Consider the following 50,291-nt stretch of genomic DNA (forward strand, 5'->3'; position numbering starts at 1 on the left):
TGCGGGAACCACGGCCGTCAAGGCCACCGTGCTCACCACCGACGGCGCGGAACTCGCCACGGCCCGGGCCCCGGTGCACGTCGCCCGGCCCGGTCCGGCGCAGGCGGAGCAATCGATGACCGAGCTGTGGCACGCCGTGGTCCGCACCGTGAGGGAGGCCCTGGAGACGGCAGGCGACGTCGACGTCGCCGCCGCGGGCGTCACCGGGCAGGGCGACGGTGCGTGGCTGCTCGACGAACACGCCGAACCGGTGGGCCCCGCGATCCTCTGGCTCGACGGCCGCGCCGCCGACCGGGTGCGCGCCTGGGAACACGACGGAAAGGCAGCGGCGGTCCGCCGCACCACCGGTTCCACCCTCTTCCCCGGCGCGCTGCCGGTGTTGCTGGAGGAACTCGAGGCGACGCGGCCGGAACTGCTCCGCCGGGCACGGCACCACGCGAACTGCAAGGACTGGATCCGCTCGCAGCTGACCGGCGTGCTGACGACCGACGCGTCCGAGGCCTCGCGTACCTATGTCGACACGGCCACCGGCACCTACTCCGACGAACTCATCGACGCGCTGGGGCACCGCCGATTCGCCGAGCTGCTGCCGCCCATCGAGGCGGCCGGCTCGCACCGGCCCCTCACCGCGGCCGCCGCCGACACGTTGGGCCTGCCGGCGGGCATCCCCGTCGTGACGGGGCTGGTCGACACCGCGGCCGGCGGCGCGGGTCTCGGCGTGAGCGACCCGGGTCAGTCCTACGCGATCATCGGCACGACCGCCTTCCTCGGCACCGTGCACGCGACGAGAGCGGACGTCGGCACCGACGTCGGCATCACGCTGGCCACCGGGCAGGACGGCGCGGTGCTCGAATGCCTCTGCCCGATGTCGGGCACCCCGAACCTCGACTGGGTGCGCGACCTGCTCGGCCGAGGCGGGCAGAGCTGGGAGGCGGTCGAGGCCGAGGCGCGTGCGGTCTCCGCGGGCGCAGGCGGCGTGCTGTACCTGCCCTACGGAGCCGAGGCCGGTGAGCGCGCCCCGTTCGCCGATCCGCACGCCTCGGCGAGCTGGCTGGGCCTGTCCACCGAGACGACGCCCGGTCAGCTGCTGCGGGCCGTGTACGAGGGAATCGCCTTCAGCCTGCGGGAATGCCAGGAGGCGCTCGGTGTCGGCGGAACGCTGCGCCTCTGCGGCGGAGCGGCCACGAGCGGACTGCTGTGCCAGATCCTCGCCGACATCACCGGATGCACGATCGAACGCGCCTCCGCCGCCGAACTCGGGGCGCGCGGGGTCGCCGCCCACGCGCTCGCCGCGATCACCGGAACCGAGGTCCAGGCGGCCGCCGCGCGACTGCTCGGCGAACTCGACGTCTTCCGGCCCGACCCCGGCCTGCGCACCGCCTACGAGACCCGGTTCGCCGCGTTCGTCGCCGTCCGCGACGCGATCCGTCCACATTGGCCCGACCTGCGGGGCCTGCGCACCCTCGGCGACGACCCGTCCTCCCCAGCGAGCACGTCCGCCGGGGACGAACACCCGTCCCCCACTCACAAGGAGCTTGCCTGATGCCCTCTTCGACCGCCCCGCGCGTTCTCGTCACCGCCGCGTTCGACCAGCGCGTCGCCGACGAACTGGCGGCCGATTTCGACCTCACCGTGGTCCCGCCGTCCGGCACGGGACGTTCGCTGGCCGAAGCCGGACTCGACGACGAGCTCGCCGCGGCCGACGCGGTCGTGTGTGAACTCGACGTACTCGACGAGCCGTCGCTGGCGCTCGCCGGGAATCTCGGGCTCGCCGTGTCGTGCCGGGCGGCGCCGGTCAACGTCGACCTCGAGGCGTGCAGCAGGCGGGGCATCCCGGTGGCCACCACGCCGGGCCGCAACGCCGACGTCACCGCGGATCTCACGTTCTCGCTCCTGCTGTCGGCACTGCGCAACACCGCCCGTGCCGAGGCGTGGTTGCGGACCGGGGCGTGGACGAGCGACGACGTGTTCGAGCCCTATCGCGCCTTCCGCGGTCTGAGTCTCCGCGGGCGCACCCTCGGCATCCTCGGCGGCGGTGCCGTGGGCCGCCGGGTCCTGGCCAGGGCACGGGCGTTCGGCATGCGCGTGCTCGTCTACGACCCCTATCTGCCCGCCGACACGTTCGGCGACGACGCCGCGGTCGTGCCGCTCGACGAGTTGCTGGCCGGTTCCGACGTCGTCACCGTGCACGTCCCGCTGATGGAGTCGACGATCGGACTGCTCGGGGCCGAACAGCTCGCCACCATGCGGCGCGGCACGTACCTCATCAACGCGGGCAGGGCCGCCGTCGTGGAGGAACAGCCACTGATCGACGCGTTGCGCAGCGGGCACCTAGCCGGCGCGGGCCTCGACGTGTACTGGACCGAGCCGCTTCCGGCCGATCACCCGCTCCTGTCACTGCCGAACGTGACCCTCACCCCGCACATCGGCGGCGCCTCGGACGACGTGATCGTCGAACACTCACGGCTCGCCGCCGGTGCCCTGCGCGCCTGGCGGGACGGCAGTCCGATCCCGTCGGTCGCCAACGCGGCGACCCTGCCCGCACGGGGCTGACCCGCCCAGCGGCGGAAGCCGGGTGTCAGCGCGCGGCGGCGGGCGCCTGCGCCCCGGGTTCGAGCGCCCGCGGCGCGGGTGTCAACAGCGCGATCACCCCTGCCAGCGCGGCGGCGAGGCCGGCGATCACGAAGATCACGGTGTAGGCGGTGATACCGGGGTATGTCACGCCCCCGACCCGGACCACGACCCCCGCCGTCACGGTGGCGACGACGGCGCTACAGCTCGACGTGCCGATCGACCGGCACAGCGCGTTGAGACTGTTGGCGGCCGCCGTCTCCGACTGCGGCACGGCACGCATGATCAGCGCGGGAACGGCACCGTAGGCGAGAGCCGCGCCGATCGCCGGGACGGTGATCACCACGATCACCGCCACCAGCGCGTCGTGCACCGCGACCCGGGCCAGGTTGCCCACGGCGAGCAGCGCCGTGCCGGCCACGACCGTCACCTTCGGGCCCCATCGGCGGGAGATGACCGCCGACAACGGCGAGAACGCGACCATGGCACCGCCCACGGGCAGTAGTGCGAGCCCGCTGGCCATCAGCGACAGGTCGAAGCCGTAACCGGTCCCCGCCGGCGCCTGCAGCATCTGCGCGCTGACCATGAACGAGGCGAACATCGCCACGCCGATCAGCACGGACGCGATGTTCGTCAACAGCACGGCCGGCCGGGCCGACACCCGCAGGTCGACGAGCGGACCTCCGGGCAGGCGCAGTTCGTACCAGCCCCAGCCCACGAAGATCACCGCGGCGGCCGCAAGCAGGAGCAGCACCTCCGGGCTGGCCCAGCCCCAGGTGCTGCCGCGGGAGACGGGCAGCAGCAGGCACAGCAGTGCCGCCGACAGCCCCACCGCCCCGCCCAGGTCGAAGCGGCCACCGCTGCGCACCGGCGATTCCGGCACGAGCATCGCCACCAGTACGAGCTGCAGCACGGCGAACACCGCCGCCCCGGCGAACAACCAGTGCCAGTCGGCGTACTCGGCGACGAACCCGGTCAGCGGCAGGCCGATCGCCCCGCCCGCGCCCAGCGTCGAACTCATCACGGCGATACCCGTGCCGACCCGTTCGGGCGGCAGCTCGTCACGCATGATGCTGATGCCGAGCGGGATGACGCCGATGGCGACCCCCTGCAGGCCGCGCGCCGCAAGCACGACGACGAACTCGCTGCTCACGGCGCCGAGTGCGCTGCCAGCGGTCATCGACCCCAGCGCCACGAGCAACATGCGCCGCTTGCCGTACATGTCGCCGAGCCTGCCGAGCACGGGCGCACACACGGCGCCGGTCAGCAGGGTGATCGTGATCAGCCACGCGGCGTTGGACGGGGTCGTGTCCAGCAGGCGTGGGAACTCGGGCAGCAGCGGTACGGCCAGTGTCTGCATCAGGGAAACGGCGATCCCCGACGCGGCGAGCACGGCGACCACGGACCACGGCGCGGACGTTCGGGCCACGGCCGGTGTCCTCCGTTTCACTCGATGTCCGGCGCATCACGCACGGGTGAGGACGCCGACGATGTCAGCCGACCGAGTAAACAGGTTTCGCCCGCGACCGTGCAAGACGAGTGTTGTGGACCACGCTCGACAATCATGCTCATCATCAGGACAGTTGACCGGAGCGCTTCGGTGGGGACCTGACTTACAGGTGAACCTGACTGGGAACTCTGGACAGAAGCACCTGTCGACCGCGTATCGTTGTGCTAATCTATCATCACCATTCGCATAGAGGAGACGACATGGCGACGGACACCGTCCCCTCCGACGCGCGGCCGCTGGCCGGTGTACGGGTGATCGAACTCGGCTCGATGTACGCGGCGCCGACGACCGGCCGCATGCTGCGCGACTTCGGTGCCGATGTCGTCAAGGTCGAGGACCCGTCCGCCGGTGATTTCGCCCGGCAGTGGCAGCCGGCCCACAACGGCACCGCCATCGGGTTCGCCCGGCTGAACTCGGGCAAGCGCTCCGTCGGCATCGATCTGCGCACCCCGCGCGGCCGCGACGTGGTGATGCCGCTGATCGACGAGGCGGACGTGCTTATCGAGAACTTCCGCCCAGGACGGCTCGAGAGCTGGGGCATGGGCTTCGACGACCTCGCCGCGCGCAATCCGCGCCTGGTGATGACCCGGGTCAGCGGGTTCGGTCAGACCGGCCCGTACCGCGAGCGTCCCGGTTTCGGCACGGTGGCCGAGACGGCCAGCGGCTACGCGTTCCTCAACGGCTGGCCGGAGACTCCGCCGACCGCTCCCCCGTTCGGCTTCGCCGATTCGATCGCCGGCATCTCGGCCGCGTTCGGCACGGCGATGGCGCTGTACCGCCGTGAGCTGTCGGGACACGGTTCGGAGGTCGACGTCGCGCTGTACGAACCGCTGATGTTCATCCTCGGCGACGCGGTGCTGAACTACACCTCGTCCGGCACGATCATGCAGCGGCACGGCAACGCCTCGGGTGCGGCCTCGCCGCGCGGGATCTACCAAGCCGGCGACGGCGGCTGGCTGTCGATCGCCGCGTCCAACCAGGCCATCGCGATGCGCCTGTTCGACGCCATGGGCATGCCGGAGCTGAAGACCGACGACCGGTACGCCACCAACACGGCGCGCATGGCCAACAACGAGTCGCTGCAGGCGCTCGTACGCGAGTGGATCGGCGCGCGGTCCCGCGACGAGGCGTTGGCGATCCTCGACGAGCACGAGGTCGTGTCGGCGGCGGTCAACGACGCGAGCGACATCGCGGCGGATCCGCACTTCCTGCAGCGCACGCTTGTCGACCTCGCGGGAAGCGCCCTCGGCCCCGCCATGATGCCGGGGCCGATCCTGCACGTACGCGACACCGACCGGCCCGTCTACGAGGGCGTGCCCGCGGTCGGCGAGCACACGGGCCAGGTGCTGGCGGGGGAACTGGGCATGCCGGCGGACGCGCTTTCCGCGTTGGCGGCCGACGGGGTGATCGGCGCCGTGGCCGGCGAGACGCTCGGCACCGGCGCGGACCCCAGCGGTGCGGCTGCGGCCACTGCGGGCGGGACCGCCCGAGCCGGCGCGCACACCGGTGGCGCGGACGCCGGCGGGGTGGCAGCCAGCGGGGCGGCGTGATGACACAGCCGCTCCGGCCGCGCAAGACGGCCATGCTCGTCGCGCAGCGGATCGTCGCCGACATCCACGAGCGTGGCAACACGGTCGGCGAACGGCTGCCGCCGGAGCGGGTCATGCTCGACGAATACGCCGTGGGACGCGGCACGCTCCGGGAGTCGCTCCGCTTCCTCGAACTGCAGGGCGTGATCTCGCTGCGGCCCGGCCCCGGCGGCGGGCCGGTGGTGGAACAACCGGACGCCTCGAGCCTGGCGACAGCGCTGACGCTGCTGCTGCAGTTCGAGAACGCCCCGTTCCGCACGATCGCGGAGGCACGGACGGGCCTGGAGCCGATGATGGCGCAGCTGGCCGCCGAGCGGATCGGAGACGAGTCGCTGGGCCAGCTGAAACTCAGCGTCGACACCATGTACGCGCAGCTGGACGACCAGCACGTGTTCCTCGCCGAGAACAAGCGGTTCCACGACATCATCGCCCACGGCAGCGGCAACGCGATGTTCGGCTACCTCGTCGACGCCCTGCTCGGCATCCTCGACGGGTCGGCGATCGGCATCGACTACCCGAAGGTGCGGCGCACCGCGGTACACAAGGCGCACCTGCGGATCTACGAGGCGATCGCGACCCGCGACCCGCAGGCGTCCTCGGCCGCGATGGCGCACCATATCGAGGAGTACGTTCGGTACGCCGAACGCAAGTTCCCCGACATCCTCGCCGCACCGATCACCTGGACGCAGCTGACCTGAGGGCCGCGACGTTGTCGCGCCCCCTGCACACCGTCAAGCCGGCAGTCCCAAGGCCTCCGCTGTCGCGGTTCCGGGCGGGGCCGTGTGAATGAGGATACGTCGCCCGTCGCCATCGGGAGCGTGGAGGACTTGGTATTCGACATCGAGGTCGCCGAGGTCAGGATGCTTGAGGTGCTTGGTGCCTCGGGTGCAGCGGCGTACGGGGTGTTCGGCCCAGAGTCGGGCGAACTCGCTGCTGGTCACGCACAGCTCGCCGACCAGTGCCTGGACTGCCGCATCGTGGGGTGCAGCCGCGGCGTGGAACCGTAGGGAGGCGACGGCGAGAGAGGCCTCTTCCTGCCAATGCCGGTAAAGCTCCCGGGTGGCGGGATCGGTGAACAGCAGCCGGTGGGTGTTCCACGGCCCGGAGTCGTTCAGGTGCGAGAAGAACAGTTCGAAGGCCAACCGGTTGTAGGAGAGGACGTCGTTGGTCGCTGAGAGCGCGATCGCAGCAGCTCCGGGCATGTACTCGACGAGCCGGTCGAACGTGAACGTCATCCCCGCTTCGGACTCCGCAGCGGCGGTGGAGCTGTGGATGAGTTGGGCGGTTCCGGCGATGTTGTGCAGGTAGCTGGTGGCGTCGTCGTCCAGGTTCAGAGCACGTGCCAGCGCGGTGATGATCCCGGAAGAGGGGTTCACGGCTTCGCCCTGTTCCAGCCGGATGTAGTAGTTGACGGAGACCCCGGCGAGTTGAGCGAGTTCTTCCCTGCGGAGTCCGGGAACGCGGCGGATGGTGCCGTAGGACGGGATGCCTGCCTGGCCGGGCGTGATCCGGGCCCGGTGAGCACGCAGGAAGTCCCCGATCGGATTCGTTCTTCCTTGCTCTCCGGTCGTCTGGCGAGTGCACTGGACCGTCATGGCCTTCATCCTCCCAAGGCATCCCGTCGGCGTCGTGATCGGTGACTGCCCCTCTCAGTGGTAGGCACATCAGAGGGAAGGCTCTGACTCGTGCTGCGGGTCACCGTGGGCCTGTGACACACACGAACGACACCACTTCCCCAACGGCGGCCGCAGCATCCGGGTCCGAATCCACCCCGAACAGGGGTACGGCAGCCGCGGCACTGCTGGCGCTGAGTATCGGCGGGTTCGGCATCGGGCTGACCGAGTTCGTCATTGCCGGGCTACTCACGGAGGTCGCCACCGACCTGGACGTCACCGTCAGCCAGGCGGGCCACCTGGTCGGCGGTTACGCCTTGGCCGTGGTTCCCGGCGCGGTGGTGATCACCCCGTTGCTGATGCGCCGGCCGCCGAAGTACGCGCTGGTATTGCTCGTCGCCTTCTTCGTCATCGGCAACACCCTCTCGGCATCGGCCCCGAACTACGAGGTGATGCTCGCCGGCCGAATCATCGCCGCCCTGGCTCACGGCGGCTACTTCGGTATCGGCGCAGTCCTGGCCGCCTCTCTGGTGCCGGTGCACAGGAAAGCCTCCGCCGTTGCGGCGCTCTTCGCCGGGCTGACCGTCGCCAACGTCCTCGGCGTCCCGGCCGGAGCATTCGTCGGCCAGCAGCTCGGCTGGCGCTCGGTGTTCTGGCTCATCTCTGTCGTCGGCATCATCGCCCTGGCCGGGCTGACCACTCTGGTGCCTCGGACCGATCCCGAGCAGAACCAGCTCCCCATCGGTCAGCAGTTCCGAACCCTCGCCAGACCTCAGGTACTGACGTCGTTGTTGACCACCGCCCTGGTTTTCGGCGGTATGTTCGGGACCTTCACCTATGTCGAACCGTTGCTGCGAGACGTCACGGGCTACTCCGCGTCGGCGATCCCGTGGCTCTTGGTGCTCTTCGGCGTGGGGCTCTTCGCAGGCAACCTCATCGGGGGCCGGGCAGCCGACCGGCACCCCGACAATTCCGTGCTGGCGCTCTCGATTCTGCTGCCCGCCGTCATGCTCGGCCTCGGCTCGGTCGCCACCCTTACCTTGCCCACCGCGGTCATGCTGACGCTGCTGGGTGCGGTCGGTTTCGCCACCGTCCCAGGACTGCAAGCACGCGTGCTTCGCCACGCGACCGGTGCAGCCACCCTGGCCTCCGCAGCCAACATCGCGGCGTTCAACCTGGGCAACACCATCGGCGTCAGCCTTGCCGGTGCCGCCATCGCCGGAGGCCACGGATTGCGCAGCCCCACCGTCACCGGAGCGGCGCTCACTCTGCTCGGACTGGCCCTGGTCGTTGCCGCGCGCCTCTCGACACGCCACAAGAACTCCCCGCGCACGCCGGTCGATTCGTCGCGAGTGCGAGCCTCAGCACCACGCCTCAGCGCCACGGTGAGTCGATGTCCAGTACGCGGGCGAGGGTGCCGCCGAGCACGGACTTCGTCTCGTCGTCGGTGAGCCCGAGGGCGTCGATGGCGGCGATCTCGGCACCCGGGTCGGCCATCGGCCAGTCGGAGCCGAACACGATCCGTTCCGCGCCGTGGTTGCGGATCAGCCTGCGCACCCGTTCCGGGCGGAGCGTGTTCAATCCGGGCGGCCACGACGTCTCCAGCACCACGTCGGCGCCGGAGAGCATCTCCTCGGCGTCGTCGAGGATCTTGTAGCCGCCGAAGTGGCAGGCCATCAGTCGCAGTTCGGGGAACTGTTCGGCGATGTCGGCGATCATCCGCGGACTGGAGAGGTTGTTGGTGCGGGCGTCGGCACTGCCGGCGCCGACGTGGGTGATCACGGCGATGTCCGGGCCGAACGCCTCGAGGATCGACCACAGCCGCGGATCGTCGAGCGCGTAGTTCTGGAACAGCGGATGGATCTTCACGGCGCGGATGCCGTGCCGGCGCAGGCTCGCCAGGTTCTCCTCGACCGACAGGTCCACGTGGACCGTGCCGACCGCGACATGGCGGTCGCTGGCCGTTCCGGCGACGAACCGGTTGACCGAGTCGACGTGCCTCGCCTCGGCCGCGATCCCCAGACAACAGCTCATGTCGACGCCACTGCCCGCCATGGTGGAGGTCAGGCCGCCGACGGTGCCGTCGCCGCGCGGGGTCAGCCCGGGCAGCCGGTTACCCGCGAGAGCCGCCGCGGCGATCTTGTCGGGCCAGACGTGCGTGTGCGCATCGATGATCATGGCTGTCACAACTTTCCGGATTCACCGCCGTCGACCACGAAGACCGAGCCCGTGGTGAACGGCGAGCGGGCGGACACGAGCAGGCAGACGAGCGGCATCAGTTCCTCCGCCTCGGCCATGCGGCCGGCTGGGATCTTCTTGACCCTCCGGGCCAGCAGATCGGGCGATTCGAGCACGGCGCTCTGCGCATCGGTCGCGAATGCTCCCGGGGCAATGCAGTTGACCTGCACTCCCTTGCCCGCCCACTCGGCGGCGAGGGATTCGGTCATTCGCACGACGGCGCCCTTGGACGTCGAGTAGCCGACCAGGTGCGGTTTGCCGCGCACTCCCGTGGTGGAGGCGACGTTGACGATGCGGCCGCTCCCCTGGGCGATCATGTGCCTGCCCGCAGCCTGGGCCAGCAGCATCGGCGCGATCACGTTGACGGCCATGGTCTCCTTCCACACACCCGGATCCTGGTCGACGAACTTGCCCGCGGGCGCGATGCCCGCGTTGTTGACGAGCGCGTCGATCCGGCCGTGCCGGGCCACCACGGTCTCGACGAGGGCAGTGACCGCGTCCTCGTCGCGCATGTCGACCGCTTCCGCCGTGATCCGCCCCTTCCCGCGTGCGGCGACCTCGGCGAGACTGCCGGTGCTGCGCGCGGCGGCCACCACGGACGCCCCTTCCGCGGCGAGCGTCGTCGCCATCGCCGCGCCCAGCCCGCGGCTGGCACCGGTGACGAGCACGACGGCGCCGTCCAGTCCGAAGTCCATTCAGGACACCTGCTTTCCGGCCTGCTTCTTCGCGGCCTCCTTGCCGAGCCTGCGGGCAAGCGAGTCGAGCAGCACCTCGGTCGCCCCTTCGTACACGCGCAGCGGGCGCGCGTTGCGATACAGCCGTTCGATCTTCGAACCGCGTACCAGGCCGAACCGGCCCATGCTCTGCACCGCACGGTCGGCCGCGCGGCCCGCCGCCTCGGTGGCCACGACCTTCGCGATCGACGAGTAGTCCAGGTGCGACAGCGGATCGGTCCTGGCGAGCGATGCGGCGCGGTAGGTCATCGCCCGGGCACTCTCGACGTCGGCCCACGAGGAGGCGATGTTCTGCCCGACCGCGCCCAGTTCGAGCAGCGGCCTGCCGAACTGGGTCCGCGTCGTGGCGTGCGCGGTCGCCTCGTCGACCGCGGCCTGCCCGAGTCCGACGCCCGATCCGGCCACGGTCACCCGGAACACGGCGAGGGTCTGCAGCATCAGCGAGAACGCCTTGCCGGGCTCGCCCAGCCGGTTCGCCTCCGGCACCACCACGTCGTCGAACGTCAGCTCGCCGAGGATGTGCGGGGCGATGATGTCGGCACCCCGCTCGGTCTTCAGTCCCGCCGACGACGCGGGCACCAGCACCATCGAGTAGCCGTCGTCCTCCTTGCCGAGCACGCAGTAGAACGACGCGGCGCCGCCGTTGGTGATGAACGACTTGCGGCCGCGCACCACGAGATCACCGCCGCGGCGTTCGATCGTCGTCGTGATCGCGCGCAGGTCCGAGCCGACGTCCGGTTCGGTCAGCGCCAGCCCGGCGATCGCCTCGAGCGCCGCGACCTTCGGCAACCACTCGGCCTTCAGGTCCTCCGCGCCGCCGACCGACAGCGAGTAGCTGCCCACGCCCTGCATCCCGAACAGCGAGTCCAGATGCGCCGAGCTGTACATCAGTGCTTCCCGGACCACGGCGATGGACAGCGGGTCGAGCGTCTCGGACTCCCCGCCGTGGGCCGCGGGAACGACCTGCCTGGCCAGACCCGATTCCCGGAGCACGGCGGCGGTCCGCTCGTGCACGCCGGGACATTCGTCCGCCTCGGCGGCGAACGGGTCGACGGCCGCGGCCACCTCACGGGCCACCTGCTGAATTCTGCGGTGCCCGTCGGACAGGTCGAACAACTGCTCGGAAGCCACTGTCTCTCGCCTTTCACTAGTGCGCATGTGTTGTGGGCAGTGACGAAGTCGCGCTCGCCCGCACGTCCGCCGGCCCGCGCCGCCGCGGATTCTCAGCGTGGCTCCGGCGAGGACAGCGACGACGTGGTGAATTGGCATTCATGAGGCGTCGATCCCGGAGCCATAGCCTCGGTGGGGTTCTGCCACCCGCGCTGCTACGCAAGCCTGGCAACAACATTCTTCAGCGGCGTTGGTCGAAGCGGCGGCCGAGTAACTCGGAGACGATGCGGGTGCGTTGCATGGCCGGGGTGCCGCCGGCGATGGCCCAGCCGTGCGAGTCGCGGTGGAGTCGCTCGAGGCCGTACTCCTCGGTGTAGCCGTTGCCGCCGTGCAGTTGCATGCCGAGGTCGGTGACCCGTTTGGCCATCTCGTTGGCGGTGCATTTGGCGAGCGAAACCTTGAACGGGTCGGGCAGGCCGGTTCCCGCGCTGTCGGCCGCCTTCTCCAGCAGGGCGCGCGCCGCTTCGACCTGGAGCACCATGTCGGCCAGGTTGGTCTGCACGCTCTGGAACTCGACGAGCGGTTTGCCGAACTGTTCGCGTTCCTGCACGTAGGCCACCGTCCGGTCGAGGGCGGCCTGGGCGACGGCGAGGCTCATGGTGGTGTTGCCGAGCCGTTCGATGGAGAAGACGCCGAACAGCTTGCCGAAGCCGCCCGCGGGCACCACGACGTCCTCGGCGGGTGCGACGACGTCGTCGAAGATGACGTCGGCCGAGGGGATGCCGCGGAAACCCATGAGCTTCTCCTGGGCGCCGAAGCTCAGGCCCGGAGCGGTCTTCTCGACGACGATGCCGCCGATGCCCTTCGACCCGGGCATGTCGGACAACCGGGCATAGGTCAGGTACAGGTCGGCCTCGCCGCCGTTGGAGATCCACCGTTTGGTGCCGTTGATGACGTAGGCGTCGTCGACGGGCTTGGCGGCGGTGCGCATGTCGGTGGCGGCCGACCCGGCGTCCGGTTCGGAGATCGCGACCGCCATCGTCTTCTCGCCCGCGATGATGTCGGGGAGCCAGCGTCTGCGCTGATCCTCGGTGCCGAGGTGGTTGATCACCTGCGCGGGGCCGGTGTTGGACTCGAAGACCTGGAACGCAGCGGGACGGCACACCTTGCCGAGCTCTTCGATGACCGCCAGGGCGTGGCTGATCGGCGCTCCGGACCCACCGAACTCCTCGGGAAGGGCAATGCCCAGGAAGCCCAGTTCGCCGAGGCGTTTGCGCTCCTGGACCGGCAGCGGCCTGCGCTCGGCGTCCAACTCGTCGGCCATCGGGGCGTAGACGTCCACGGCCACCTGCGCGGCGAGCCGGCGGATCTCCCGGATGTCATCGGTCATCGTCGACCTCCTTGGTTGTAATCATTATCCTGGTTTATCCACCGCAGTTGTCAACAGGCGACCGGATGACACCGCCCCGACCGCCGGGAAGTTCGCACACTCCCGACGTCCGAGCCGGCATCGTCGACGGCGAACATGGACTTAGACATGCATATCATGATAAGTAATTACCCATGATTCCAGCGCGGCAAGTCAGCGACGTCGTCCTCGTCGACGCGGTCCGCACCCCGATGGGCAAGGGCAAACCCGGCGGTGCACTCGCCGGGGTGCACCCCGTCGACCTGCTGGCTCAGACGCTGACCGGGCTCCTCGACCGCACCGGCGTCGACCCGGCGACCGTGGACGACGTCCTCATCGGCTGCGTCTCGCAGGTCGGCGAGCAGTCCGCCACTCCCGGCCGCATGGCCTGGCTCGCCGCTGGCCTTCCCGAACACGTCCCCGCCACCACGATCGACCGCAAATGCGGATCCGGCCAGCAGGCCGTGCACTTCGCGGCCCAGGCGATCATGGCCGGCTCCTACGACATCGCCATTGCGGGCGGTGTGGAATCGATGAGCCGTGTCCGCATGGGATCGGCGCGGCTCGATGCCGACCCGTACGGCGACGGCGTCGCCGAGCGCTACTCCCCCGGCCTGGTCTCCCAGGGCGTCGCCGCCGAACTGGTCGCCGCCCGGTGGAAGCTCGACCGCGCCGAACTCGACGAGTACTCGGCCCGCTCACACCATCGGGCGGCGGCCGCGCGCGAGGCGGGCGCCTTCGCGCGCGAGATAGTCCCGGTCACCACACCCGACGGCACCGTCACCGAGGACGAGACGATCCGGCCCGGCAGTTCGGCCGAGAAACTCGGCGGTCTCGAACCGGCGTTCCGAACCGAGGCGAAGAGCGCCCGATTCCCCGAGATCGGCTGGCACATCACGCCGGGCAACTCGTCGCAGATCACCGACGGCGCGAGCGCGCTGCTGCTGATGAGCGCCGAGAAATGCGCGCAATTGGGACTCACCCCGCGGGCCCGCATCCGCGCGATGCACGCCTGCGGCGACGATCCGCTGCTCATGCTCACCGCCCCGATCCCGGCCACCCACCGCATCCTCGAGCGCTCCGGCATGGCACTGGCCGACATCGGTCACGTCGAACTCAACGAGGCGTTCGCCCCGGTCCCGCTGGCCTGGTTGCGCGAGTTCGCCGACGAGGGCGCCGACGAGGCACGGCTCAACCCGCGCGGCGGCGCGATCGCGCTCGGGCATCCGCTCGGCGCCTCCGGCGCCCGGCTGATGACGACGATGCTGTCCGCACTCGACGACGGCGGCCACCGCTACGGCCTCCAGCTCATGTGCGAGGCCGGCGGCATGGCCAACGCCACCATCCTCGAACGACTCTGACACCCGAACGACTCTGAGACTTCCCCACGCCGCGGCTTTCCCACGCCACAGCTTTCCGAACGCCGCAGCTTCCCGCAGCTCCCGCACGCGACAAGGAGAATCACCGTGGACCTCACCGACAGCTCCGTCGTCGTCACCGGCGGCGCCTCCGGCCTCGGCCTGGCCAGTGCGACCCGGCTGGCCGACCGCGGTGCCCACGTGGTGGTGCTGGACCTGCCGTCCTCCGAGGGTGCGGCCGTGGCCGACAAGCTCGGCGGCACGTTCGCGCCCGCCGACGTGACCGACGCCGACCAGGTGGAATCGGCCGTCGACACGGCCGTCGCGGCGGCCCCGTTGCGGGCGGTCGTGCACTGCGCCGGGCGCGGCGGTGCGCTGCGGTTGGTCGACCGCGACGGCAATCCCGGGTCGATGGACATGTTCGACACCGTCGTGAAGACCAATCTCTACGGCACCTTCAACGTGCTGCGGTTCGCCGCCGCACGGATGGCGCGCAACGAGCCGGTCGAAGGCGAGCGCGGGGTGTGCGTGTTGACCGCGTCCGTCGCGGCCTACGAGGGCCAGATCGGCCAGCTGCCGTACGCCTCGTCGAAGGCGGGCATCGTCGGCATGACCCTCGTCGCGGCGCGGGACCTGGCCTCCAAGCAGATCCGCGTCACCACGATCGCCCCTGGCCTGTTCGACACGCCGATCCTCGCGCGCCTGCCCGAGGAGGTGCGCGACTCGCTGGGCAGGACCATCCCGAATCCCAGCAGGCTCGGCATCCCGGGCGAGTACGCTCAGCTGGCGGAACAGATCATCGACAATCCGATGCTGAACGGCGAGACGATCCGACTCGACGGTGCCATCCGCATGGCACCGCGCTGATCAACCCAACGCCGATCAACCCAACGCCGACCAGCCAGCGCCGATCAGCCAGCGCCGACCGAACGGCGCCGACCTCGTGGAGCGTGCAGTGACCGATTCCGTGACCGACGAACCCGAGCTCCAGGTGAGCGAGCGCGGCCGCGTGCTCGTGCTGACGATGAACCGGCCGAAGGCGAAAAACGCCGTGTCGCTGGCCATGGCGCGGCAGATCGCGGAGGCCGTCGACGAACTCGACCGCAGACCCGACCTGTCGGTCGGCGTCATCACCGGTGCGGGTGGCACGTTCTCCGCGGGCATGGACCTGAAAGGGTTCGCCCGCGGCGAGATCCCCGTCGTCGAAGGCCGCGGGTTCGCCGGGCTGGTGCAGCAACCGCCGACGAAGCCGCTCATCGCCGCGGTCGAAGGCTACGCGCTGGGCGGCGGGTTCGAGATAGTGCTCGCGTGCGATCTCGTCGTCGCCGCGGGCGGGGCGTCGTTCGGGCTGCCCGAGGTCAAGCGCGGCCTCACCGCCGGCGCGGGCGGATTGCTGCGACTGCAGGAGCGCATCCCGTACCACCTCGCGATGGAACTCGTGTTCACCGGACGGATGTGGCCGGCCGCCGACGCCGCGGACGCCCGGCTGGTCAACAGGCTGACCGGTGACGGCGAGGCGCTCGACGGCGCGCTGGAACTGGCCGACACGATCGCCGAGAACGCCCCGCTGGCGCTGGCCGCGTCCAAGCAGGTGCTCGTCCGCTCCGCCGACTGGCCGCTCGACGAGAAGTTCAGCAAGCAGAACGAGTTTCTGGATCCGGTGCGGAAGTCGGCCGACGCCCAGGAGGGCGCGGCCGCTTTCGCCGAGAAGCGCAAGCCGGTGTGGCGGGGTGAATGACCACCCCGGATCGCTAACCACACCGCCGTCCGGACACCGCACGTAACAGGGCCGCCGATCCACTGTGGATCGGCGGCCCCTCCGTCTGACGTCCCCACCCGCCGGCACGACGACCCGGCGGGTGGGGCGTCTCAGTAACTGCGGGGCAGTCCCAGCACGTGCTCGGCGACGTAGTTGAGCACCATCTCCTGGCTGATCGGTGCGATCCGCATCAACCGCGCCTCCCGGAAGTAGCGCTCCACGTGGTACTCCTGGGCGAAGCCGTACCCGCCGTGGACGCTGATGGCCACGTCGGCGGCGTTGAATCCCGCCTCGGCGGCCAGATACTTGGCCTCGTTGGCCTCCTTGCCGCACGGGATGTCGTTGTCGATCATCCACGCGGCCTGTTTACACATCAGGTCGGCCGCGTCGAGCTTGATCTTCGCCTCGGCGAGCTGCCCCGAGATGAGCTGGTTCCTGCCGATGGGACGGCCGAACACGACGCGCTCGCCCGCGTAGTCGCACGCGCGCGCCAGCGCGGCCCTGCCCAGGCCGATCGCCGCGTTGGCCGAGAGCACGCGCTCCGCGTTCAGCCCGGCCAGGATGGCCGTGAAGCCCTCACCGACCTCGCCGATGACGTCCTCGTCGGCCACGAACAGGTCGTCGATGAACAGCTCGTTGGTGTCGACGGCGTTGCGGCCGAGTTTGGGGATCGGCTTGATGTCCACGTGGTCGCGGTCGACCTCGGCGAACATCAGCGTCAGCCCCCGCCTGCGACCCGCACCCTCCTCGCGCGGCGAGGTGCGGCAGAGCAGCATCATCCGCTCGGCCTCCTGGGCCTTGGTGATCCACACCTTCTTGCCCGACACCCGGAAGCCGCCGTCGACCTTGCGCGCCGTGGTCGACAGGTTCAGCGTGTCGGTCCCGGCGTCCGGTTCGGTGACGGCGAACGAGGTGTGCAGGTCGCCGTCGACCAGCCGCGGCAGGAACCGCTTCTTGAGCTCCTCACTGCCGTGACGGATGAGCGGCTCGAAGCCGAAGATGCCGATGTGGACACTGCTGCACCCGTTCATCCCGGCGCCGGATGCGGAGATCTCCTGTTCGACGATCGCCGCCTCGGTCACGCCGAGCCCGCCGCCGCCGTACTCCTCGGGCACGGTCAGTCCGAGCCAGCCGCCGGCCACGACAGCCCGGTAGAACTCCCACGGGAACTCGTGCGACCGGTCGTGGGCCGCCCAGTACTCGTCGCCGAAGCGGCCGCACATCTGCCGCACCGCCTGGCGGATGTCCTCGTGCGTCTCGTCGTAGCCGAATCCCATCATGGCCTCCTGAGCCGGCAGCCGCGGTCACCGATACCGCGATCGTGGAAAGTCCGAAGTGGACGATTCATGCCTCCGCCGGGCGTTTCATCATCATGCCGGCACGTTCGCACAGGCAGACGATCTCGTCGCGCTGGTTGATGCCACGGTGCTCGAACCAGACGATGCCCGCGTCAGGTCGCGACTTCGACTCACGCTTGCGCAGGATCGTGCTGCTCGCGTGGATCGTGTCGCCGTGGAACACCGGGTTCGGGAACTCGACCTTCTCGTAGCCGAGGTTGCCCAGCGTGGTGCCGTAGGTCAGGTCGTACACGATCATCCCGCCGACCAGCGCCATGGTGAACAGGCTGTTCACCAGGCGATGCCCGTGGATCGTGGTCTTGGCGAACTCCTCGTCCAGATGCAACGGCTGCGGATTCATGGTCAGCGAGGTGAACATGACGTTGTCCATCTCGGTCACCGTGCGCGTCATCGGGTGGTCGTAGACCTCCCCTTCAACGAGCTCCTCGAAGTACAGGCCCGGCATGGTCGGCTCCTTGCGAGTGATTAGCTGCTCACGCACGGCCGGTCACGCGGCGGGCGTGGGCGAGCCACTCCCGCGCCGTGTCGGCGTGCGCCTTGTCGATGTGGATGCCGCGGTAACGCACGGCGCCGTCACCCCGCGCGGAGGCCTCCTCGAAGGCGGCGACGAGGCCTTCGCGGAACTCGATCTCCTCCGCGGTCGGTGAGAACACCTCGTTGATCGTCGCCACGTGCGAGGGGTGGATCGCGATCTGACCGCGGAACCCGAGCTGCAGTCCGTAGTCGGCGAACGCCTTCAGGCCGTCCAGGTCGGACAGGTCCTCCCACAGTCCGGTCAGTGCGTGCAGACCGTACTCGCGGCAGGCCAGCAGTATCCGGCTCCGCAGGTACAGCGTCTCGGTGCCCTCCCGGCTCCACCGGTAGCCCACAGCGCGGGCGATGTCGGCGTGCTCGGCCGTCGGCCCGATCATCGCACCCACCCGCGGCGAGGCACCCGCGATCTCCCGGCAGTTCTGGATCGCCTCGACCATCTCGACCGGCACGATCAGCTCGAGTGCCGAGCCCGCCGCGGCACCGTTGCTCGGCTCGAGACCGTCACGGAGCTCGAGAATGTTGCGGAGTTCGAACCAGTCGACGAGCGTCTCCCACCGGAGCACGTCGTCACGATCACGCACCTTGGGCACGAACAGCCCGGTCAGCCCCGGGCACACCGCGGCTTCGAGGTCGGTGCCCGCCAGCCCGGTGTCCAGGGCGTTCGGCCGCACGAACAGCCCGACCTCGTGCCCCGCCTCCCGCGCGCGACCGACCGTATCGGCGACAAGGCCGCGGGCCTCGGCCTTGCGGTCGGCAGGCACGGAGTCCTCGAGGTCGAGCACGACCGCGTCCGCGCCGCTGGCGATCGCCTTCGTGACCCACTCAGGCTTGTGCGCGGGCACGAACAGCACGGATCGATAGGGGTGCATCGGACGGCTCCTCGCAGGTCGGTGCTCTCGCGGGTCGGTGTCGGTGGGCCGATGCCGAGCGTCGGTGCCCGGTGTGTCGGTGCCCAGTGCGTTGGTCCCCGGCGTGTCGGTTTCGGGGGCGCGGCTGCGTCGCTCAGGGCACCGATGCTGCACCGGCGGGCGCCGCGGCGGGCAGGGCAACGCGGTCGAGGGTGTCCGGCGTGATGCCCAGTTCGCGCAGCTTCGCCTTCTGCACCCGCTGGCTCGGCGTCTTCGGCAGCTCGTCGACGAACCGCAGGAACCGCGGCACGGCGAAGGCCGGCACCTTGCCGGCGCACCAGCGCCACATCTCCTCGGCGCTCACCGGGCCCTCGGCGATGAGATAGGCCATGACCTCGTCCTCGCCCGCCTCGGCGTCGGCGGGCACGGCGATGACGGCGCATTCGAGCACCGCGGGATGACTCAGCAACGCCGTCTCCACCTCGTACGAGCTGATGTTCTCCCCGCGGCGGCGCAGGGCGTCCTTGAACCGGTCGACGAAGTAGAACCACCCGTCGGCGTCCCGCTTGAGCGCGTCGCCGGTGTGGAACCACAGGTTCCGCCAGGCCTCGACGGTGCGGTCGGGCATGTTGAAGTAGCCCATGCTGCAGATCCACGGCACCCGCGGGCGCACCACGAGCTCGCCGACCTCGCCGACGCCGACCTCCTCGTCGGTGTCCGGGTCGACCAGACGCACGTCGAACCAGTCGTCGGCGGCCAGGCCCGCGGCACCGGCCGGGCGGTCCTCGCCGTAGGGCGAGAGGATCGGCGCCGAGGTCTCGGTCAGCCCGAACACCTCGACGAACGCCTCGATGCCGTAGCGCGACCGGAACCCCTCGACCAGCGAGGCCGCGGTCGGTGCGGCGAACACGCAGCGGAGCACGTTGTCGGCGTCGTCGGGTCGCGGCGGCTGTTTGGACAGGAAGTCCATCATCACGCCGATGAAGTTGGTGACCGTCGCCCGGCTCTCGCGGATCTGGGCGATCCAGTTGCTGGCGCTGAACCGCGAGCGCACCACCGCCCGCGCCCCGGCCACGAGCGCCGGATACACGGCCATGAACTGGGCGTTGCCGTGGAACAGGGGCGTGACCGTCATCCAGGCGTCGTCGGCGGTGAGGCGGGTCAGCGACACGCATTCGTCGCCGAAGAAGTACATCTGGCCGTGCGGCATCGCGACGCCCTTCGACGGCCCAGTGGTGCCGGACGTGAAGAACACCGACGCGAGGTCTCCCGGTGCGACCTCGGGCAGGTCGGCCGTGCCGCCGTCTTCGAGGGCCTCCCAGGGCTCGGCCTCCCAGCCCGCACCGCGCAACGTCGCGAGCGCGGCGTCACGGGAGCCGGTGTCGATGACGTAGAACCGGGTGATGTCGCCCGCGGCCTCGGCGACGGCGGCGAACCGCTCGGCGTGCACGTCGTCGATGACGGCGATGCGCGCTGCGACGGTCCGCACCTGATGGGCGAGGAAGTCGTGCTCGTAGGCGGTGTTGATCGGCACCTCGACCAGGCCGGCGACCGCGGTGCCCAGCCAGGTGCGCACGAACCGCGACGAGTTCGCCGCCATGATCACCACGCGGTCGCCCGGCACGGTGCCCGCGGTGAGCAGCGCCCGGCCGATCCGCTCGGCGGCGGCGAGCGTGTCGGCGTAGGTCCAGGTGGCCGCTTCCTCAGGAGTGTCGAGGAATACCCGGTCCGGCGTGGCCTCCGCCCAGTGCCGCAGCACCGTCGGCAGGGCCCACTGCGCGCGATCCGGGAACGTCGGGCGCAGCTCCGTGTAGTACCGCCGTGTCATCACGACCTCCGTGTTCCGGTCCCCGGGGGTGGGAACTCCGGGCGCCGTTTCTCGATGAACGCCCGCGCGCCCTCCCGCATGTCGTCACTGCCGACGGCCTGCGTGAGCATGGCGAGGCCGCTGGACATCGAGTCCTGGCCGGTGTTCCACCACAGGTTCGAGCTGACCTTGCTGATCTCCAGATACAGCGGGCTGAGGGCCTTCAGCTCATCGATCCACGCGCCGACGCGGTCTTCGAGGGCGGCCACCTGGTCACCGCCATCCGGGACGTCGACCACCTCGTTGATCAGCCCCATCGCCAGGGCCTGCTGCGCGCTGTAGCGGCGGCACAGCAGCGTGAGCTCCTTGGCCTTCTTCTCGCCGATCTGCACCGCCATGTGGTTGGTCGCGCCGAGCACCGGCGCCGACCCCACTCGCGGACCGGTCTGGCCGAACGTGGCTCGCGGGGTCGCGATCGCGAGGTCGCAGGCCACGACCAGTTCGTTGCCGCCACCGGCGGCCGCACCGTCGACCGCGGCGAACACCGGCCGGGGGCAGTCGCGTACGGCCTGCAGCATGCGCGCCGATGTGTGGAACAGCGTGCGCAGCAGGTCCGGGTCGGGATCGTCGAGCTGGTCGAGTGCGCCGCCCGCGCAGAAACTGCCGCCCGAGCCGGTGATGACCACGGCGTGGAGTTTCGTCGCCCGCCCGAGCGCCTCGATGACCGTGTGCGCCATGTCGATGTCGTAGGCGTTGCGCCGATCGGGGCGGTTGAGCCGGATCCACAGGGCTCCGTCGTGTTCGCGCACCTCGACGCCGTGGGTGCCGTCTGCCATCGGCGCGCTCATTCGTCGGTGACCGACAGGGCGAGCTCCGGGCACGCCTCGGCGCCGCGGGCGGCGTCGTCCTCGAGCCCCGGTGGCACATCCGGCGTACGCACGACGACGTGCCCGTCCTCGTCGGACAGGTCGAAGACGTCGGGTGCGGTCATGTTGCACAGACCGTGTCCCTGACACCGGTTCTCGTCAGCTCGGACCTTCATGACTGTCCTCCGTGCGACGCTGCTTCGGGAACGGGCCGGGGCAACGCGGCCCCGGGTGAGCACTCCGGCGCACTCACATTGTTCACATATAACCATTATCAGAGACCTACCGAAAGGTCGAGCCTTGACTGGGGCAGTCATATAACTATTATCAGAGAAAGCCCAAAGGAGGGATGCGCCGTGACCGAGCAGGCTCGTAGTCCGATCGCCGCGTTCGACCACCACTCCGAAGAGCACGCGGCCGACCCGGTCGGCACCTACCGCAGGCTCCGCGCCGAACATCCGGTCGCGTGGACCGAGGCGCACGGCGGATACTGGGTGCTCGGCGACTACGCCAGCGTCTTCGAAGCCTCGCGCGACGACGATCTGTTCTCCTCGGCGCGGCACGAATCCGGCGGTGAGGGCCTGGCGATCGTCATCCCGAAGGCTCCCACCGCCTTCCACATCCCGATCGAGCTCGACCCTCCGACGTTCCGCGGCTACCGCAAGATCGTGAACAAGGTGACAGCGCCCGCCGCCGTGAAGAAGCTCGATCCCGTCATCGACCGGTTCGTCACCGGGTTCATCGACGAGATCATCGAGAGCGGCGAGGCCGATCTCGCCTTCGTGGCGGGCGTGCCGGCCGCGGTGACCGTCGACTGGCTCGGGCTGGACGCCTCGGAGTACAAGCGCTATGTCGACGCGATGCACACGCTCGTGTCGGCGGCGCCGGGCTCCGCGGAGTACAACCACGCCCGCGACGTCGCCGTGCCGTGGGTCGAGAAGACGGTCCGCGCCCACATCGCGAAGCGGCGCGAGAACCCGACCGACGACGCCACGAGCGAGTTCATCCTCGCCGAGATCGACGGCAGAGCGATGTCGGACGACGAGATCTACTCCATCCTCGAACTCCTCATCTCCGGCGGTGTCGGCACGACCGCGTCGCTGGTGACGCAGTCGCTGGTGTGGCTGTACGAGAACCCGGACCAACGGCAGCGGCTGGTCGACGACCCGAGCCTGCTCGACGTCGCGGTGGAGGAGTTCCTCCGGGTGTTCTCACCGACGCAGGCGCTTGCGCGCACGGTCACGCGCGACGCCGAGTTCCAGGGCGTCCACATCCGCGGCGGCGATCGCGCACTGCTCAGCTGGGCGTCGGCCAACCGCGACCCGGAGCAGTTCGACGACCCGGACACGATCGACATCACCCGCTGGCCCAACCGCCACATGGCGTTCGGCCTGGGGGTTCACCGCTGCGCCGGATCACACCTCGGGCGGGCGATGGCGCGCGCGATGATCAGCCAGGTCCTGGAGCGGATGCCGGACTACGAGGTGGACCTCGACGGTCTCGTCACCTATCCGGACCAGGGCACGAACGCGGGGTTCCACTCGATTCCGTGCCGGTTCACGCCCGGCGAGCGGCGCGGCGAACCGCTGTTCGGTTCGGGCCGATGACCAGGTTCGTCGTCGCCGGTGCCGGCCTCGCGGCCGCCCGCGCCTGCGCGACGCTGCGCCGCAAGGGCTTCGACGGCGAGCTCGTCGTGCTGGGCGCGGAGCACCACGCCCCCTACGACCGGCCACCACTGTCGAAGGCCGTGCTCAGGGGCGACCGCGACGACGCGCCACTGCCGTTCGACGTCGACACGCTCGGCGTGCGGTTCCGGGCGGGCGTGACCGCCACCGGGCTGAACGTTGCCGAGCGCGTGGTACGCACCGACGACGGCGACGAACCGTTCGACGGCCTGCTGCTGGCAACGGGCGCCGAACCGGTCCGCCTGCCCGGATCCGGCGAGCAACTGACCGTGCGCACGCTCGACGACGCGTACACCCTGCGTTCCCGACTCCGCCCCGGTGCACGGGTCGTGGTCATCGGAGCGAGCTGGATCGGCGCCGAGGTGGCCACGGCCGCTCTCGCCGCGGGCTGCCGGGTGACGTGCCTCGAAGCGGGACCCGCCCCGCTGTCGGCCGCACTGGGCGGCGAGGTCGGTGCCCTGTTCACGCCCTGGTGGTCCGACGTCGACCTGCGGCTCGACACGAAGGTCGCCTCGGTCGACCCCGGTGGGGTGCAGCTGGCCGACGGCGCGGTCGTGACCGCCGACGTGGTCGTCACCGGCGTCGGCGTGCGGCCCGCGACCGGTTGGCTCGCCGGATCGGGGCTCGAGATCGGAAACGGCGTACACGTCGACGAGTACCTCCGCACCTCGGCGCCGGGCGTGTTCGCCGTCGGCGACCTCGCCGCCCGCTGGTCTCCTCGGCTGGGCGCGCGGCTACGGGTCGAACACTGGGACGAGGCGGGTGCCGCCGCGACGGTCGCCGCCCAGGTCCTGCTGGCCTGCGCCGCGGGCACGCCCGAGGCAGATCTGCCGGTGCACGATCCCGTGCCGTACTTCTGGTCCGACCAGTTCGGCCGCAAAATCCAGCACGTCGGCCGGCACGGTCCTGCGGACCGCGCCGAGGTCGACACGAGCGACACGGCGAGGCCGGCGGTCCGCTGGTACTCCCCCGACGGCGGACTCACCGCGTGGCTCGGCGTGGACCGGGTGAAGGAGCTCGTCCCGGCCAGGAAACAGATCGCCGACACTCTGGTCGCCCTGTCCTGACCCCGCGCACGTCCCCGCTCAGACACGCGTGTCCTGCGCTCAGACACGCGTGTTCTGCACTCGGCACCGCGTGTCCTGCGCTCAGACACCGTCCCCCGGCTCACACCCCGTCCCGGCGGTCGTCACCCGAGGTCCAGGATCGCGTAGCCGAATCCGCGGACGACCAGTCCACGGCCGTCGACGCGCACCCCGCGCCCCTCGACGCGGCGCGCGTGCGGTACCCGATCATCGGGGACGTCGACCGTGACGGCCTCGCGCGAGGGGTTGACGGTCACGAGGAAGCGGTCGCCCCGCAGGTAGGTCAGCGGATACCCGTCATGGAACACCCGAACGTCACCGGCCGTGCCCAAACCCGGGTACCGGGTGCGCAATCGGATCAGCCTGCGCACGAAGTGCAACAACGACCCCGGATCGCGCCGCTGCGCGGCCACCGTCGGCCGCTGTGGGTCGGGATCGATCGGCAGGTAGAGCTCGCGTCCGAGAATCCGGCGTTCGGACCGTCGTCCCACTGCATGGGGGTGCGGTTGTTCTGCCGCCCGTCGCTGCCTTCGACGTCGGGCAGCCCGGGCACGGCACGCATGCCGATTTCCTCGCCGTAGTACAGCGTCGGCACACAGGGCCATGTCAGCAGGAAGGTCCACGCCGCGGGGAACTCCTCGGGCGTGCGCACACCGTCGTTGAGCCGCGTGGCACTGTCGTGGTTGGCGATCGGCATCATCGTGTATCCCGCGTCGCCGATCGTGTCGGCCGCCTCGACCCAGGCATCGACGAACGTCTTCGCCGTCCCCTTCCCCTCCGCTGAGAAGAACGGCTCGTCCCGCCACAGCGATCGCCACGGCGCGCCGTCGCCCGGACCGTTGACGGGCAGGTAGAAGTCGCCGTGGAATCCGGCGGTCACCGATGTGGCCGGGTCACCCCACTCCGAAACCATGACGGCTCCGGGATAACGGGCCTCGAGCCACGCGCGGAACTCACGCCAGTTTCCCGGTCTCGACCCAGCCGGGATCGTCCTTGACGAGCGTCGCGGCCATGTCGCACCGGAACCCGGAGATCCCCATCTCGAGCCAGTGAGCCATGATCTGCCGCATCGCCGCCCGGTTTCGGCGAGGCCCTTCGGCGTCGACGGGCTGACGCCATGGCTCGTCGGGGTTGCTCCGCGCATAACCGTAGTTGATCGCGGGCTGCGTCTCGTAGTAGTTCATGTAGAACGCGCCCGGCCGTGGTCCCGGCGAGGCGACGAAGGACTCCGGCAACGACCCGTCCTCGGGGAGCTGATCCGGGCTCGCCCAGATATAGCGGTGATCGGTCTCGTCCCCCAGCGACCGTAGGAACCACGGGTGCTGGTCCGAACTGTGGCCAGCGACGAGATCGAACAGGATGCGGATTCCCCGCCGGCGCGCCGCCTCGACGACCGCGACGACGTCGTCCTCGGTGCCGTAACGCGGGTGCACCCCGGTGTAGTCGGCGATGTCGTAGCCGGCGTCGGTGAACGGGGACGGGAAGATCGGGTTCATCCACACCGTGTCGACCCCGAGCCAGTGCAGGTGGTCGAGCCGGTCCAGCACGCCCGCGAGATCGCCGATGCCGTCACCGGACGTGTCGGCGAAGCTCTGGGGATACAGTTCGTACAGGATGGCGTTGCCCAGCCAGGACGAACCCGGCGTGTCGCGGCCTGCCCCACCGATGGTGTGACCGGGGCTCGCCGACGCCGTCCCCGCCGCGGCGGCCGCACCGGCGAGCGCCGTCCCCGCGCCGATCAGCAGCGACCGCCGTGACAGCGATCCCCGGGTCAGCGACCCCCGGGACACTGCTGTCGCTGACCATGCATCCTCCGACCGGCCCACTGAACCCTCCCGCTGAACCTTCCCACTGAATGCTTACGTATGCACAAGCGGGCTCAGCGTACTCTGCTGATCGCCGAGAGTGAAGACCTACGTATGCATTCGACGGCGGGGAGAGGGGACACACCGCGCTCGACCTTCCGGGCGACCAGGGTGCGGTGACGGCGCGCGGAAGGCCGGCGGCGGCCCTCCGCTGCCCACGAGGCCGACGATCACACGGCGGATCCGTCCAGGAAGTCGTCGAACGAGCGCGATTGCAGACCGCGTAGGGGTTGCACGATCTCCCGGCCGACCTGCTCGAGGTAGGCCTCGGTCTGCTCGGCGTCCATGCCGGGCCAGTGGGGCCGCACCAACAGCGGGCCGACCGGCAGCGCGGCCGCGATGTCGGCGATCTGTTTCCGGCAGGCTTCGGCGTCGCCGAGGATGACGTGATCGCGCACGGTGTCGCCGAAGTTGCGCACCTCGTCGTCACCGAGCAGCGTCATGCCGCGCCCGGCGTAGGCCTCGTACTTGCCCCGCGCCACCGCGGCGAAGCGCGACACCGCGTCGTCGAAGTCGTCGCCGATCATCAGCTCGCGCCGCAGCGGCAGCGGGTTCAGCGGCAGTCCGCGGCTCGTGCGCTCGGCGGCGTAGGTGCGGATGAGCGCATCGACCTGCTCGATCGTCTGCTGCGGGGTGATCGTCCAGACGTCACCGTGACGCGCGGCCCGGCGCACGCCGGTTTCCCGCATCGCCCCGAGCCAGACCGGGGGCCGCGGCTGCTGCAGCGGGTGCACGTGCGTCGGCAGATCGTCGATCTGCCAAAACCGGCCGTGATGACTCACGCGATCCTGCGACCACATCGCCGTCATCACCTCGATCAGCTCTTCCAGCAGCCGGTAGCGCTGATCGAACGGCACGCCCATCGTGGCGTACTCCTGCGTCAGATAACCGGTGCCGAGCCCGACGACGAGCCGCCCTCCGGTCACGACGTCCAGTGTGGCCAGTTCTTCACCGAGCACCACCGGATGGTGCACGGGTCCGATGAGGACCGTCGTGCCGATCTTGACGTCCTCGTCGAGCTCGGCGGCCAGTCGTGCCAGCAGCGGCACGGGCTGGAACCAGCGGAACCCGTCGTAGAGGAAGTGCTGGCCGATCGTCAGGTAGGTGAACCCGGCCCGTTGCGCGGCCTCGGCCTTGCGCAGCATCAGGTCGAGATGTTCCCGGGCCGACGAGGCGACCGGCTGGTCTCCCATCAGGATGCCGAATTCCACGGTTTCTCCTCCGATGTGGACTGCGCGGGCTACTTGGCCGTCATGCCGCCGTCGACGGGAATCGTCACGCCCGTCACGAAGCTCGCCATGTCGCTGGCGAGGAACAGCGCGACCTGGGCGATCTCCTCCGGCTGGGACGGGCGGCCCATCGGGATCTGGGCGAAGAACGCCTTCTTACGCTCGGCCAGCTCCTCCTCGGTGTTGGTGCGGAAGAACGCGGGCAGTCCCGGCGTGTCGACCGAACCGGGCGCGATGGCGTTCACGCGCACCCCGTCCTGCGCGAACGCCAGCGCGAGCGAGCGCACGAGCGCGATGATGCCGCCCTTGGTGAACGAGTACAGCGGGCTGTACGGCGAGCCGACCAGCCCTGAGCTGGAGCTGGTGAAGATCACCGAGGCGTTACCCGAGGCCCGCAGCGCGTCGGTGAGGTAGTTGGTCAGGTAGAAGCTCGCGCGCGCGTTGATCTCGATCAGGGCGTCCCAGTCCTCGATCGCCAGATCCGTACCGGCGGCCCCGGGGATCCCGACGTTGTTGTACAGCACGTCGAGTGAGCCGTGGTCGGTCTGCACGCGTTCGGCGAGCGCCTTGAGCGCATCGAGGTCACGGACGTCGATCACCTCGGCGCGCGCGCTGCCGCCCGCGCCGTCGATGGCGCCCACGACGTCCTTGGCGGCGCCCTCGTCGACGTCGACGACGATCACGTGCGCGCCCTGTGCGGCGAACGCCTCCGCCGCGGCGCGGCCCATGCCCGAGCCGCCTGCGGTGATGAACGCGGTCCTGTTCTTGAGCAGCATGGCGAATTCTCCGATCTCGACAGGTGGTCCACTGTGGATTGTTCGGCGACGGCGACTGTCACGTGCCCGGCGGGCGCGTCACGCCTGCCAGTGGCCACTGGATGTGTTTGACCTCGAAGAACTCGGCGAAGCCGTCCTCGCCCAGTTCCCGGCCGACACCGCTGCGCCCCGGGCCGCCCCACGGCGCGTCCGGGCGCATACCGGCACCGCCGTTGATCGTGACCGTGCCGGATCGCAGCCGTTCGGCGACGGGCATCGCCTCGTCCAGCGGACCGAAGACGTTGGCTGCCAGTCCGTACGACGTCGCGTTGGCCATCCGCACCGCCTCGTCGACGTCGGTGTATGGCAGTGCGATCGCGACGGGGGCGAACAGTTCGGTCTGCGCGATCGGCGCGTCGACGTCCACTCCGGTCAGGATCGCCGGGTTCAGGTAGTGGCCGGTGGGAAGGTCTGGCCGTCCACCGCCGGCGGCCACCGTGGCACCGGCCGACACCGCGTCGGCCACCATGCCTTCGACCTTCGCCCGGTGTTCTGCCGAGATCACGGGGCCGACGACCGTCGCGTCCTCCTGCGGGTCGCCGACGGCGATCGTCCTGATGAACGCGTCGGCCTTCTCGCAGAACTCGTCGAGCCGGTCCTGCGGTACCAGCACCCGGCTCCACGCCGCGCAGCCCTGGCCCGCGTTGCGCGCGAACCGCAGGATCGACGGGCCGACCGTCGCATCCAGGTCCGCGGCGGGCAGGATGATGTTGGGGCTCTTGCCGCCGAGTTCGAGCACGGCCTTGGACAGCGACCCGAGCGCGGACTGCGACATGACCTGCCCGCCGACCGCGTCGGAACCGGTGAACGACACGAGGTTCACGTCCGGATGCCCGGTGAGCCGTTTGCCCACGTCCGGGCCGCCGACGACGAGGTTCACCACGCCGGGCGGCAGGTCGAGTTCGTCAATCAGTTCGAACACACGCAGCGTCGTCTGCATGCCCTGCGGCGACGGCAGCACGACCGTTGTGCATCCGCTGGCGAGCGCCCCGCCGAGCTTCCAGGCGAGCAGATTGATCGGATAGTTGTAGGCGGGCAGTGCGGCCAGCACCCCGGCCGGTTCGTAACGCAGCAGGCTCGTCGACAGCACCGGCTTGTCGTACAGCGGCAGTGCGTGCGAGTAACCGCCGCGTGGGCCGCGTTCGGCCATCTCGGCATACCACCGCAGCGCCTCGACCGGGCCGCCGACCTGCATACCGCGGGCCGCTCCGATGGGTGTGCCGACCTCGTCGGCGATCAGCCGGGCAAGCGGCTCGGTGTTCCTCTCGAGCAGGTCGGCCAGCCGGTTCACCACCCGCGCACGGCCCTTCGGCCCGTACGAACGCCACGCGTCGCCCTCGAACGCCGCCCGCGCGCTCGCGACCGCGGCATCCACCTGTTCCGGGGAACTCAGCTGCGCGGTGCCGACGGCCTGCTCGGTCGACGGGCTCCACGACGTGTAGGTCTCTCCGGACTCACCGTCGCACCAGGCACCGTCGATGTAGGTGCTCTTACTTCGCGTCTCCAGGCCACTCATGCCTGCTCCTTCGTCGTCCTCGGTGACGGCCGCCGACCGCCGGATGGATCGTAGGCAGCCCGCACGGCCGTGCGACAGTTCTCGTCGTGCGCGAAAAACTCGAATGCGTGCACATCACCTGCCACGGGCCGCGCGGAAGGTCCGCACGGCCGTCCGGTGGTCGTCGGTGTCGAACAGCAGCGCCGTCGCTTCCACCGACTCGGCGAAACCGCCATCCGTGTCGCGGTTGACGAACGCTTTGCCGACCTGCACGGCCAGCGGCGGGTGCGCCGCCATCTCTGCCGCCAGCGCCACGGCCTGCTCGTTCAGCTCGTCGTCCGGGTACACCTCCTGCACCAGGCCGATGCGTTCGGCCCGTTCGGCACCGATGTCCCGGCCGCTGAGGGCCAGGTAGCGCGTCCAGTGCCTGCCGATGACGTCAGGGCCCCGCACGATGCCGTAGCCGGGCATCAGCCCGACCGTGGGTTCTTTGAAGGCGAACCGCGCCGACCCGCCCGCGAGCACGACGTCGCTCGCCAGTGCCAGTTCGGTCCCGCCGCCGTAGGCGAGTCCGTTGACCGCGGCGATCACCGGCACGGCGCACCGTTCCACCGCGTGGAACGCGTCGTACACGAGCCGGAGATGCGGTCGTACCCGCGCGACGTCCCCGTCCAGACCGGCGAACATGTCGATGTCGCCGCCCGCGGAGAACGCCCGGCCCGAGCCGGTCAGCACAACCGCCCGCACGTGGGCCTCGTCGCCGTGGCCGAACGTGCCCATGACGTCGTGCAACTCACGGAACCACGACTGGTCCATCGCGTTGAGTTTCTCCGGCCGCGACATCGTCAGCACGACGACACCGGACCGCGGTTCGGTGCGCTCGAAGCGGGTGAGCTCAGCCGCCATCCGTGCTCCCCTCCCGGTCGAACGTTCCCGGGGGCACGCCGTCGGCGCGGAGCCGGTACTTCTCCACCCGCTGGCTCGGTGTGAGCGGGAGGGCCTCCAGCACGCGCACGTACCGCGGGATCGCGAACGACGTCAGCCGCCGCTGACAGTGCCGGATCAGCGCGACCGGATCCACCGTCGCCCCGGCGGACGGCACGACGGCCACCATGACGTCCTCCTCGGACAGCGCCGACGGCACACCGTAGGCCGCGACCGCGCCCACCGACGAATGCTCCGCCACGACGCGTTCGACCTCCCACGAGGAGATGTTCTCGCCGCGCCGTCGCACCGTGTCCTTGAGCCGGTCGAGGAACGTCAGGTAGCCGTCCTCGTCGAGGTATCCGCGGTCCCCGGTGTGGAACCACAGGTTGCGCCAGCTGCGCGCGGTCTCGGCGGGCATGCCGTGGTAACCGTCGAACATCCAGCCGGGTTCGCGCGGGCGGACCACGATCTCTCCCGCCTGCCCGGGCGGCAACGACTCGTCGCGGTCGTCCACCACGGCCACCTCGTAGTTGACCGAGGCCCGGCCCGAGGTGCCGATCCGGCGTCGCTCCGGCGGCATGTCGGTGACGATGGAGACCTCCGTGCTGCCGAAGATCTCGGTCAGCCGGACGCCGAACCGCTCCTCGAAGGCCGCGAAGATCTCCCGCGGGCACGGCGCCCCGAACGCCGCCCGGACCGGGTTGTCGGCGTCGTCGGAGCGCGGCGGCTGTTTGAACAGGATGCTCATCATCGCGCCCTGGTAGTTGAACGCGGTGATGCCGTGCTCCCGGCAGATGTCCCAGAACCGGCTCGCCGAGAACCGCCGGTGCATCACCAGATCCGCGCCCGCCTCGAGTGCGGCCATGACGCTGCAGTACCGGGCGTTGCTGTGGAACAGCGGGAAGACACTGTAGAGCCGGTCGGCGGCCGTGTACCCCATGAGCGCCGCGGTGTGCCGAGCCAGGTTGACGTTGGCCTGATGACTGAGCACCACACCCTTCGGCGGGCCGGTCGTGCCGGACGTGTAGAGGATCACCGCCGGGTCCGCCGGCGACACCGAAGCGGCCGTCACGTCCGCCAGCGCGCCACGTTCCTCCACATCGGACATACGGTGCCGCGCCACACCGTCACCGGCTACGCCGTCGCGTCCGCCGGCCGGCTCCCCGACCACGACGACGTGCCGCACCGACGCCGGCAGGCAGCCGCGCACGGCGTCCTCGTACCGGGCATCGCACACCACGGCGACCGCACCGGCGTCGGCCAGGTAATGCCGCAGCAGGTATTCCCCCGCCTCCGGGTTCACCGGCACCTCCACGATTCCGCGCCGCGCCAGGCCGAACCACACCGCGAGGAACTCGGGGCATGCGTCCAGCACCACACCCACCCGCTCGCCGTGGCCGATGCCGAGCTCGGCGAGGCCGGCGGCCACCCGCCCTGCGCGCGCGTCCAGGTCCCGATAGCCGAGTCGGACGCCGTCGACGAGCACCCCGGCGTCGACCGGCGCCGCCCCGGCCGCCTCGGCCAGCCAGGCACCCAGCGTGCGGGCGGTGGTCCGCGACGACCGCGTCGCTGCGGCTGGTTCGGCCGGTAGGATCATGCGGTCCCCTCCTCCGCCAACGCCGCCTCCCCCAGCAGCGCGTGCACGACCGCGGCGTCCTGGCGGAGCTGCTCGGCCTCACCGCTGCGGACGACCTCGCCGCGAGCCACGATCGACACCGTGTCGGCGACCGCCAGTCCCGCGTCGACGTTCTGCTCGACCATCAGCACACCGATGCCGGAGTCGGCGATCGCGCGGACACTCGTCAGCACCGTGTCGACCATTCCCGGTGCCAGGCCCATGGACGGCTCGTCGAGCAGCATCACCCGCGGCTGGCCCATCAGCGCTCTGCCGAACGCGAGCATCTGCTGTTCCCCGCCGGACAGCAGTCCCGCCGGCATGTCCCGTCGCTGCGCGAGAATCGGGAATCGGTCGTACACCTCGTCGACGAGCGCAGCGACCTGCGACCGCGTCGCCGTGTAGCCGCCGATACGGAGGTTCTCGGCCACCGACAGCGGGGCGAAGATCCGCCGTCCCTCGGGCACGAGGCTGACACCGTCCCGGACGATCCGGTGGGGTCGCTTGCCCAGCAGCTCCGCACCGTCCAGGCGCACCGACCCGCCCCGCGCGGGTTGCAGACCGCAGATCGCGCGCAGGCTCGTCGACTTGCCCGCCCCGTTGGCGCCGAGCACCAGGGTGATCCGCTGCGGCTCGACGGCGAACGACACCCCGCGCACGGCGTGCACCGGCCCGTAGCTGACGTGCAACTCGGAGACGTCAAGCATGTGCCCTCCCCTGCGTTCCCAGGTAGGCCTCCTGTACCGCCGGATGCCGCACCACGGCTTCGGGCTCTCCCTCGGCGATCAACGCGCCGAAGTTCATGGCGAACAGGTGATCGCAGGCGTCGACCATCATCTGCACGTCGTGCTCGATGAGCAGCTGCGTCAGGCCTTCGGCGCGCAGGTCGGCCAGCAGGCCGGTGATGTCGTCGCGCTCCTGCCGGTTCATGCCCGCTGTCGGTTCGTCCAGCAGCAGCAACGTCGGTTCGCTCGCGATGGCACGCGCGATCTCCACCCGCCGCTGGTGACCGTAGGACAGTTCGTCAGGGCGGTGCCGTTCCTTTCCGGACAATCCGGTGCGTTCGATGGCCCTGCGCACCCGCTCCCGTGCCCGGCCGCGTTCTGCCTTGCTGCCGGAGCCCGCCGATTCGGCGCCGAGCGCGACGTTGTCGAACACGGTGCGACCAGGCAGGATCCGTACCGTCTGGAACGTCCGCGCGACACCGCGTGCGGCGATCGTGTGCGGTCGCACCCTGTCGTAACGTCTGCCCTCGAATTCGAGCCGGCCGCGAGTCAGCGGCACGAGGCGCGTCAGCGCCGCCAGCAGCGTGCTCTTGCCCGACCCGTTCGGCCCGAGGATGCCGAACAGCCGGCCCGGGGTCAGCACGATCGACACGCCGTCGACGGCTTTCACGCCTCCGAAGTGGACGGCCACGTCGTCGGCGCGCAACACGCTCGTCGCGACCTCGGCGTCACGGCCATCGCCTGCTCCGGCACCGGCGAGTGCGCTCGATGTCATCACGAATCACCTCCCACGGCGGCCGCCGCCTGCTGCGGTGGTGGCGCGTCCGGCGGGGAGGCGGCCGCCTCCCGCCGTTTCCTGCGGTACTTCCGATAGCCGTCGACGGCGGCACCGGTGACTCCGCCCGGCAGGTACACGGCCGCCGCGGCGACGAGCACGCCGTACACGACGTCCTCCCACTCGCCCACGAACGCCAGCACCTCGGGCATCCACACGAAGATGACCGTGCCGATGAGAGCGCCGATCCACGACCGCGAGCCCCCGACGATGATGATGGTCAGCGCGAGCACGACCAGGTGGAAGTTGATGTCGTCCGGCGTGACCGTCGATCGCAACAGGACCGTCATCGAGCCGGACAGCCCGCCCAGCATGCCGCTGACGGCGAACGTGGCACGCCGGTAGCGGGCGACGTCGATCCCCATCGCCGACGCCAGTTCGGGGTCCTCACGGACCGCCTCGATGCGGCGCCCCAGTGGTCCGAGCTCGGTGAACGTCAGTGCGGCCACGACAACGACCACCACGGCCAGCAGATGCCCGGTGTCGAGCATGCCGAGTGCGCCGAACAGGCCCGAGGCGCCGCCCGTGAGGTCGCCGCCGTTGACCACGAGAACCGAGATGATCAGCGTGAAGGCCACGGTCGCCATCGCGAGGTACAGCCCGGTGAGGCGCTGGATCAGCAGGCCGAGCGCATACGCCACGGCCCCACCCGCGACCGCGGCCAGCAGGATCGCCGTAGCCGTCGACAGTCCGTAGTGGACCATTCCGATGGCCGCGAGGTAACCGCCGATGCCGTAGCACCCGACGCCGGCGAACGAGAACACCCCGGCACGCAACGGAACCTGCACGCTCAGCGCCAGCAGCAACGTCGTGAAGGTGCTCTGGATGAGCACGATGTGGGAGAAGTACCAGTCGATCATGTCCGCCGCACCTCCTTCCTGCCGAACAGGCCCTGCGGGCGCAGCAGGAGCACGAGGAAGATGAGTCCGAACGAGACGGCGTCGACCCAGGTTCCCTGGTTCATCGCCAGCACGAAGGTCTCGGCGCCCGCGAGCACGAACGCACCGACGATGACGCCGCCCATACTGCCGAGGCCACCGAGCACGACGATCGCGAACGCCTTGATGAGCAGCTGGTCCCCGCTCGCGGGGGCGATCGCGCCGAGCTGGAACGTCAGCAGCGCCCCGGCCAGCCCCGCCAGTGCCCCCGACGTCGCCATCGTGCCGAGCGCGAGCGTGGCCCGGTCGACGCCCATCAACGAGGCGGTCTCCGAGTCGACGCCGATCGCCCGCAGGGCCAGTCCCTGCCGCGACGTCGCCAGCCAGCGCCACACGCCGACGCCGATACCGATACCCGCGACGACGATCACCAGCACGGTGGTCGTCATCCGAAGGCCGAAGACCTCGAACACCTGCGCCTGGTAGGTGCTGCCGCGGAAGCCGAAGGGCGCGCTCGCCGTCACGCGCTCGGCGATGGCGAGCGGGATGGCGGCCACCCCGATACCGCCGATGAGGATGCGCAACTCGGCCGCCCGGTGCTCGGTGGCCCTGCGCATGATCGGCCCGAACGCGAGCACCTGCGTCAGGGTCGCGATCAGCGCACCCGCCGCGACGGCGATCAGCACCACGGCCGGCATCGGCAGCGCGACCTGCTGGGTGATCACGTGCGCGGTGAACGCCGAGAACATGAACGTCGCACCGTGGGCGAAGTTGAGAATGCCGATCGTGCTCCACGCGAGCGCCATGCCGAGTGCGAACACGAGGTACACCGAGCCGAGGGCGACGGCGTTCAGGATGTGCTGTGCCACGACCGCCACCTCCCTCCGGATCGCGGGTCACGGCCGATGCGGCGGGTCATGACGCACCGCCGCGTGAGACCAGTTCCTCGCTCGTGCCGTTCCAGCGCACCAGCACACCGGGCACGCGCATGTCGTTGCCCTCGAAGGTGAGCTCGCCCATCGCACCGTCGAAGCCTTCCTTCGCGACCTGCTGCAGTCCGCGTTTGATGCCCTCACGACTCGCCGAACCGGATGCCTTGATCGCGCGTGCCAGCCACCACATGCCGTCATAGCCCTCGGCGGCGTAGACGTCCGGCTTCTGCCCGAACCGCTCCTGGAACGCCGCCACGAAGTCACGGGCCTTCTCGCTCGTCAGCGCCGGGGAGAAATCTGTCGGGTAGATGACGCCTTCACCGTGCTTGCCCGCCTCCGTCAGGTTGCCGCCGCCCTGCACCGAGGTCGCCATCACCTGGCCGTCGTACCCGGCCTGACGCAGCTGCGTCAGCGCGGTGACCGACTGCGGTTCGGTCAGCAGCATCACGACCGCGTCCGGGTCCTCGCCGGCGATCGACCGCACAGGCGTGGTGAAGTCCTGGGTGGTCGACTGCACCGGGGTGCTCGAGATGATGTCCAGTCCGTGCTGCTCGGCCTGCTTCGGCAGCGAACCCTTGCCGATCTCCGCGAACGTCGGGAACGTGGCGTTGTAGAGCACGCTGACGTCCCCGAGCCGCTTGTCGGCGAGGTACTCCGTTGCCAGGTCGTAGTACGACGCCATCGGCGCCGTGGCCCGGTACGTGTAGTCGTTGACGACGACCCCGTCCGAGCCCGCCTGGGTGAAGATGGTGGGCACCTGTGCGCGTTCCACCATCGGCGCGACCGTCGCGGCCTGCTGCCCCTGGGTCGGCCCCATGATCGCGTGCACGGTCCGGTCGGCGGTGGCCTGTGCCATCTCGGCCGACGCCGTCTCGATCGACCCGGCGGTGTCGATCTCCTCAATGGTCAGCTTCACGCCGTCGCCGAGGAAACCGGAGCGGTTGATCTCGGAGATCGCGAGCTCGCCGCCACGGGCGCCGCCGATGCCCGCGTAGGCGACCGGTCCGGTCTGGTCCCGCACGCCGAGCAGCTTGATCTCCTCCGGAATGCCTTCCTGAGTGGCGATACCGCCCTGCGCCGCGTCGCAGCCGCTCATCGCGACCGCGGCCACGACCGCAAGGGCGCATGCGGTGGCGCGCCGCAGCCGGCGCCACCGGTGGGGAGCCCGCATGCTCGTCCTCCTGCCTGTCGTCGGTGGGGATGTCTGTGCCGCCCGGGGTTACGGGACCGGCTCACCGCGCAGCTCGCGTGCGACGAGGTAGGCCAGTGTCACGCCGCGGCCGAGTGCGAACCCGCTGTTGTAGCCGGTGCCGGTGGTGGTCAGCGCGGCGCACGACCCCACGGCGTAGAGGCCGTCGATCACGTCGCCGTCGGGGTCCAGCACCCGTCCGTCACCGTCGATGTGCACGCCGCTGGACCCGATGCCGGTGCCCACGAACTTCAGCCGCAGGCCGTGGAACGGCGCCTCGGTGAGCTGTCCGAGGACCGGACTCGGGGTGTTGTCCGGATCGCCCGCGAACTTGTTGACGTAGGTGACCGTGCCGCGGCCGAAATCGGGGTCCTCGCCGCGGGCCGCATAGTGGTTGAACCGCTCGGCCGTCCTGGTCAGCTGTGCCCCGTCGATGCCGAGCTGCTCGCCGAGCGCGGCGAACGTCGGGGCGGAGCTGACCCAGCCTTCGGGGTATTCGCCGCCGGGCGGGGTGGCGGCGAGGCCGTACTTCTTCCGGTGCTGGTCGTCCCAGACGAGGAAGAACGGCAGGTGCCGATCTCCGGGCGCGAGGGTCTTGGCGACGATGTCGACCCAGTAGGAGTCGTTGCAGAATCGGTTGCCCGCGGCGTCGACGATCATCGTGTGCGGCATCGCGTACTCGGGGCCGTAGCCGTACCCGGTGCCGACCTGGGACCGCCATCCCGGGAGCATCGGCACGCTCGTGGCCGGGATCTTCGCGATGCCGGCACCCACGCCGCGGGCGAGTTTGATCCCGTCCCCGCGCAGCGATTCCGGCGCGACGCTGCCGAAATCCTCCGGTTCGAGATCGACCATCTCGCGCACGAGATCGGTGTCCCAGTCGTAGGTGCTCGTGGCGAGTACGACCGGGCCGCGCACCTCGACCGGGCCGTCCGGGCCGTCGGCGCGCACGCCCGCGACGCGGCCGCCGTCGGAGAGCAGTTCGGTCACCGGATGGGAGAGGCGGATGTCGATCCGGTCCTCCTGCAGCACGCGGCGCAGGAAGCTCGCCACGACGCCGGTCCCGAAGGTCAGTGGGTCGGTTCCCTCGGTCGCGTCGAACTCACGGCCGTCGGCGATACCGAACGCAGGCACTCCCGCGTGATCCGCCTTGCCCGATCTGGACTCCTCGGAGTCCACATAGGTCGCCCGGCGACCCTTCTCCATGAGCTCGTCGTAGGTCGTGCCGACCGGGAAGTACGGGCTGACGCGGAGCGTGTCGCGCCATGACCCGAGCACACTGCCGTCGATCACCTCGCCCGTGAGGTACCTCCCGACGGGCAGCGCGCCGTCGGCCTCGTTGTGGTAGTCGGCGAGACCGGGAATGACCCTCCAGCGGATCGCCCCGAGCTCCTCCCAGTAGCCGATCGCGTCCGGACCGGTTCGGATCCAGCGCAGCATCGCCTTCTCGTCGAGCACCTCGGGAGCGTCGCGGGCGATCGCCCGCACGTAGGTCTCGGTGAGTTCGGGCGAGTCCTCGATGCCCTCACGCGCGGCGACGGGATTGGCGCCGATCCACACCTGTCCGCCCGAGTAGGCGGCCGCACCGCCCACCTGGTCCGCCGCCTCGAACACGATCACGTCCCGACCGCCGACCGCCGCGCCGAGAGCCGTCGCCAGGCCGGACAGACCGGCTCCGACGACGATCACCGGTTCGCTCGCATCAACCATCGTTCGGTGTTCCTTTCGCGATACGCGGTCGCGGGACGTGCGGGGCGACGGCCGACAGGTCCGCGAACCCTCGGGACTGCCAGCGGCGCGGTCACCGGCGCTGGATCAGCTTCGTCTCGAGGTAGGCACCGAGACCCTCGACGTTGCCCTCGCGGCCCAGGCCGGACTGCTTGTAGCCGCCGAACGGCTGCACCACGCACATGTCCCAGCCGTTGACCGACACCTGGCCGGTGCGGATGCGGCGGGCGATCCGTTCACCCTCGGCGGCGTCGCGGGCGTACACGGCCCCGGAGAGGCCGTAGTCCGAGTCGTTGGCCAGCGCGACAGCCTCCTCGAGGTCGTCGAACGGGATGACGCAGACGACCGGGCCGAAGATCTCCTCCTGGGCGATGCGCATGTCGTTGCGCACGTCGGCGAACACGGTCGGCTGGACGAACCAGCCGTGGTCCAGCGCCTCGGGCCTGCCACCTCCCGTGACGAGCCGTGCGCCCTCGTCGAGGCCGAGCTTGATGTAGCTCTCCACCCGGTCCCGCTGCCGTTCGGCGGCGAGTGGGCCGAGCACGGTGTCACCGTCGGTCGGATCGCCGACCTTCAGGCCTTCGAACATCGGCACGAGGGCCGAGAGCAGCTCCTCCTGGCGGTGGCGCGGCACCAGGATGCGGGTCAGGGCGGCGCACACCTGGCCGGAGTGGCCGATCCCGGCGAACGCCAGCGTCGGCAGCACCTCGTCGAGCGGCACGTCGTCGGCGATGATCGCGGCCGATTTGCCGCCGAGCTCGAGCGTCACGCGTGTGATCCGCTCGCCGCACAGGCTCATGATCCGCCTGCCCGCGGCGGTGCTGCCGGTGAACGCGACCTTGTCGACGCCGGGGTGGGTCACCAGGTGCTCACCGACCTCGCGGCCGCCGGGCAGCACGCTGATCACGCCCTCGGGCAGCCCCGCGGCCTCGAGCGCCTCGGCGAGCAGGTACAGGCTCACGGGCCCTTCCGGCGCGGGCTTGAGCACGACCGTGCAGCCGGCCGCGAGCGCAGGGCCGATCTTCAGTGACGCCGTGGCCACCGGCCCGTTCCAGGGAATGATCGTGGCGACGACGCCGACCGGCTCGCGGACCAGCACCCCGTGGCCGCCCTCCCAGGAACGCTCTTCCTCGAACTCGAACCGCTCGTGGAGGGTCGACGCATCGGCCCACATCTTGAGCGCGTTCTGGTGGAAAGCCTCGCTCACCGCGGACGGGGCGCCGATCTCCGCGGTGAACGAGGCAGCCATGTCGCCGAAGCGCTTCTCGACCTCGGCGCCGACCCTGGTCAGCACCGCGGCGCGCTCGGCGGGGGTCATGCGGGGCCACGGCCCTTCGTCGAACGCCGTCCGCGCCGCGGCCACCGCCGCATCGATGTCGGCGACCGTCGGATCCGGCACCGTCGCGAGGCGCTCCTCGGTCACCGGCGACACGACGTCGATGACGCCGTCGCCCGCCGGGTCGACCCACCGGCCGCCGATGAACAGCTTCGAAAAGCTCCGCACGGTCTCGGGTGCGTGCATCGTCGAGGTCATGGACGCGCTCCTTTGCGGGTACCGAACCTGGCCGTCATCGGCGCCTGGGCGCGGTGACGTCGCTAACAACCTTGACCCGCGACTGGGACCAAGTCAATGCCTTTCATAGGATTTATTGTCATGAATTCTCGGACGAGGCGAACCGGCGCGATCCCGGGAGATTCCGTGGACGGCACACGAAAACGCCGCCGTGGCAGGGAGATTCTCCCCGCCACGGCGGCGTGGTCCGGACCGGACGAGTAAGCCCGGCCACTCCAGCAGCAACGGCTACGGCACGTCGAACCGCGGCGACGGCAGCGTCCGCAGGATGCCCGCGAGGCGATCCGGCACCGCAGTCTTCGCGAACGTCTCGTCGCGGCAGGCGTAGGTCATCTGCCCTCGCGTGACCAGGTCGCCCTCACACGTGAACTCGTAGCCGACCGTGTAGGACGAGGTGCCCACCCGGTCGAGCACGGCCTGGCAGACGAGTTCGTCGAACACCTGCGCCGTCCGGTGGTACGTCGCACCGGAGCTCACGCCGACCGTGACGACCCCGAGGTCGGGTTCGAGATCGCCGCTGCGCAGCCCGTGGGAGTACAGCCACGTGGTGTACGTGCGTTCCATCCACCGGTAGTAGATGGCGAAGTACGCGATACCCATCGCATCGCAGTCTCCGTAGCTGAGCTGGAACGTCAGCCGATCCCGGTCACTCATCACCGCTCCCCTTCCCCGGCAGGGCGACGGTCGCCGTACCCGTCAACACGGCGTCACCGTCGACAACGGACAGTTCGACGTCGCAGTCGCACAGGATCTCGTCACGGTCGTCCGCCCGCTGCCTGCGCACGCCGGTGACGACGCCGCCCGCTCGCAGGGAGTCTCCCTCGCGCACGTTGCCGCGGAAGCGCACCCGCAACCGCCGTACCCGTTCGTAACCGCCCGCGAACCCGGCGAGCATGTTCATCACGTACGCCATGTTCAGCGGCCCCTGGTTGATCGCACGGTCACCCATGCCGAGCTCCCGCAGTGCCGCCGTGTCCCAGTGGATCGGCGTGGGGTCGCGCAGCAGTGCCGCCGTGGTCTTCATCTTCTCGCCGTCGACCTTCGCCACGTGCCAGTCCGGCAGTCGCATTCCCGGCGAGAGCGGCCCGATGCGATCCGCCACCGCCGCGCCGTCGGCACCGGTCACGCCCTCGTCGGCCCGGTCGCTCACGAAAGCCTCCTCGGCAGGATCAGTGAGTTCCAACAGTCGGCCACGTGGGCGCCACTCTCCTTGTCGTGCAGTCGGAACACATAGCCGATCACGTCGAACACCCCGCTGCGGCCGGACTTGCGGTCGGCCGAGGTCACCTCGCCCGACACGAGGTAGGTGCGGCCCACGCGCATCGGCGCGTGCCACACCGTCTCGTGTTCGCCGAACATCGGCCCGTCGTCGGCACTCGAACCGAACCAGGAGAACAGCTCGTCCCACGTGACGCCCATCGCCTGCGTCGCAGCCGTCCACGCCAACAGCGGATGGGCCGGCTCACCGACCGGCCCCGTTTCCGGCCCGGCCAGCGCGGCATCGGCCAACAGCCACGCGAACCAGCGCTCCACGGTGAACTCCCCGCCGGGGAACGCCCGTCCGATCCGGGCGGCAACGTCGTCGGCCGACATCCCGGCCGGCTCACGGGCCGTCTCAGACATCCCGCTCCCTGCCGGACCAGTACGGCTCGCGCAGTTCCCGTTTGAGGATCTTGCCGGTCGGCGCCTTGGGCAGCTCGGCCACGAAGTCCACCGACTTCGGCTTCTGGTACCCGGCCAGGTGCGCCCGAGCCTGCTCGATGATCTCGGCCTCCGTGGCCCGCTGTCCCGACTTGAGCACGACGACCGCCTTCACCGACTCGCCCCACTCGTCGTCGGGCACGCCGATCACGGCGCATTCCAGCACCGCCGGATGCCGGGCGATGGCCTCCTCGACCTGCACGCTGAAGATGTTCTCTCCACCGGAGATGATCATGTCCTTCGAGCGGTCCACGATGAACACGTACCGGTCCTCGTCCCAGGTCGCGATGTCGCCGGTCCACATCCAGCCTCCCCCGAGAGCTATACCCCTACTGTCGGGGGTACCCGCACCCCGCAGCGTCTCGGCCGTGAGGTCGGGCCGGTTCCAGTAGCCGAGCATGTTCGCCTCGGACCGGACGACGATCTGTCCCGGCGTGCGCCCGTCCTGCGGCACGTCGCGGCCGGTCTCGTCGACCACCCGCACCTGTGTGCCGAAGCCCTCCCTGCCGCAGGACTGCAGCCGCTCCGGCCGGACACCGGCCACCGCGGACGCGTGGTCCTCCTGCGACAGGAAGCACATCGTCGAGCCCTCGGTCTGCCCGTACCCCTGGATCAGCGTGCAGGGGAACGCCTCCAGCGCCTGGCGCACGATGGCCGAGGGCATCGGCCCGCCGCCGTATTGGATGTTGCGCAGGCTCGACAGGTCGTAACGCTCGAAGCCTTCGACCGCCATCATCCAGTTCAGCATCGTGGTGATGCCCAGCAGCGCCGACACCCGTTCGGCCTCGATCACCTCCAGCGCCCGTTTCGCCTCGAAGTTCATCATCACGAGCGGGCAGCCGTGCTTGAGGTAGTTCATCGCCAGCACGACGGGAATGTGGAACAGCTGCCCGGTCAACAGGTACACGTCGGACGGCACGATGCGCTCGGCCACGGTCTGGTTCAACATCCCCGCGGCCGCGCTCCGGTGCGAGTGCAGCGCACCTTTCGCCTGCCCTGTCGTGCCGCCGGTGTAGAGGATGAAGAACGGATCGTCGTCACCGATCTTCGCCGAGAACGCGGGCTCCTCGTCCGATGCGGCTTCGACGAGCTCTTCCAGTCCGCCGTCCCCGTCGGGCCCGAACCGCAGCACGTGCGGCACGTCCACCGTGCGGCACAGCTCGTCGACCACAGCCGACCACTCGGCCTCGGCGATGAGCGCACGCGGTGCGGCGTCGGCCACGATCGCGGCCAGTTCCGGTGCGGCCAGCCGCCAGTTCAGCGGTTGCAGCACCAGCCCCGCACGGCCGGCCGCGAAGTACAGCGCCTGGTACTCGGCGCAGTTGCGCGACAGGACGGCCACCCGGTCGCCCGGGGTCAGCCCACGGGCGAGCAGGCCGTTGGCCAGCCGCCGCACGAGGTCGTCGAACTGCCGCCAGGTGAGCCGCCGGTCGGCGGTCACGTCGTAGATCGCCTGCCCGCCGGGCGTCAGCGCCGCCCATTTGGCGGGGATCAAACCCTGATTGGCCACCGGTCCTCCGCTCCGTCCGTAGCGCCGATCACGTCAGTACGGCAGATCGAGCTGGACGTGCCGGCGGGCGAATCGCCAGGCACCGTTCTCGCGGGCCAGCTCGTCCTCGTAGCGTGCCGTGGACAGCACCGTCAGCGTCTGATCCGCGATGGAGATCAGCGTCAGGTACGACGTCACCGTGGCGGTGTCGTCGGTGAGGTCACGCACGACCACGTTCGACACCAGGTGCCTGCGCTGGTCGTTCTGCGATGCCAGCGATTTCTCCATCAGGCCGACGATCTGGTCGCGACCCTCGAACGGGCCGACGAGGTCTCCGTCGGCGACCCGCATCGACATGACGGCGTCGGCCGTGAAACAGCCCGCCATCGCCGTCATGTCGTTCTCGTCGTAGGCGAAGGTGTACACGCCGAGCAGATTCTCGATCTCGGCGCGGTGGTCGGCGATTCCCATGTTCCTGTGCTCCTCACGCGCTCGGGGGCGTTACCGTCCCGCCGAGCGCAACGACCAGCGGAATCGGGTCGAAGAACTCGGCGAACCGGGCGATCCGGTCACCGCGCACGGTGATGCGCGCGATGTAGTCGTTGCGGTACGGCAGGCCCGTCGTCCGCACCGAAGCGTCCGATGTGTGCTCCGCGACGTACTCCCCCTCGACGTCCAGCGCATCGATCCGGTAGGACGCGAAGTTCATCGGCGTCACCAGGTCCGGCAGGCCCGCGTAGAACTCGGCGATCGCGGCCCGTCCCCGGATCGTGCGGGGAATGCCCTCCGGGGCGTACGGGATGTCGAGTACGCCGTCGACGTGGAACAGCCCGGGAATCGCAGCCACGTCCAGAGTTCCCACCGCATCCAGGTAGGACACGATCAGCGCGCGGCCGACGTCGGTACCGGCGGCGGTGGTCATACGTCGAGCCCTTCCAGCTCCGGCGGCGTCAACGGGGAGATCGCCCTGGAGGCGATCCGCCACCCCGACGCCGTGCGCACGTAGGTGTCCTCGTTCAGCGCAGCGGCGCGGAACTTCGCACCCGACGCGGCGTGCCCTTCGGAGAAGACGTAGTTGGTGCCGTGCGCGGAGTCAGGCCCGTCGAACTCGACGATGTGGTTGGTGATGATGTGGAACTGGTCGGCCACCGATGCGGCGTCCCGTTCGAAGAACTCGCGGATCTTCTCGCGGCCCTCGAACCGGTCGAGGCCGACCGCCGTGGCGTCCCAGACCGCGTCGTCACTGAACGCCGAGAGCGCCTCGAGCGGGTCGAACCGGTCGAGGCCGCGTGCGTACAGGTGCGACAGTTGCATGATCTCGTACCGCTCCGCGGCGCGCTCCTCCATGTCGACCCCTCGCTCAGTCGTAGACGATGACGCCGCGGATGTTCTTGCCCTCGCGCAGATCCTGGAAGGCGGTGTTGATGTCCTCCAGCGCGTAGGTGCGCGTGACCAGCTCGTCGAGCTTCATCTCGCCGCGCCGGTACAGGTCTGCGATCAGCGGGATGTCGTTGCGCGCGTTGGTCGAACCGTAGAGCGTGCCCTGCAACCGCTTGCCCGACATCGCGAACGTGAACATGTCGAACTCCACGTCGCGTTGCAGCACGGGAGCCGCCGCGGTGAGCACCAGCACACCGCCCCGCCGGGTCATCGCCTGCGCGGGCTCGAGGACCGAGCCGTACGCGACGCCCACGGTGACGATCACCCGGTCGGCGCCCTGGCCGTTGGTCATGTTCTCGACGAGCTGCGCCGCCTCCGCCGCCGTGGCGGCGGTGTGGGTGGCGCCGAACTCCGGCGCCCGCTCGCGTTTGTAGTCCACCGGGTCGACCGCGATGATCGCCTTCGCGCCGCGGTGCCGGGCACCCTGGACCGCGTTCATGCCGACGCCGCCGACGCCGAAGATCACGACGACGTCACCGAGCTGCAGCTCGGCCGCGTACATCGTCGACCCCCAGCCCGTGGGCACCCCGCACCCGATGAGCGCGGCCTTGTCGAGCGGAATGTCCTTGTCGATCTTCACCAGCGCGTCCGTCGGCACCGTGACGTACGGCGCGAACGTGCCGAGATAGGACATGGCGCCGACACCCTGGCCGCGTGCGCGGATCCGGTGCGTACCGTCCGGCGACGTGCCGCCCAGCACGCCCGCCCCGAGCGCGCACATGTTGGCCTTGCCCGCGACGCACATCGAGCACTTGCCGCACGACGGCAGGAACGAACAGACGACGTGATCGCCGACCTCGAGGTCGGCGACGTGGTCCCCGACCTCGGTGACGACACCCGCGCCCTCGTGCCCGCCGAGGATCGGCGCCCAGTCGAGCGGGATGTCGCCCGTGTCGAGGTGGTCGTCGCTGTGACAGATGCCCGACGCGGCGAGCTTGACGGTCGCCTCGGTCGGTTTCGGCGGATCGAGTTCGATCTCCTCGACCGACCAGCCCGATTGCGTTCCCGGCGCCCACAGGAGCGCACCCTTCGTCTTCATCGATCGTCCCTTCGGTGCGGTGCGGAGAGTTCGTGAGAGGGCAGGCCGCTCCGGCCGGGGCCGGGCGGCCCTGCCGTGGGTCAGCCCGCCGGATCGGCCACCGGAACGGCCCGGTGGACGTCCGTCTCGCGGGTGGCGATGCGCCAGCGGCCGTCGACCCGGCGGAGCAGGTCGCGGTAGGTCGCGGCGGTCTGTGCCCAGCCGTCGGCGGTGCCGGCCATCGCCAGCACATCGGTGACGGCCGTGGCCGTGCCGCCGACCACGTCGACGTCGATCACCGAGTTGACCGACCAGTGGTGCGAGGCGAACACGGTCTCCCACAGTTCGCTCGCGCCACGGCGGATCCCGTCCCGGCCGCGGAACACCGTGTCCGGGTCCGGCTGCCACCTCGCGTCCTCGGTCCACAGCGACAGGAACCACGGCAGGTCCCGCTTGTCGAAGGCGTGTGCGTAGCCGTGCAGCACTCGCCGGATCTCCTCCAGCGCCTCGACCCGGTCCAGCCGGACGGCGAGGTCGTCGTCGATCGCGGTACCCATCTCACCTGCTCCCCGTGGGCTCGACGTCGACGACCTCGTGGAAGTTCACGTCCGCGCCGGCTCCCGCGAAGTTGGCCATGTCGGCCTGGGCCGCCTGCCCTTCGGGCGAGGCGAACGCCGCGGCGCACGCGTCCCGGCTGTCCCATTCCATGACGGCGACGAGGAAGTGCTGCGGTGTCGAGCCGTCGAACGTGGTGGTCCGGCCCCAGCCGTAGGACCGCAGGCCCGGCAGTTTCGCCGCGAGCACGGCGTGCGTCCCCCGGTAGTGCTCGAGGAACCGCTCCGGATCGTCCGGGTGGTGGTAGTGCACGGTGATGCGGAACATCGATGTCTCCTCCCGGCCGTCACGCGCTCAGCGCGAAGCCCTCGTAGTCGTTGGCCGCGACGTCCTGGCACTTCTGCCAGTACGACCCGACCCCGCCGAGATAGGCCATGAGCAACCGTGGCTTGCCGGGCACGTTCGCGCCCATGTACCAGGAGTCGGTCCGGGGGTAGAGCGTCATGTCGCCGACCTCGCGCACGTGGTCGGTCCATTCCTTCTCCGCCGTCTCGGTCGCCTCCACGGTGCGGAGCTCCCTGCGCTGCATGTGCTCGACCAGATCGGCGATCCATTCGACGTGCTGCTCGATCGAGACGATCATGTTCGACAGCACCGACGGGCTTCCGGGGCCGGTGATCGTGAACAGATTCGGGAACCCCGCCGGGTTCAGGCCCAGGTACAGCGCCGGCCCGTCCTGCCACTTCTCCCGGAGCGTCAGGCCGTCCCTGCCGCGGATGTCGATGTTCAGCAGTGCACCCGTCATCGCGTCGAAGCCGGTGGCCAGTACCAGGCTGTCGACCTCGTACTCGCGATCACTGGTGCGCACGCCCCGCTCGGTGATCTCGACCAGCGGGGTTTCCTTCAGGTCGACCAGCTGTACGTGGTCGGAGTTGAACGTCTCGTAGTACCCGGTGTCGAGACAGGGCCGCTTCGTGCCGAACGCATAACCCTTCGGGCACAGTTTCTCGGCCGTCGCCGGGTCCTCGACGATCTCGCGGATCTTCCCCCTGACGAACTCGGCGGCCGTCTCGTTGGCCTGCTCGTCGACCAGCAGGTCGGTGTAGGCCTGGAGCACGCCGGTGAGGTTGCCGCGCTGCCAACGCTCCTCGTAGTTGCGGTGCCGGTCGTCGGGGTCGACCTCGAGTGCCGACCGCGTAGGCGGTTCGACCGCGACCCCGAAACCGGACTGCCTGCTCTCCTCCCGGATCTCGCGGTAGCGCGCCTTGATGTCGGCGACCATCTCCTGGTCGATCGGACCGTTGAAGGTCGGCAGGCTGAAGTTCGGCGTGCGCTGGAACACCGTCAGCTCATCGGCCTGCTTCGCGATGATCGGGATGGCCTGGATGCCGGACGAGCCGGTTCCGACGACGGCGACCCGTTTGCCGGTGAAGTCCACACCGGACTCCGGCCAGTCGCAGGTGTGGTACCAGTCGCCGCGGAACCGTTCGAGGCCGGGCACCTCGGGCTTCTTCGGCACCGACAGGCATCCGACGGCCATGATGCAGTAGCGGGCCGAGACCTGGTCCCCGGATTCGGTGTGCACCGTCCACAGTGCGGCGTCCTCGTCGTAGTGTGCCGCGGTGACCTTGGTGTCCAGCACGACGTCCTTGCGCAGGTCGTGCCGGTCGGCCACGTGGTGGATGTAGGCGAGGATCTCGGGCTGGCTCGGGTACTTCTCCGTCCACTCCCATTCCTGTTCGAGATCCACGTCGAACGAATAGGAGTAGTGCATGCTCTCGACGTCGCACCGGGCGCCGGGATACCGGTTCCAGTACCACGTGCCGCCGATGTCGGAACCGGCTTCGACGACCTTGACGCGCAGCCCCAGGTTCCGGAGCTTGTACAGCTGATACAGGCCGGAGAACCCGGCGCCCACGATGACGGCGTCCAACTCGGCTGGCAGATTCCTGGTAGCAGACATGGAGCGGTGTCCTCACATTCAGACAGGCGGACGGAACGGCAACGGACGAGCACCCGCCTCGGGCGCCGCGAACCGGCCGGGGAGGGAAGAGCCGGTGCTGGGCCGGGGCGTCAGCCCGCGGCCGACAGCTGACTGTCGATCTCCGTGGCGACGTAGGCGATCGCCTCCGCGCTACCGGGCAGCACGTTGACCATGGTGAAGAAGCCGTGCATCTGACCCGCGAATCTCCGGTGGCGGACCGGCACGCCCGCGGCCTCGAGCGCCTTCGCGTACGCCTCACCCTCGTCCCGGAGGACGTCGTGCTCCGCGGTCACCACGACGGCGGGCGCCTGGCCCGAGAGGTCGCCGGCCTTCGCGGGGCAGGCGTCGGCGTTGGCGCGCTGCTCGGCGTCGGCGTAGTGGTCCCAGAACCAGATCATGGCCTCACGGTTGACCATCAGCTGGTTCTCCGGGTCGGCATAGGACGAGTTGTCGAAGTCGCAGTCGGTGACGGGGTACACGAGGATCTGCTGGGAGATCTCCGGACCACCGGAACGGGCTTTCTGGGCGACGATGGCGGCGAGATTCCCGCCCGCGCTGTCGCCTGCGACGATCAGCGGCACCCGCCGGCCCGCGATCTCGTCGAGGTGGGCCTCGACCCAGCGGAGCGAGTCCCAGGCGTCGTCGGCCGCCGCTGGATAGCGGTGCTCGGGCGCGAGCCGGTAGTCGACGAGCACCACGGCGCAGCCCGTCCTGTCGGCCAGCTGCCTGCCGAGCGTCTCGAACTCCTCGATCCTGCCGATCACCCAGCCACCGCCGTGGTAGTAGACGATCACACCGCGCGGCGCGGCGTTCGGCACCAGGATCTGCACCGGGACGGAGCGGCCCGGCAGGTCGATCGACCGGGTCTCGGCCCGCGCCATGTCCGGCCCCGGGCCGTACATCTCCTGCAGCGCCGCGGTGATCCCGCGAGCCTGCTGCGGATCCATTTCGTGGATCGGCGGCTGTCCGGATTCGGCGAGTTGGGCGAGCAGTGAACTGGTGGCCTCGTCGAGAGCCATGGGGCACCTCTTTGTGCTACTGGCGAGTGTGTGCGACCGGTGGACGCGAGGCGGACCTCACCTGGGCGAGAGACCTGCGTCACATGCTCGGCAAGTATGCGGCGGCGCCGAATTCATGTCAAGGATTAGCATGGTCTTGTTCGCATGCCGGACGGCCGACCGCAGCGCGCCGCAGGGTACGACCCGGAGCCGGCGGAGTACGCGAATCGGCCCCACCGACAGTCGAAACCGAATCATGTTCAGAGAATTGCCGTCACGCACCACGACGCCGGGCCGGTAACCAGGTCCTTGCCCGGGATCCAGGATCATCATCGGTATCGTCGCCACATGGACCAAGACGCGCTGGAACCGCGCCAGCGGCCGTACAAGCGGGGCGACAAGGTCGCGCAGGCCGTGGCACGGAGCATCATGCGGAAGATCCGCACCGAGGGCCTCGAACCGGGCGCCCACCTGCCGTCGGAAGCGCACATGCTCAAGGAGTACGGCATCGGGCGCGGATCGCTGCGGGAGGCGCTGCGGATCCTCGAGGTCAACGGCTTGATCTGGCTCAAGCCCGGACCGGGCGGCGGCCCGATCGTCAGCGGCGCACAGCCCGACCACTTCGGACAGATGGCGACGCTGTACCTGCAGGCACAGGGCACGACGTTCCGCGAGCTCATCGAAGCACGCCTGGCCGTCGAGCCGCTCATGGCCCGACTCGCCGCGCAGCGGCAGGACCCACAGCACATGGACGAGCTGCGACGCGTCAGCGGGTCCCTCAAGGTCGACGACGATGCGGCCTACCTCGAATACACCGGCGACTTCCACCGGCTCATCGCGGAGATGTCCGGCAACGGCATCCTCAGCCTGCTCGGCCAGTCCCTGTCGGACATCTTCCGCGACCGGGTCAGCGGCATCGTGTTCCCCAAGTCGCGACGGAAAGAGGTCTCCGACGCCCACGTCGCGATCGCCAAGGCCATCGAGAACGGCGAGCCCGATGCGGCGCACGACCTGATGTACGAACACATGGCCAAGTACGTCAACTACGTCAAACGCGGCCACCCGACGCTGATCAACGAGGTCGTCGACTGGCGCTGACCGGAGCCCGCCACGCCACACCGGTACGCCGGCCGGTCCGGTCCGCGGCGGGCCGCCGACCGGGCGTCCACCATGGACGGAGCTGCCGGGTTCGGGCCTCCCACCGTCACCCGGACGGACACGCGAGGC

The 50,291-nt window shown here is 70.0% G+C and carries 50 protein-coding genes (1 of these 50 only partly in view); 11 read left to right on the top strand and 39 right to left on the bottom strand.

The features are described from left to right. Positions 1–1,543 carry the 3' portion of an FGGY-family carbohydrate kinase gene (locus tag FB384_RS20225; RefSeq protein ID WP_183786328.1) on the top strand. 35 nt of this gene lie to the left of the window's left edge, so only the last 1,543 of its 1,578 coding nucleotides appear in the window; its start codon lies beyond the left edge, outside the window; its stop codon occupies positions 1,541–1,543. Beyond that, positions 1,543–2,553, top strand: coding sequence for an NAD(P)-dependent oxidoreductase (locus FB384_RS20230; RefSeq protein ID WP_183786329.1), 1,011 nt, complete (start codon positions 1,543–1,545; stop codon positions 2,551–2,553). Before FB384_RS20225 ends, FB384_RS20230 begins: the two co-directional genes overlap by 1 nt. Positions 2,554–2,578: 25 nt before the next feature. Here FB384_RS20230 and FB384_RS20235 read toward each other — a convergent pair whose 3' ends face one another. Continuing rightward, positions 2,579–4,000 carry an MFS transporter gene (locus tag FB384_RS20235; protein ID WP_323985355.1) on the bottom strand — a complete coding sequence of 474 codons (1,422 nt, stop codon included), beginning with the start codon at positions 3,998–4,000 and terminating at the stop codon, positions 2,579–2,581. Positions 4,001–4,281: 281 nt separating this feature from the next. Between FB384_RS20235 and FB384_RS20240 the strand changes: the two genes are divergently transcribed. Both FB384_RS20240 and FB384_RS20245 read left to right on the top strand, forming a co-directional pair. Next, positions 4,282–5,631 (top strand): CaiB/BaiF CoA transferase family protein, encoded by a 1,350-nt coding sequence (locus tag FB384_RS20240; RefSeq protein WP_183786330.1) that lies wholly within the window; start codon positions 4,282–4,284, stop codon positions 5,629–5,631. Next, positions 5,631–6,368: a FadR/GntR family transcriptional regulator gene (locus FB384_RS20245; RefSeq protein WP_221213397.1), complete on the top strand. Its 738-nt coding sequence runs from the start codon at positions 5,631–5,633 to the stop codon at positions 6,366–6,368. The genes FB384_RS20240 and FB384_RS20245 overlap by 1 nt, the downstream gene beginning before the upstream one ends. A gap of 33 nt (positions 6,369–6,401) precedes the next feature. Here FB384_RS20245 and FB384_RS20250 read toward each other — a convergent pair whose 3' ends face one another. Beyond that, complete coding sequence (locus tag FB384_RS20250; protein WP_228726489.1) at positions 6,402–7,265, bottom strand: helix-turn-helix domain-containing protein; 864 nt, start codon at positions 7,263–7,265, stop codon at positions 6,402–6,404. 239 nt (positions 7,266–7,504) lie between these two features. Here FB384_RS20250 and FB384_RS20255 point away from each other — a divergent pair, with 239 nt between their 5' ends. Next, positions 7,505–8,734, top strand: a complete 1,230-nt coding sequence (locus FB384_RS20255) for an MFS transporter (RefSeq protein WP_407676102.1) — start codon at positions 7,505–7,507, stop codon at positions 8,732–8,734. Here FB384_RS20255 and FB384_RS20260 read toward each other — a convergent pair. From FB384_RS20260 to FB384_RS20275, 4 genes are all read right to left on the bottom strand, one after another. Beyond that, entirely contained in the window at positions 8,658–9,461 is an 804-nt protein-coding gene (locus FB384_RS20260) for an amidohydrolase family protein (protein WP_183786333.1), read from the bottom strand. The genes FB384_RS20255 and FB384_RS20260 overlap by 77 nt on opposite strands. Before the next feature lie 5 nt (positions 9,462–9,466). After that, positions 9,467–10,216 (bottom strand): SDR family NAD(P)-dependent oxidoreductase, encoded by a 750-nt coding sequence (locus FB384_RS20265; RefSeq protein WP_183786334.1) that lies wholly within the window; start codon positions 10,214–10,216, stop codon positions 9,467–9,469. After that, a complete protein-coding gene (locus tag FB384_RS20270) occupies positions 10,217–11,386 on the bottom strand; it encodes an acyl-CoA dehydrogenase family protein (RefSeq protein ID WP_258935992.1) in 1,170 nt (389 codons plus the stop codon). Between the two features lie 220 nt (positions 11,387–11,606). Then, positions 11,607–12,755 carry an acyl-CoA dehydrogenase family protein gene (locus tag FB384_RS20275; RefSeq protein ID WP_183786336.1) on the bottom strand — a complete coding sequence of 383 codons (1,149 nt, stop codon included), beginning with the start codon at positions 12,753–12,755 and terminating at the stop codon, positions 11,607–11,609. A gap of 173 nt (positions 12,756–12,928) precedes the next feature. Here FB384_RS20275 and FB384_RS20280 point away from each other — a divergent pair, with 173 nt between their 5' ends. The 3 genes from FB384_RS20280 (at position 12,929) to FB384_RS20290 (ending at position 15,869) form a co-directional block, all read left to right on the top strand. Then, entirely contained in the window at positions 12,929–14,134 is a 1,206-nt protein-coding gene (locus FB384_RS20280; protein ID WP_183786337.1) for a thiolase family protein, read from the top strand. A 105-nt stretch (positions 14,135–14,239) separates the two neighbouring features. Next, a complete protein-coding gene (locus FB384_RS20285) occupies positions 14,240–14,998 on the top strand; it encodes an SDR family NAD(P)-dependent oxidoreductase (RefSeq protein ID WP_183786338.1) in 759 nt (252 codons plus the stop codon). A gap of 88 nt (positions 14,999–15,086) precedes the next feature. Then, positions 15,087–15,869 carry a crotonase/enoyl-CoA hydratase family protein gene (locus FB384_RS20290; protein WP_183786339.1) on the top strand — a complete coding sequence of 261 codons (783 nt, stop codon included), beginning with the start codon at positions 15,087–15,089 and terminating at the stop codon, positions 15,867–15,869. A gap of 131 nt (positions 15,870–16,000) precedes the next feature. On the opposite strand, the gene FB384_RS20295 is transcribed toward FB384_RS20290, so the two are convergent. The 6 genes from FB384_RS20295 to FB384_RS20320 form a co-directional block, all read right to left on the bottom strand. Further along, entirely contained in the window at positions 16,001–17,170 is a 1,170-nt protein-coding gene (locus FB384_RS20295) for an acyl-CoA dehydrogenase family protein (protein WP_228726490.1), read from the bottom strand. Between the two features lie 64 nt (positions 17,171–17,234). Then, positions 17,235–17,729: a MaoC family dehydratase gene (locus tag FB384_RS20300; protein ID WP_323985358.1), complete on the bottom strand. Its 495-nt coding sequence runs from the start codon at positions 17,727–17,729 to the stop codon at positions 17,235–17,237. Further along, the gene (locus FB384_RS20305) at positions 17,722–18,651 is read right to left on the bottom strand and encodes an HpcH/HpaI aldolase/citrate lyase family protein (protein ID WP_183786342.1); all 930 of its coding nucleotides are present in this window, start codon (positions 18,649–18,651) and stop codon (positions 17,722–17,724) included. Before FB384_RS20305 ends, FB384_RS20300 begins: the two co-directional genes overlap by 8 nt. 133 nt (positions 18,652–18,784) lie before the next feature. Continuing rightward, positions 18,785–20,458 carry an AMP-binding protein gene (locus tag FB384_RS20310; protein WP_183786343.1) on the bottom strand — a complete coding sequence of 558 codons (1,674 nt, stop codon included), beginning with the start codon at positions 20,456–20,458 and terminating at the stop codon, positions 18,785–18,787. Further along, complete coding sequence (locus FB384_RS20315) at positions 20,458–21,273, bottom strand: enoyl-CoA hydratase/isomerase family protein (protein WP_221213398.1); 816 nt, start codon at positions 21,271–21,273, stop codon at positions 20,458–20,460. The genes FB384_RS20310 and FB384_RS20315 overlap by 1 nt, the downstream gene beginning before the upstream one ends. Before the next feature lie 8 nt (positions 21,274–21,281). Next, positions 21,282–21,479, bottom strand: a complete 198-nt coding sequence (locus FB384_RS20320; protein ID WP_183786346.1) for a ferredoxin — start codon at positions 21,477–21,479, stop codon at positions 21,282–21,284. 180 nt (positions 21,480–21,659) lie between these two features. Here FB384_RS20320 and FB384_RS27365 point away from each other — a divergent pair, with 180 nt between their 5' ends. Then, positions 21,660–22,910, top strand: coding sequence for a cytochrome P450 (locus FB384_RS27365; RefSeq protein ID WP_183786347.1), 1,251 nt, complete (start codon positions 21,660–21,662; stop codon positions 22,908–22,910). Next, positions 22,907–24,055, top strand: a complete 1,149-nt coding sequence (locus tag FB384_RS20330) for an NAD(P)/FAD-dependent oxidoreductase (RefSeq protein ID WP_183786348.1) — start codon at positions 22,907–22,909, stop codon at positions 24,053–24,055. The genes FB384_RS27365 and FB384_RS20330 overlap by 4 nt, the downstream gene beginning before the upstream one ends. A 122-nt stretch (positions 24,056–24,177) precedes the next feature. On the opposite strand, the gene FB384_RS26540 is transcribed toward FB384_RS20330, so the two are convergent. The 27 genes from FB384_RS26540 to FB384_RS20455 all read right to left on the bottom strand — a co-directional run bounded on the left by FB384_RS26540 (position 24,178) and on the right by FB384_RS20455 (position 49,085). Continuing rightward, the gene (locus FB384_RS26540) at positions 24,178–24,426 is read right to left on the bottom strand and encodes a hypothetical protein (protein ID WP_221213399.1); all 249 of its coding nucleotides are present in this window, start codon (positions 24,424–24,426) and stop codon (positions 24,178–24,180) included. 5 nt (positions 24,427–24,431) lie between these two features. Beyond that, the gene (locus FB384_RS26545) at positions 24,432–24,986 is read right to left on the bottom strand and encodes an alpha-amylase family glycosyl hydrolase (RefSeq protein WP_221213400.1); all 555 of its coding nucleotides are present in this window, start codon (positions 24,984–24,986) and stop codon (positions 24,432–24,434) included. A gap of 40 nt (positions 24,987–25,026) precedes the next feature. Further along, positions 25,027–25,863, bottom strand: a complete 837-nt coding sequence (locus tag FB384_RS26550) for an alpha-amylase family glycosyl hydrolase (RefSeq protein ID WP_221213401.1) — start codon at positions 25,861–25,863, stop codon at positions 25,027–25,029. A gap of 245 nt (positions 25,864–26,108) precedes the next feature. Then, positions 26,109–27,149, bottom strand: a complete 1,041-nt coding sequence (locus tag FB384_RS20340) for an LLM class flavin-dependent oxidoreductase (RefSeq protein WP_183786349.1) — start codon at positions 27,147–27,149, stop codon at positions 26,109–26,111. Between the two features lie 29 nt (positions 27,150–27,178). Next, complete coding sequence (locus FB384_RS20345) at positions 27,179–27,943, bottom strand: SDR family NAD(P)-dependent oxidoreductase (protein ID WP_183786350.1); 765 nt, start codon at positions 27,941–27,943, stop codon at positions 27,179–27,181. Between the two features lie 58 nt (positions 27,944–28,001). After that, positions 28,002–29,498, bottom strand: a complete 1,497-nt coding sequence (locus FB384_RS20350; protein ID WP_183786351.1) for an aldehyde dehydrogenase family protein — start codon at positions 29,496–29,498, stop codon at positions 28,002–28,004. A 114-nt stretch (positions 29,499–29,612) separates the two neighbouring features. Beyond that, entirely contained in the window at positions 29,613–30,383 is a 771-nt protein-coding gene (locus FB384_RS20355; RefSeq protein ID WP_183786352.1) for an enoyl-CoA hydratase/isomerase family protein, read from the bottom strand. Beyond that, positions 30,373–32,001 carry an AMP-binding protein gene (locus tag FB384_RS20360; protein ID WP_183786353.1) on the bottom strand — a complete coding sequence of 543 codons (1,629 nt, stop codon included), beginning with the start codon at positions 31,999–32,001 and terminating at the stop codon, positions 30,373–30,375. Before FB384_RS20360 ends, FB384_RS20355 begins: the two co-directional genes overlap by 11 nt. Then, positions 31,998–32,726: an ABC transporter ATP-binding protein gene (locus tag FB384_RS20365; RefSeq protein ID WP_183786355.1), complete on the bottom strand. Its 729-nt coding sequence runs from the start codon at positions 32,724–32,726 to the stop codon at positions 31,998–32,000. The genes FB384_RS20360 and FB384_RS20365 overlap by 4 nt, the downstream gene beginning before the upstream one ends. After that, positions 32,719–33,519, bottom strand: a complete 801-nt coding sequence (locus FB384_RS20370) for an ABC transporter ATP-binding protein (protein WP_183786357.1) — start codon at positions 33,517–33,519, stop codon at positions 32,719–32,721. The genes FB384_RS20365 and FB384_RS20370 overlap by 8 nt, the downstream gene beginning before the upstream one ends. Further along, the gene (locus FB384_RS20375; protein ID WP_183786358.1) at positions 33,519–34,439 is read right to left on the bottom strand and encodes a branched-chain amino acid ABC transporter permease; all 921 of its coding nucleotides are present in this window, start codon (positions 34,437–34,439) and stop codon (positions 33,519–33,521) included. Before FB384_RS20375 ends, FB384_RS20370 begins: the two co-directional genes overlap by 1 nt. After that, positions 34,436–35,326, bottom strand: a complete 891-nt coding sequence (locus tag FB384_RS20380) for a branched-chain amino acid ABC transporter permease (RefSeq protein WP_183786359.1) — start codon at positions 35,324–35,326, stop codon at positions 34,436–34,438. The genes FB384_RS20375 and FB384_RS20380 overlap by 4 nt, the downstream gene beginning before the upstream one ends. A gap of 46 nt (positions 35,327–35,372) precedes the next feature. Next, complete coding sequence (locus FB384_RS20385; protein ID WP_221213402.1) at positions 35,373–36,560, bottom strand: ABC transporter substrate-binding protein; 1,188 nt, start codon at positions 36,558–36,560, stop codon at positions 35,373–35,375. 48 nt (positions 36,561–36,608) lie between these two features. Next, a complete protein-coding gene (locus FB384_RS20390; protein WP_183786360.1) occupies positions 36,609–38,288 on the bottom strand; it encodes an FAD-dependent oxidoreductase in 1,680 nt (559 codons plus the stop codon). A gap of 91 nt (positions 38,289–38,379) precedes the next feature. Next, the gene (locus FB384_RS20395; RefSeq protein ID WP_183786361.1) at positions 38,380–39,840 is read right to left on the bottom strand and encodes an aldehyde dehydrogenase; all 1,461 of its coding nucleotides are present in this window, start codon (positions 39,838–39,840) and stop codon (positions 38,380–38,382) included. A 267-nt stretch (positions 39,841–40,107) separates the two neighbouring features. Beyond that, a complete protein-coding gene (locus tag FB384_RS20400; protein WP_183786362.1) occupies positions 40,108–40,533 on the bottom strand; it encodes an acyl-CoA thioesterase in 426 nt (141 codons plus the stop codon). Then, a complete protein-coding gene (locus FB384_RS20405; RefSeq protein WP_323985362.1) occupies positions 40,526–41,029 on the bottom strand; it encodes a MaoC family dehydratase in 504 nt (167 codons plus the stop codon). Before FB384_RS20405 ends, FB384_RS20400 begins: the two co-directional genes overlap by 8 nt. Then, entirely contained in the window at positions 41,026–41,502 is a 477-nt protein-coding gene (locus tag FB384_RS20410) for a hypothetical protein (protein ID WP_183786363.1), read from the bottom strand. The genes FB384_RS20405 and FB384_RS20410 overlap by 4 nt, the downstream gene beginning before the upstream one ends. Continuing rightward, entirely contained in the window at positions 41,495–43,090 is a 1,596-nt protein-coding gene (locus tag FB384_RS20415) for an AMP-binding protein (protein WP_183786364.1), read from the bottom strand. Before FB384_RS20415 ends, FB384_RS20410 begins: the two co-directional genes overlap by 8 nt. Positions 43,091–43,123: 33 nt before the next feature. Next, on the bottom strand, positions 43,124–43,540 hold the full coding sequence (locus FB384_RS20420) for a nuclear transport factor 2 family protein (RefSeq protein ID WP_183786365.1): 417 nt from the start codon (positions 43,538–43,540) through the stop codon (positions 43,124–43,126). 13 nt (positions 43,541–43,553) lie between these two features. After that, positions 43,554–43,991, bottom strand: coding sequence for a nuclear transport factor 2 family protein (locus tag FB384_RS20425; RefSeq protein WP_183786366.1), 438 nt, complete (start codon positions 43,989–43,991; stop codon positions 43,554–43,556). After that, positions 43,988–44,416 carry a nuclear transport factor 2 family protein gene (locus FB384_RS20430; protein ID WP_183786367.1) on the bottom strand — a complete coding sequence of 143 codons (429 nt, stop codon included), beginning with the start codon at positions 44,414–44,416 and terminating at the stop codon, positions 43,988–43,990. Before FB384_RS20430 ends, FB384_RS20425 begins: the two co-directional genes overlap by 4 nt. A 13-nt stretch (positions 44,417–44,429) precedes the next feature. Continuing rightward, positions 44,430–45,548 carry an NDMA-dependent alcohol dehydrogenase gene (locus FB384_RS20435; protein ID WP_183786368.1) on the bottom strand — a complete coding sequence of 373 codons (1,119 nt, stop codon included), beginning with the start codon at positions 45,546–45,548 and terminating at the stop codon, positions 44,430–44,432. Positions 45,549–45,628: 80 nt separating this feature from the next. Further along, entirely contained in the window at positions 45,629–46,084 is a 456-nt protein-coding gene (locus FB384_RS20440) for a nuclear transport factor 2 family protein (protein WP_183786369.1), read from the bottom strand. A 1-nt stretch (position 46,085) separates the two neighbouring features. Continuing rightward, positions 46,086–46,409 (bottom strand): EthD family reductase, encoded by a 324-nt coding sequence (locus FB384_RS20445; RefSeq protein ID WP_183786370.1) that lies wholly within the window; start codon positions 46,407–46,409, stop codon positions 46,086–46,088. Between the two features lie 19 nt (positions 46,410–46,428). Then, positions 46,429–48,045: a flavin-containing monooxygenase gene (locus FB384_RS20450; RefSeq protein ID WP_183786371.1), complete on the bottom strand. Its 1,617-nt coding sequence runs from the start codon at positions 48,043–48,045 to the stop codon at positions 46,429–46,431. Between the two features lie 110 nt (positions 48,046–48,155). Beyond that, the gene (locus FB384_RS20455; protein WP_183786372.1) at positions 48,156–49,085 is read right to left on the bottom strand and encodes an alpha/beta hydrolase; all 930 of its coding nucleotides are present in this window, start codon (positions 49,083–49,085) and stop codon (positions 48,156–48,158) included. A 327-nt stretch (positions 49,086–49,412) separates the two neighbouring features. Between FB384_RS20455 and FB384_RS20460 the strand changes: the two genes are divergently transcribed. Further along, a complete protein-coding gene (locus tag FB384_RS20460; protein WP_183786373.1) occupies positions 49,413–50,162 on the top strand; it encodes a FadR/GntR family transcriptional regulator in 750 nt (249 codons plus the stop codon). The last annotated feature ends 129 nt before the right edge of the window (positions 50,163–50,291 follow it).

Source organism: Prauserella sediminis (assembly GCF_014195435.1).
GTDB lineage: Bacteria > Actinomycetota > Actinomycetes > Mycobacteriales > Pseudonocardiaceae > Prauserella > Prauserella salsuginis.

Coding starts and splice junctions, on each gene's coding strand:
- FB384_RS20230 (WP_183786329.1), top strand. CDS start 1,543: ATGCCCTCTTCGACCGCCCCGCGCGTTCTCGTCACCGCCGCGTTCGAC.
- FB384_RS20240 (WP_183786330.1), top strand. CDS start 4,282: ATGGCGACGGACACCGTCCCCTCCGACGCGCGGCCGCTGGCCGGTGTA.
- FB384_RS20245 (WP_221213397.1), top strand. CDS start 5,631: ATGACACAGCCGCTCCGGCCGCGCAAGACGGCCATGCTCGTCGCGCAG.
- FB384_RS20250 (WP_228726489.1), bottom strand. CDS start 7,265: ATGACGGTCCAGTGCACTCGCCAGACGACCGGAGAGCAAGGAAGAACG.
- FB384_RS20260 (WP_183786333.1), bottom strand. CDS start 9,461: ATGATCATCGATGCGCACACGCACGTCTGGCCCGACAAGATCGCCGCG.
- FB384_RS20265 (WP_183786334.1), bottom strand. CDS start 10,216: ATGGACTTCGGACTGGACGGCGCCGTCGTGCTCGTCACCGGTGCCAGC.
- FB384_RS20275 (WP_183786336.1), bottom strand. CDS start 12,755: ATGACCGATGACATCCGGGAGATCCGCCGGCTCGCCGCGCAGGTGGCC.
- FB384_RS20280 (WP_183786337.1), top strand. CDS start 12,929: ATGATTCCAGCGCGGCAAGTCAGCGACGTCGTCCTCGTCGACGCGGTC.
- FB384_RS20295 (WP_228726490.1), bottom strand. CDS start 17,170: ATGATGGGATTCGGCTACGACGAGACGCACGAGGACATCCGCCAGGCG.
- FB384_RS20305 (WP_183786342.1), bottom strand. CDS start 18,651: ATGCACCCCTATCGATCCGTGCTGTTCGTGCCCGCGCACAAGCCTGAG.
- FB384_RS20310 (WP_183786343.1), bottom strand. CDS start 20,458: ATGACACGGCGGTACTACACGGAGCTGCGCCCGACGTTCCCGGATCGC.
- FB384_RS20315 (WP_221213398.1), bottom strand. CDS start 21,273: ATGGCAGACGGCACCCACGGCGTCGAGGTGCGCGAACACGACGGAGCC.
- FB384_RS20320 (WP_183786346.1), bottom strand. CDS start 21,479: ATGAAGGTCCGAGCTGACGAGAACCGGTGTCAGGGACACGGTCTGTGC.
- FB384_RS20330 (WP_183786348.1), top strand. CDS start 22,907: ATGACCAGGTTCGTCGTCGCCGGTGCCGGCCTCGCGGCCGCCCGCGCC.
- FB384_RS26545 (WP_221213400.1), bottom strand. CDS start 24,986: ATGGTTTCGGAGTGGGGTGACCCGGCCACATCGGTGACCGCCGGATTC.
- FB384_RS20345 (WP_183786350.1), bottom strand. CDS start 27,943: ATGCTGCTCAAGAACAGGACCGCGTTCATCACCGCAGGCGGCTCGGGC.
- FB384_RS20350 (WP_183786351.1), bottom strand. CDS start 29,498: ATGAGTGGCCTGGAGACGCGAAGTAAGAGCACCTACATCGACGGTGCC.
- FB384_RS20355 (WP_183786352.1), bottom strand. CDS start 30,383: ATGGCGGCTGAGCTCACCCGCTTCGAGCGCACCGAACCGCGGTCCGGT.
- FB384_RS20360 (WP_183786353.1), bottom strand. CDS start 32,001: ATGATCCTACCGGCCGAACCAGCCGCAGCGACGCGGTCGTCGCGGACC.
- FB384_RS20365 (WP_183786355.1), bottom strand. CDS start 32,726: ATGCTTGACGTCTCCGAGTTGCACGTCAGCTACGGGCCGGTGCACGCC.
- FB384_RS20370 (WP_183786357.1), bottom strand. CDS start 33,519: ATGACATCGAGCGCACTCGCCGGTGCCGGAGCAGGCGATGGCCGTGAC.
- FB384_RS20375 (WP_183786358.1), bottom strand. CDS start 34,439: ATGATCGACTGGTACTTCTCCCACATCGTGCTCATCCAGAGCACCTTC.
- FB384_RS20385 (WP_221213402.1), bottom strand. CDS start 36,560: ATGCGGGCTCCCCACCGGTGGCGCCGGCTGCGGCGCGCCACCGCATGC.
- FB384_RS20390 (WP_183786360.1), bottom strand. CDS start 38,288: ATGGTTGATGCGAGCGAACCGGTGATCGTCGTCGGAGCCGGTCTGTCC.
- FB384_RS20395 (WP_183786361.1), bottom strand. CDS start 39,840: ATGACCTCGACGATGCACGCACCCGAGACCGTGCGGAGCTTTTCGAAG.
- FB384_RS20400 (WP_183786362.1), bottom strand. CDS start 40,533: ATGAGTGACCGGGATCGGCTGACGTTCCAGCTCAGCTACGGAGACTGC.
- FB384_RS20410 (WP_183786363.1), bottom strand. CDS start 41,502: ATGTCTGAGACGGCCCGTGAGCCGGCCGGGATGTCGGCCGACGACGTT.
- FB384_RS20420 (WP_183786365.1), bottom strand. CDS start 43,540: ATGGGAATCGCCGACCACCGCGCCGAGATCGAGAATCTGCTCGGCGTG.
- FB384_RS20425 (WP_183786366.1), bottom strand. CDS start 43,991: ATGACCACCGCCGCCGGTACCGACGTCGGCCGCGCGCTGATCGTGTCC.
- FB384_RS20430 (WP_183786367.1), bottom strand. CDS start 44,416: ATGGAGGAGCGCGCCGCGGAGCGGTACGAGATCATGCAACTGTCGCAC.
- FB384_RS20435 (WP_183786368.1), bottom strand. CDS start 45,548: ATGAAGACGAAGGGTGCGCTCCTGTGGGCGCCGGGAACGCAATCGGGC.
- FB384_RS20440 (WP_183786369.1), bottom strand. CDS start 46,084: ATGGGTACCGCGATCGACGACGACCTCGCCGTCCGGCTGGACCGGGTC.
- FB384_RS20445 (WP_183786370.1), bottom strand. CDS start 46,409: ATGTTCCGCATCACCGTGCACTACCACCACCCGGACGATCCGGAGCGG.
- FB384_RS20450 (WP_183786371.1), bottom strand. CDS start 48,045: ATGTCTGCTACCAGGAATCTGCCAGCCGAGTTGGACGCCGTCATCGTG.
- FB384_RS20455 (WP_183786372.1), bottom strand. CDS start 49,085: ATGGCTCTCGACGAGGCCACCAGTTCACTGCTCGCCCAACTCGCCGAA.
- FB384_RS20460 (WP_183786373.1), top strand. CDS start 49,413: ATGGACCAAGACGCGCTGGAACCGCGCCAGCGGCCGTACAAGCGGGGC.